Annotated in this window: 56 protein-coding genes (2 of these 56 only partly in view); 23 read left to right on the forward strand and 33 right to left on the reverse strand. The window is 71.2% G+C overall.

Going from position 1 to position 55,917, the window contains the following annotated elements; genetic code table 11:
* From CF165_RS35945 to CF165_RS35955, 3 genes are all read left to right on the forward strand, one after another.
* Positions 1–661, forward strand: partial view of a cytochrome P450 gene (locus CF165_RS35945; protein ID WP_093952038.1) — the final stretch only. 800 nt of this gene lie to the left of the window's left edge; 661 of the gene's 1,461 nt are visible here — the last part of the coding sequence; the start codon falls outside the window, past its left edge; it ends in the stop codon at positions 659–661.
* 237 nt (positions 662–898) lie between these two features.
* Complete coding sequence (locus CF165_RS35950) at positions 899–2,716, forward strand: putative bifunctional diguanylate cyclase/phosphodiesterase (RefSeq protein ID WP_093952039.1); 1,818 nt, start codon at positions 899–901, stop codon at positions 2,714–2,716.
* 173 nt (positions 2,717–2,889) lie between these two features.
* Positions 2,890–3,351, forward strand: a complete 462-nt coding sequence (locus tag CF165_RS35955; protein ID WP_093952040.1) for a peroxiredoxin — start codon at positions 2,890–2,892, stop codon at positions 3,349–3,351.
* On the opposite strand, the gene CF165_RS35960 is transcribed toward CF165_RS35955, so the two are convergent.
* The 4 genes from CF165_RS35960 to CF165_RS35975 all read right to left on the reverse strand — a co-directional run bounded on the left by CF165_RS35960 (position 3,317) and on the right by CF165_RS35975 (position 7,302).
* Complete coding sequence (locus CF165_RS35960; protein ID WP_093952105.1) at positions 3,317–3,868, reverse strand: GNAT family N-acetyltransferase; 552 nt, start codon at positions 3,866–3,868, stop codon at positions 3,317–3,319. The genes CF165_RS35955 and CF165_RS35960 overlap by 35 nt on opposite strands.
* 41 nt (positions 3,869–3,909) lie before the next feature.
* Complete coding sequence (locus CF165_RS35965) at positions 3,910–5,112, reverse strand: LCP family protein (RefSeq protein ID WP_093952041.1); 1,203 nt, start codon at positions 5,110–5,112, stop codon at positions 3,910–3,912.
* 88 nt (positions 5,113–5,200) lie between these two features.
* Positions 5,201–6,454, reverse strand: coding sequence for an SAM-dependent methyltransferase (locus CF165_RS35970; RefSeq protein WP_093952042.1), 1,254 nt, complete (start codon positions 6,452–6,454; stop codon positions 5,201–5,203).
* A 92-nt stretch (positions 6,455–6,546) separates the two neighbouring features.
* On the reverse strand, positions 6,547–7,302 hold the full coding sequence (locus tag CF165_RS35975) for an alpha/beta hydrolase (RefSeq protein WP_093952043.1): 756 nt from the start codon (positions 7,300–7,302) through the stop codon (positions 6,547–6,549).
* Between the two features lie 115 nt (positions 7,303–7,417).
* Between CF165_RS35975 and CF165_RS35980 the strand changes: the two genes are divergently transcribed.
* A complete protein-coding gene (locus tag CF165_RS35980; protein WP_167441661.1) occupies positions 7,418–8,146 on the forward strand; it encodes an SIS domain-containing protein in 729 nt (242 codons plus the stop codon).
* A gap of 121 nt (positions 8,147–8,267) precedes the next feature.
* Entirely contained in the window at positions 8,268–9,434 is a 1,167-nt protein-coding gene (locus tag CF165_RS35985; RefSeq protein ID WP_093952045.1) for a serine hydrolase domain-containing protein, read from the forward strand.
* 105 nt (positions 9,435–9,539) lie between these two features.
* Here the strand turns inward: CF165_RS35985 and CF165_RS35990 are convergent, their stop codons facing one another.
* Both CF165_RS35990 and CF165_RS35995 read right to left on the reverse strand, forming a co-directional pair.
* On the reverse strand, positions 9,540–11,411 hold the full coding sequence (locus CF165_RS35990; protein WP_093952046.1) for an ABC transporter ATP-binding protein: 1,872 nt from the start codon (positions 11,409–11,411) through the stop codon (positions 9,540–9,542).
* A gap of 98 nt (positions 11,412–11,509) precedes the next feature.
* Positions 11,510–11,941 carry a MarR family winged helix-turn-helix transcriptional regulator gene (locus CF165_RS35995; RefSeq protein ID WP_093952047.1) on the reverse strand — a complete coding sequence of 144 codons (432 nt, stop codon included), beginning with the start codon at positions 11,939–11,941 and terminating at the stop codon, positions 11,510–11,512.
* Positions 11,942–12,012: 71 nt separating this feature from the next.
* Between CF165_RS35995 and CF165_RS36000 the strand changes: the two genes are divergently transcribed.
* Positions 12,013–12,867 (forward strand): LLM class flavin-dependent oxidoreductase, encoded by an 855-nt coding sequence (locus CF165_RS36000; RefSeq protein ID WP_093952048.1) that lies wholly within the window; start codon positions 12,013–12,015, stop codon positions 12,865–12,867.
* 33 nt (positions 12,868–12,900) lie between these two features.
* Positions 12,901–14,271 (forward strand): glycosyltransferase 87 family protein, encoded by a 1,371-nt coding sequence (locus CF165_RS36005; protein WP_093952049.1) that lies wholly within the window; start codon positions 12,901–12,903, stop codon positions 14,269–14,271.
* Here CF165_RS36005 and CF165_RS36010 read toward each other — a convergent pair.
* The 7 genes from CF165_RS36010 to CF165_RS36040 all read right to left on the reverse strand — a co-directional run bounded on the left by CF165_RS36010 (position 14,258) and on the right by CF165_RS36040 (position 22,890).
* Positions 14,258–14,467, reverse strand: a complete 210-nt coding sequence (locus CF165_RS36010; protein WP_003071237.1) for a helix-turn-helix domain-containing protein — start codon at positions 14,465–14,467, stop codon at positions 14,258–14,260. The genes CF165_RS36005 and CF165_RS36010 overlap by 14 nt on opposite strands.
* A gap of 178 nt (positions 14,468–14,645) precedes the next feature.
* Positions 14,646–16,274 (reverse strand): ABC-F family ATP-binding cassette domain-containing protein, encoded by a 1,629-nt coding sequence (locus CF165_RS36015; RefSeq protein WP_093952050.1) that lies wholly within the window; start codon positions 16,272–16,274, stop codon positions 14,646–14,648.
* 137 nt (positions 16,275–16,411) lie between these two features.
* Positions 16,412–17,059 (reverse strand): acVLRF1 family peptidyl-tRNA hydrolase, encoded by a 648-nt coding sequence (locus CF165_RS36020; protein ID WP_093952051.1) that lies wholly within the window; start codon positions 17,057–17,059, stop codon positions 16,412–16,414.
* Between the two features lie 59 nt (positions 17,060–17,118).
* Positions 17,119–19,989: a S8 family serine peptidase gene (locus CF165_RS36025; RefSeq protein ID WP_093952052.1), complete on the reverse strand. Its 2,871-nt coding sequence runs from the start codon at positions 19,987–19,989 to the stop codon at positions 17,119–17,121.
* Positions 19,990–20,284: 295 nt separating this feature from the next.
* A complete protein-coding gene (locus CF165_RS36030; RefSeq protein ID WP_093952053.1) occupies positions 20,285–21,856 on the reverse strand; it encodes a deoxyguanosinetriphosphate triphosphohydrolase family protein in 1,572 nt (523 codons plus the stop codon).
* 54 nt (positions 21,857–21,910) lie between these two features.
* On the reverse strand, positions 21,911–22,546 hold the full coding sequence (locus CF165_RS36035; protein ID WP_093952054.1) for an SRPBCC family protein: 636 nt from the start codon (positions 22,544–22,546) through the stop codon (positions 21,911–21,913).
* Positions 22,543–22,890 (reverse strand): ArsR/SmtB family transcription factor, encoded by a 348-nt coding sequence (locus CF165_RS36040; RefSeq protein WP_093952055.1) that lies wholly within the window; start codon positions 22,888–22,890, stop codon positions 22,543–22,545. Before CF165_RS36040 ends, CF165_RS36035 begins: the two co-directional genes overlap by 4 nt.
* Positions 22,891–23,037: 147 nt before the next feature.
* Between CF165_RS36040 and CF165_RS36045 the strand changes: the two genes are divergently transcribed.
* Positions 23,038–24,708 (forward strand): GGDEF domain-containing protein, encoded by a 1,671-nt coding sequence (locus tag CF165_RS36045; protein WP_093952056.1) that lies wholly within the window; start codon positions 23,038–23,040, stop codon positions 24,706–24,708.
* Positions 24,709–24,750: 42 nt separating this feature from the next.
* Here CF165_RS36045 and CF165_RS36050 read toward each other — a convergent pair whose 3' ends face one another.
* A complete protein-coding gene (locus tag CF165_RS36050) occupies positions 24,751–25,383 on the reverse strand; it encodes a TetR/AcrR family transcriptional regulator (protein WP_093952057.1) in 633 nt (210 codons plus the stop codon).
* Between the two features lie 41 nt (positions 25,384–25,424).
* On the opposite strand from CF165_RS36050, the gene CF165_RS36055 reads away from it, so the two are divergent.
* Positions 25,425–26,624 carry a glycosyltransferase gene (locus tag CF165_RS36055; RefSeq protein WP_093952058.1) on the forward strand — a complete coding sequence of 400 codons (1,200 nt, stop codon included), beginning with the start codon at positions 25,425–25,427 and terminating at the stop codon, positions 26,622–26,624.
* 28 nt (positions 26,625–26,652) lie between these two features.
* On the opposite strand, the gene CF165_RS36060 is transcribed toward CF165_RS36055, so the two are convergent.
* From CF165_RS36060 to CF165_RS36075, 4 genes are read right to left on the reverse strand one after another with little or no spacing between them, the layout of a single operon-like run.
* Positions 26,653–27,813 (reverse strand): sulfotransferase family protein, encoded by a 1,161-nt coding sequence (locus CF165_RS36060; RefSeq protein ID WP_093952059.1) that lies wholly within the window; start codon positions 27,811–27,813, stop codon positions 26,653–26,655.
* An 8-nt stretch (positions 27,814–27,821) separates the two neighbouring features.
* On the reverse strand, positions 27,822–28,604 hold the full coding sequence (locus CF165_RS36065) for an SDR family oxidoreductase (RefSeq protein ID WP_439098534.1): 783 nt from the start codon (positions 28,602–28,604) through the stop codon (positions 27,822–27,824).
* Between the two features lie 2 nt (positions 28,605–28,606).
* Positions 28,607–29,797, reverse strand: a complete 1,191-nt coding sequence (locus CF165_RS36070) for a hypothetical protein (protein WP_093952061.1) — start codon at positions 29,795–29,797, stop codon at positions 28,607–28,609.
* Complete coding sequence (locus tag CF165_RS36075) at positions 29,794–30,273, reverse strand: nuclear transport factor 2 family protein (RefSeq protein WP_167441662.1); 480 nt, start codon at positions 30,271–30,273, stop codon at positions 29,794–29,796. The genes CF165_RS36070 and CF165_RS36075 overlap by 4 nt, the downstream gene beginning before the upstream one ends.
* Before the next feature lie 39 nt (positions 30,274–30,312).
* Here CF165_RS36075 and cysD point away from each other — a divergent pair, with 39 nt between their 5' ends.
* Genes cysD through CF165_RS36090 form a run of 3 tightly spaced genes read left to right on the forward strand, consistent with a single transcriptional unit; the run spans position 30,313 to position 33,461 of the window.
* The gene (gene cysD / locus CF165_RS36080) at positions 30,313–31,245 is read left to right on the forward strand and encodes a sulfate adenylyltransferase subunit CysD (protein ID WP_167441663.1); all 933 of its coding nucleotides are present in this window, start codon (positions 30,313–30,315) and stop codon (positions 31,243–31,245) included.
* Complete coding sequence (cysC, locus tag CF165_RS36085) at positions 31,245–33,056, forward strand: adenylyl-sulfate kinase (protein WP_093952064.1); 1,812 nt, start codon at positions 31,245–31,247, stop codon at positions 33,054–33,056. The genes cysD and cysC overlap by 1 nt, the downstream gene beginning before the upstream one ends.
* Before the next feature lie 33 nt (positions 33,057–33,089).
* On the forward strand, positions 33,090–33,461 hold the full coding sequence (locus tag CF165_RS36090) for a VOC family protein (protein WP_093952065.1): 372 nt from the start codon (positions 33,090–33,092) through the stop codon (positions 33,459–33,461).
* Between the two features lie 3 nt (positions 33,462–33,464).
* Here the strand turns inward: CF165_RS36090 and CF165_RS36095 are convergent, their stop codons facing one another.
* From CF165_RS36095 to CF165_RS36110, 4 genes are all read right to left on the reverse strand, one after another.
* A complete protein-coding gene (locus CF165_RS36095) occupies positions 33,465–34,175 on the reverse strand; it encodes a class I SAM-dependent methyltransferase (RefSeq protein ID WP_093952106.1) in 711 nt (236 codons plus the stop codon).
* A 19-nt stretch (positions 34,176–34,194) separates the two neighbouring features.
* The gene (locus CF165_RS36100) at positions 34,195–34,848 is read right to left on the reverse strand and encodes a response regulator (protein ID WP_093952107.1); all 654 of its coding nucleotides are present in this window, start codon (positions 34,846–34,848) and stop codon (positions 34,195–34,197) included.
* Positions 34,845–36,062 carry a sensor histidine kinase gene (locus CF165_RS36105; RefSeq protein ID WP_093952066.1) on the reverse strand — a complete coding sequence of 406 codons (1,218 nt, stop codon included), beginning with the start codon at positions 36,060–36,062 and terminating at the stop codon, positions 34,845–34,847. The genes CF165_RS36100 and CF165_RS36105 overlap by 4 nt, the downstream gene beginning before the upstream one ends.
* A gap of 165 nt (positions 36,063–36,227) precedes the next feature.
* Complete coding sequence (locus CF165_RS36110; protein ID WP_093952067.1) at positions 36,228–36,773, reverse strand: snapalysin family zinc-dependent metalloprotease; 546 nt, start codon at positions 36,771–36,773, stop codon at positions 36,228–36,230.
* A 209-nt stretch (positions 36,774–36,982) separates the two neighbouring features.
* On the opposite strand from CF165_RS36110, the gene CF165_RS36115 reads away from it, so the two are divergent.
* Positions 36,983–38,938: an ABC1 kinase family protein gene (locus tag CF165_RS36115; RefSeq protein ID WP_093952068.1), complete on the forward strand. Its 1,956-nt coding sequence runs from the start codon at positions 36,983–36,985 to the stop codon at positions 38,936–38,938.
* On the opposite strand, the gene CF165_RS36120 is transcribed toward CF165_RS36115, so the two are convergent.
* Positions 38,916–39,245, reverse strand: coding sequence for a YnfA family protein (locus tag CF165_RS36120; RefSeq protein WP_093952069.1), 330 nt, complete (start codon positions 39,243–39,245; stop codon positions 38,916–38,918). The genes CF165_RS36115 and CF165_RS36120 overlap by 23 nt on opposite strands.
* Before the next feature lie 17 nt (positions 39,246–39,262).
* Between CF165_RS36120 and CF165_RS36125 the strand changes: the two genes are divergently transcribed.
* On the forward strand, positions 39,263–40,054 hold the full coding sequence (locus tag CF165_RS36125) for a DUF4184 family protein (protein WP_167441664.1): 792 nt from the start codon (positions 39,263–39,265) through the stop codon (positions 40,052–40,054).
* On the opposite strand, the gene CF165_RS36130 is transcribed toward CF165_RS36125, so the two are convergent.
* From CF165_RS36130 to CF165_RS36160, 7 genes are read right to left on the reverse strand one after another with little or no spacing between them, the layout of a single operon-like run.
* Positions 40,044–40,439: a metal-sulfur cluster assembly factor gene (locus tag CF165_RS36130; protein WP_093952070.1), complete on the reverse strand. Its 396-nt coding sequence runs from the start codon at positions 40,437–40,439 to the stop codon at positions 40,044–40,046. The two genes, CF165_RS36125 and CF165_RS36130, sit on opposite strands and share 11 nt — an antisense overlap.
* Positions 40,436–40,885, reverse strand: a complete 450-nt coding sequence (gene sufU / locus CF165_RS36135) for a Fe-S cluster assembly sulfur transfer protein SufU (RefSeq protein ID WP_093952071.1) — start codon at positions 40,883–40,885, stop codon at positions 40,436–40,438. The genes CF165_RS36130 and sufU overlap by 4 nt, the downstream gene beginning before the upstream one ends.
* On the reverse strand, positions 40,882–42,171 hold the full coding sequence (locus CF165_RS36140; RefSeq protein ID WP_093952072.1) for a cysteine desulfurase: 1,290 nt from the start codon (positions 42,169–42,171) through the stop codon (positions 40,882–40,884). Before CF165_RS36140 ends, sufU begins: the two co-directional genes overlap by 4 nt.
* A 37-nt stretch (positions 42,172–42,208) precedes the next feature.
* Positions 42,209–42,979, reverse strand: coding sequence for a Fe-S cluster assembly ATPase SufC (gene sufC / locus CF165_RS36145; RefSeq protein WP_093952073.1), 771 nt, complete (start codon positions 42,977–42,979; stop codon positions 42,209–42,211).
* 31 nt (positions 42,980–43,010) lie between these two features.
* Positions 43,011–44,183, reverse strand: a complete 1,173-nt coding sequence (sufD, locus tag CF165_RS36150) for a Fe-S cluster assembly protein SufD (protein ID WP_093952074.1) — start codon at positions 44,181–44,183, stop codon at positions 43,011–43,013.
* 2 nt (positions 44,184–44,185) lie between these two features.
* Positions 44,186–45,634 carry a Fe-S cluster assembly protein SufB gene (gene sufB / locus CF165_RS36155; protein WP_093952075.1) on the reverse strand — a complete coding sequence of 483 codons (1,449 nt, stop codon included), beginning with the start codon at positions 45,632–45,634 and terminating at the stop codon, positions 44,186–44,188.
* A complete protein-coding gene (locus CF165_RS36160) occupies positions 45,631–46,407 on the reverse strand; it encodes a helix-turn-helix transcriptional regulator (protein ID WP_093952109.1) in 777 nt (258 codons plus the stop codon). Before CF165_RS36160 ends, sufB begins: the two co-directional genes overlap by 4 nt.
* A gap of 181 nt (positions 46,408–46,588) precedes the next feature.
* On the opposite strand from CF165_RS36160, the gene mptB reads away from it, so the two are divergent.
* The 7 genes from mptB to CF165_RS36195 all read left to right on the forward strand — a co-directional run bounded on the left by mptB (position 46,589) and on the right by CF165_RS36195 (position 52,541).
* Positions 46,589–48,220, forward strand: coding sequence for a polyprenol phosphomannose-dependent alpha 1,6 mannosyltransferase MptB (gene mptB, locus CF165_RS36165; RefSeq protein ID WP_093952076.1), 1,632 nt, complete (start codon positions 46,589–46,591; stop codon positions 48,218–48,220).
* Between the two features lie 6 nt (positions 48,221–48,226).
* Complete coding sequence (locus CF165_RS36170) at positions 48,227–49,153, forward strand: ABC transporter ATP-binding protein (RefSeq protein ID WP_093952077.1); 927 nt, start codon at positions 48,227–48,229, stop codon at positions 49,151–49,153.
* The gene (locus tag CF165_RS36175) at positions 49,150–49,935 is read left to right on the forward strand and encodes an ABC transporter permease (RefSeq protein ID WP_093952078.1); all 786 of its coding nucleotides are present in this window, start codon (positions 49,150–49,152) and stop codon (positions 49,933–49,935) included. The genes CF165_RS36170 and CF165_RS36175 overlap by 4 nt, the downstream gene beginning before the upstream one ends.
* Before the next feature lie 123 nt (positions 49,936–50,058).
* Positions 50,059–50,223, forward strand: a complete 165-nt coding sequence (locus CF165_RS36180; RefSeq protein WP_338023543.1) for a hypothetical protein — start codon at positions 50,059–50,061, stop codon at positions 50,221–50,223.
* An 84-nt stretch (positions 50,224–50,307) separates the two neighbouring features.
* Positions 50,308–51,273, forward strand: coding sequence for a COX15/CtaA family protein (locus tag CF165_RS36185; protein WP_093952080.1), 966 nt, complete (start codon positions 50,308–50,310; stop codon positions 51,271–51,273).
* Between the two features lie 63 nt (positions 51,274–51,336).
* Positions 51,337–52,266 (forward strand): acyl-CoA desaturase, encoded by a 930-nt coding sequence (locus tag CF165_RS36190; RefSeq protein WP_093952081.1) that lies wholly within the window; start codon positions 51,337–51,339, stop codon positions 52,264–52,266.
* A gap of 95 nt (positions 52,267–52,361) precedes the next feature.
* Positions 52,362–52,541 carry a hypothetical protein gene (locus CF165_RS36195; RefSeq protein ID WP_093952082.1) on the forward strand — a complete coding sequence of 60 codons (180 nt, stop codon included), beginning with the start codon at positions 52,362–52,364 and terminating at the stop codon, positions 52,539–52,541.
* A 37-nt stretch (positions 52,542–52,578) separates the two neighbouring features.
* On the opposite strand, the gene CF165_RS36200 is transcribed toward CF165_RS36195, so the two are convergent.
* Entirely contained in the window at positions 52,579–53,730 is a 1,152-nt protein-coding gene (locus CF165_RS36200; RefSeq protein WP_093952083.1) for a hypothetical protein, read from the reverse strand.
* A 235-nt stretch (positions 53,731–53,965) separates the two neighbouring features.
* Between CF165_RS36200 and CF165_RS53500 the strand changes: the two genes are divergently transcribed.
* Positions 53,966–54,088: a hypothetical protein gene (locus tag CF165_RS53500; RefSeq protein ID WP_276209749.1), complete on the forward strand. Its 123-nt coding sequence runs from the start codon at positions 53,966–53,968 to the stop codon at positions 54,086–54,088.
* On the opposite strand, the gene CF165_RS36205 is transcribed toward CF165_RS53500, so the two are convergent.
* Positions 54,089–54,949 carry an ATP-grasp domain-containing protein gene (locus CF165_RS36205; protein WP_093952084.1) on the reverse strand — a complete coding sequence of 287 codons (861 nt, stop codon included), beginning with the start codon at positions 54,947–54,949 and terminating at the stop codon, positions 54,089–54,091.
* Positions 54,946–55,236 (reverse strand): hypothetical protein, encoded by a 291-nt coding sequence (locus CF165_RS36210; RefSeq protein ID WP_093952085.1) that lies wholly within the window; start codon positions 55,234–55,236, stop codon positions 54,946–54,948. Before CF165_RS36210 ends, CF165_RS36205 begins: the two co-directional genes overlap by 4 nt.
* A 91-nt stretch (positions 55,237–55,327) precedes the next feature.
* Between CF165_RS36210 and CF165_RS36215 the strand changes: the two genes are divergently transcribed.
* On the forward strand, positions 55,328–55,917 hold the 5' portion of the coding sequence (locus CF165_RS36215; RefSeq protein WP_093952086.1) for a quinone oxidoreductase family protein. The gene runs 379 nt beyond the window's last position; the window shows 590 of its 969 coding nt (coding positions 1–590); it begins with the start codon at positions 55,328–55,330; its stop codon lies off the right edge, out of view.

Below are 55,917 nucleotides of genomic sequence, written 5' to 3' on the forward strand. Positions count from 1 at the left end.
CCTGTTCGCCGCGCTGTGCCAGGCCACCACCTCCGAGGGCGACCGGTTCTCCGACGCCGACATCGTCAATCACATGATCTTCCTGATGATGGCCGCCCACGACACGACGACCATCACCGCCAGCACCATCGCGTACTACCTGGCGAAGCACCCGGAGTGGCAGGACCGCGCGCGCGAGGAGTCCCTGGCCCTCGGCGACGACATCCTCGACATCGACGCCGTCGAAAAGCTCGAAACGCTCGACCTCGTGATGAAGGAAGCGCTGCGGCTGGTGGCGCCGGTGCCGTCGCTGACCCGCCAGACCGTCAAGGACACCGAAGTGCTCGGCCACTACATCCCGGCGGGCACCCTGGTCGGCGTCTCGCCCACGGTCAACCACTTCACGCCGGAGTGCTGGACGAACCCCTTCGCGTTCGACCCGGAACGGTTCGCCGAGCCGCGCCGCGAGGACAAGTCGCACCGGATGGCGTGGATGCCCTTCGGCGGCGGCGCGCACAAGTGCATCGGGCTGCACTTCGGGAGTCTCGAGGTGAAGTTGCTTTTGCACGAAATGCTGCGGGCGTACCGCTGGTCGGTTCCGGAGAGTTACACCGCGCGCTGGGACTACGTCTCGCTGCCGGTGCCGGCGGACGGTCTTCCGGTCCGCCTGACCCCGCGCTGACCCCCGCGCTGTCCACCACGGCATACAACCGGTGACGAAAAGTTACCGCATGTGGAGATTCGTTCACTCGTTCAGCCGGTAGACACCCCGTTACGCGCATGATGGCGTGGCATCGGTCGCGGACGAGGGGTGCTTAGTGTGGCGTCATGATCCCCGATACCGTGTCCGACCTGGCCTGACCTGTGCATGAAGAGGTGGAGTGTGCCTGAGCCCGGTGCCGCGTCAGGACTGCTGGACGTGGCGCGCCGGTGGGCGGCGACGTTGGCCGACACCAAAGGAGTAACACTTCCCCCGGAGGAGCTCGAACCGCTCCTGCTGGAGGTCGCGAACGACGCTGTCGGCCAAGCCGCCTCGAGGCACGACGGCGCGCTGCTGCGGTTCACCGCGCTGTACGCCGCGTCGCCGATGGGGATCGCGCTGGCCGACCCGGACGGCGGCATCGTCGAAGCCAACCTGGCGCTGGGGCAGCTGCTCGGCTGTTCCCCGGACCGGTTGCGCGGCAGGCACATCACCGACCTGGGCTCGACCGAGCACGACGTCTCGCGGCTGAAGGCGGGCCTGGAGCAGGTGCGTTCGGGGCGCGAGCGCTACCAGGAGCGGATGCTGCTCGACCACACCGAGGACGGGCAGCTCTGGACCGACGTCACCCTCGCCCGGCTGCCGGGTGACCGGCCGGGCTCGGTCTACCCCGTGCTGATGGTCTCCGACGCGAACGAGCTGCACCTGCTGCAGGAGCGGCTGCTGCACCAGAACGTGCACGACCCGCTGACCGGGCTGCCGAACGCGTCGTCGTTCACCACCAAGCTCGAAGCCGCGCTCGGGGCGGGCGCGCGCGACGACATCGCGCTGATCTACCTCGACGTCGACGGCTTCAAGGTGATCAACGACGGCCTCGGCGCCGGCGTCGGCGACCAGGTGCTGCGCGGGGTCGCGAACAAGCTGTCGGCGGTGTTCACCGGCCACCACGACGGGTTCGTCGCCCGGCTCTCCGGTGACGGCTTCGCGGTGCTGCTGCGGGGCGAGCTGGCGGCCACCGAGGTCGTCGGGCTGGTCGAACGCGCGCTGGAGGACCTCAACGAGCCGATCTACCTCGGCGGGCACGGCATCGGCGTCAGCGCGAGCGCGGGCATCGTCGTGCGCGCGGCCGTCGAAGGCGGCGCCGCGGAACTGCTGCGAGCGGCGGAGATCGCGCTGCACCGGGCCAAGGAGGCCGGCAAGGCGCAGTGGATGCTGTTCGACCCCGAGCTGGACGCCCGCGACCGCGGCCGCTACCAGCTGGGCGCGGTGATCGCCGGCGCGCTGGAGAACGGCGAGTTCTCGCTCGTCTACCAGCCCACGGTGAAGCTGGCCCGGCCCGACGAGCTCGCCGCTGTCAACGCCGGGCTGCGGTGGAACCACCCGGAGAAGGGCGAGCTCGGCGCCGACGAGTTCTACCCGCTGGCGCAGACCACGGGGATGACGGTACCGCTGGGCCGCTGGCTCCTCGCCGAGTCGCTGGCGGCGACCGCCCGCTGGCGGGCGCGGCTGGGCGACGCCGCCCCGGACGTCTGCGTCCGGCTGCCGGCGCGGCTGGCCATCGACCCGGACCTGGTGCTGCTGGTTAAGGAGCAGCTGGACAAGCACCAGCTGCCGGCGAGGGCGCTGCGGCTGTGCACCGACCGCGACTCCGTGCTGGACCCGCGTGGCGAAGTCCTGGACTCCCTCGCCGTGCTGGCCGACCTCGGCGCGCACCTGGTGCTGACGATCTCCGGCTCGGCGGACCTGGAGCTGATCCCGATGCACCGCCTCCCGGTGCGGCACGTGATCCTGTCGGGCCCGGTGGTCGACGCGCTCGACGCAGACGCCCCGGCCGACGCGGCGATCCGCCACCTGACGCAGCTGATCACCCGTGCCCACGAGCTGCACTTGAAGGTCGGCGCGGAAGGCGTCCGCACGCACGAGCAGGCGGCCCGGCTGCGCCAGCTGGGCGTGGTGGCGGCGCGCGGCCCGTTCGTGAGCGACTCGGCCACCGGCGACGAGGTCGACGAGCTGATCAACCGCCACCCGCGCCGCTGACCCGGCCCCAAACGCCCCAATGTGGCGTTGGTTGCGTCCAACGCACCGAACGCCACATTGGGTGCGTTGGACGCACCGAACGCCACATTGGGGCGCATGTTGACCAAGCCGGTGCCGCGGCGGCTCCGAACACCCGGCAAGATGGGTTCTGCCGCCGACGAGAAGGGACGTCCATGGACGCCGGAGACCTCGCCCCCGACTTCACCCTGCCCGACGACCAGGGGGTCGACCGCACGCTGTCGGACTTCCTGGCCACCGGTCCGGTCGTGCTGTTCTTCTACCCGGCCGCGATGACCGGCGGCTGCACTGCGGAGAGCTGCCACTTCCGCGACCTGGCGGCGGAGTTCGCCGAGGTCGGCGCGCACCGCGTCGGCATCAGCCCGGACGCGATCACGAAGCAGCGCGCCTTCTCCGCGGCGAACGGCTTCGACTACCCGCTGCTGTCCGATGTGGAGGGTGAGGTCGCCAAGCAGTTCGGGGTGTGGCGGAAACTCGTGCCCCTGCACGCCAAGCGCGTCACGTTCGTGATCGGCGAGGACCGGAAGGTCATCGAGAAGATCAAGAGCGAGCTGAACTTCACGGTCCACGCCGACCAGGCGCTCAAGGTGCTGCGGGAGCGGAACAAGGTGGCGTGAGCCGCCAGACGTGGTAGGTGCCGGCGCACGAGGGCGCCCACGGCGGCTCCATGGGCGCCTCGCCCACCTTCGTGAACCCGAGCCGGGCGGGCACCGCTCCACTTCGGACGTTCCGCTCGTCGTGCTTGATCTCGACGTACCCGGCGCCGAGGCGGAACGCCTCCGCCGTCAGCAGTGCGACGGCGCGGGTCATCAAGCCGCGGCCCGTGAAGCCGCGGGCGAGCCAGTAGCCGATCTCGACGCCGCCTTCCCGCGTCATCAGGCCGATGGCGCCCGCGATCGAGCCGTCAACATGGAGCGCGAAGTCGTACGTTTGCCCGCGCCGCCAGTTCTCCCGGCTGTGCCGCAGGAATTCGGCACCGTCCTCGGTCGTGTAGCCGCCCGTCGCCCAGATCAGCCAGGGGCCGATGTGCTCGAGGGACCCGATGACCGCCGCGACGAGCTCCGGCACGTCGGCGAACTGCCAGCGGGCCAGGGTGAATTCGCCTTCGCGGTAGGTCTCGGCCGGAACTTCCACGCGTCCCATGGTGCTCCGGCCGGGACCTCGGCGCGCGCGAATTAATTGACGATGACGCTGTCCGGGACCGGGCTGTCGTTCTTCAGCGCGTCGAACAGCTGCTTCGACTTGGTCTTGTCCCAGTTCTCCGCCGACCCGCTGGTCACCGGCACCGTCGTCGTCACCACGCCACCGGAAGAAATCCCGCGCATGGCGATCGCGAGGCCGGCGAGGTTGTGCACGTGGTCGCCCGAGTCCATGGTGAGCGCGTCCGGCGCCGAGGACAGCAGCGGGAAGAAGTCGAACGGGTTGAGCAGCGTGCCGGGGCTGGCGATCTGGCCGACCAGCGCGCCGATGAACTTGCGCTGGTTGGCGATGCGGTCGAGGTCCGACCGCGGCGTCGCCGCGCTGTGCCGCATCCGGACGAAGCCCAGCGCCGACCGGCCGTCGAGCGACTGGCAGCCCGCCTTGATGCTGATGCCGGTCACGGTGTCGTCCATGTCCTTGTCGATGCACATGTCGACCCCGCCGATCGCGTCGACGATCTTGGCGAAACCGCCGAAGCCGATCTCCGCGTAGTGGTCGATGTGCAGCCCGGTCGCGCCTTCGACGGTCTGCGCGAGCAGGGCCGGCCCGCCGAGCGAGAACGCCGCGTTGATCTTGTTGGTGCCGTGGCCGGGGATCTTGACCTGCGAGTCGCGCGGCAGGGACAGCAGCGTCGGCTTCGTGCTGTTGTCCGGGAGGTGCGCGACCATGATCGTGTCGGTGCGCTGCCCGCCGCCCGCCGCGGCGACGTCACCGGTGGCGAGCCGTTCCTCGTCCTCCGCCGTCAGGCCTTCGCGGCTGTCCGAGCCGACGATCAGCCAGTTGGTGCCGGACTCGGCGACCGGACGGCCGGGGTAGTCGGCGAGCGCGTCCACGCGCTTGATCGAGAACTCCAGGTAGACCCAGATGCCGGCGAGGAACACGACGAAGACCAGCGCCAGGGTGAGCAGGACCTTGCCGACGCTCCACCGGCGGCGGCGCGGCGGCCGGGACGGCGGGTAGTCGTCCTCGGCCGGACGGCGGGGCGGGTCCTGCCGCGGCGGCGGAGGTGGCGCGTGCTGCGGTTCCGGCTCGCCCATCGGGCGGGTGCGCTCGTCGTACGGGCTGCGCCCGCGCCCCGGCAGCGGCATCATCTGCGCGCGCTGGTGGTCGCGGGGGCGCGCGGGAGGCCGGGGCGGCATGCGGCGCCCGCCGTCGTCGCCACGGTACGTCATCTCCATCACCCAATCCCGATCCGGACGAAGTGTCGTCGTCAGTCAACCGCACGTCCTCGAAAGAGGGACGTCCGGCATCGGGGTCGGGTTGCGGTTACCGGCCGGTTGCCTCGTAGCCGAACTGCTGGACCTTGAGGTACCCGGACCGGAACCCGGCCTCGGAATAGGCCAGGTAGAACTCCCACATCCGGCGGAAGACGTCGTCGAACCCGAACCCGGCGATGTCGGCCCAGCGGTACAGGAACCGTTCGCGCCACCACCGTAGCGTGCGCGCGTAGTCCTGGCCGAACTCGCGCATACCGGCCAGCTTGAGCCGGGTGTTCGCCTTGACGCCCTCCTCGATCGAGCGCACCGACGGGATGAGGCCGCCCGGGAAGATGTACTTGTGGACCCAGGTGTAGACGCGCGACGCCGCCAGCATCCGGTCGTGGTCCATGGTGATGGCCTGCAGGCCGAACCGGCCGCCGGGGCGGAGCCGCTCCCCGATCGTCGTGTAGAACGCAGGCCAGTAGGACGCGCCGACGGCCTCGATCATCTCGACGCTGACCACGGCGTCGTACTGGCCGCTCGACTCACGGTAGTCGCACAGCTTCACCTCGACGCGGTCCGAGAACCCGGCCTCGGCGATGCGTTCGGTGGCCAGCGCGCGCTGTTCCTCCGAAATGGTCAGTGACGTCACGCGGGCGCCGCGGGCGGCGGCGCGGATGGCGAGCTCACCCCATCCGGTGCCGATTTCGAGGACTTCGCTGCCTTCGCGGACGCCGGCGTAGTCGAGGACGCTGTCGATCTTGCGGTGCTGGGCGGCGGTGAGGTCGTCGCCGGGACCGAACAGCGCCGAGGAGTACATCATCGACTCGTCGAGGAAAGCGCCGAACAGGTCGTTGGACAGGTCGTAGTGCCGGTGGATGTTGACCCGCGCGCCTTCGAGGGTGTTCTCCTCCGACGGCGGCTGCGTGCGCTCGGCGATCCGCCGGAACTTCTGCAGCACCGGCGGCACCAGCGTGGCCATCCGCTCGGCGAACGGCGTGAGCACCTCGGCCAGGTCGGACGCCGTCCAGTCGCCGGCCATGTAGGACTCGCCGAAGCCGATCTTGGCGTCGACGCCGAGGCGGTGGAAGAACGCGTCCGGCCGCAGAATGCGCATTTCGGGCGATTCGGGGCCGCCGGCGCCGAGCACGGTGCCGTCCGGGAACGTCACCCGCAGCTGCAGCGGGCGGACCGCGCGACGGAACAGCGCGGCGGCGATCCGCGCGCGCAACGCGGAGTGCGGCGGGGCGGCCAGGCCCGGCCAGCGGGACTCGTCCGGGACGCCGTCGGCCGGCGCCTGGTCAACGCTCGAAGTGGTCACGGTTCTCCCTCCGGCCGGCCGGGTACGCCGGTGATCGATCCAGCGCCGCACCCCCGCGGCACGCTCCACCGAATGCCCTGTTCAGGGCGTCTTCACACAGGTATCCGCAGCCGCTCGGGCCCCTCCGCGGCCCACGCCCCGCCGAGGGCCCCACCGTCGTTCCCGGCGAGCAGGTCCAGTGTGAAAGCAATCGTCAGCCGGGTCCAGACGGACGACCGGCGCAGCATCGCGTGGCCTTCGCCGGAGATCTCGAACCGGGCAACGCGGGCGGCGACGCGCTCGGCACGCTGCGCGAAGGCGTGGGACTCGGCCGGGCTGGTCATCCGGTCGCGGGTGCCGTGCACGATGAGCACCGACCGCCCGGCGACGGCCTCGACCGGTTCGCCCCGCGGCGTCCACGGCGCCAGCGCGCAGACCCCGCGCACGGCGGGGTCGTCGGCCACGCGCAGGGCGACCCGGGCCCCCATGGAGTGGCCGACCAGCACCACCGGCAGGCCGGGGTGGTCGGCGCGGATGCGTTCGAGAGCCCAGCGGGCGTCCTCGACCGGGTCCTCGGCGGGCGAGTTCCAGCCGTAGCGGCGGTTGCGCAGCAGCCGCACCTCGACGCCGTGACCATCGGGGCTCCGCCCCGAGCCGGGGGCTCCGCCACCCGGACCCCCCGAAAAGCCGGTGTTCCCGCGCCCGGCCCGGTGCAGGGCGCGCGCGATCGGCACCATCCGCAGATAGGCGAGCTTCCAGGGCGGCACGCTGCCCGTCCCGTGCTCCGCACCACCGTGCAGCACGAGCACGACCGCTTCGGTCCGCCCGCGCGCCGGCCACACCGACACCGCCGGTTCTGCCTCGCTCACCCGTGTCCTCCCGTCCCCGCCTCCGGGTCAACCCTGCCCGGCCACCCGGCTATTCCACCGCGCCCGGTGGTCCGCACGGTAGATTCGGCGCCCGATCCCCGACGGAAGGGTGGGTGTGGTGAGCGCCACGGACATCGCGGGCAGCGTCGCCAAGCAGCTGGCGGACGTCGAGCAGGCCAACGCCGAGGCAGTGCGCGCGGCGGCGGAGCTGGTACTGGGGGTGATCCGGGCGGACGCACTGGTCTACACCGCGGGCGCCGGGCACTCGCTGGCGGCGGTCGCCGAGACGTTCTACCGGGCGGGTGGCCTGGCCTGCGTCTACCCGCTCTACCACCCGGAGCTGCTGCCGCTGCACGGCGCGGTGCACAGCACGAAGACCGAGCGCCGCAGCGGCCTCGCCGAGGAGGTCCTCGCGGAGCGCGCGCCGGGGCCGGACGACGTGCTCGTGGTGTTTTCGACGTCCGGGGTGAACCCGTACCCGGTCGAGCTGTGCATCGCCGCGCGCGAGCGGGGTGCGGCGGTGATCGCGGTGACGTCGCGGGCGTCCGTGGCGGCGGCGCCGCGGCGGTCGTCGAGCACGCTGGTCGAGCAGGGCACGGTGGTGCTGGACTCGCTGGTGGTCCCCGGCGACGCGAGCTACCCGCCGGACGCCCCGCGCACCGCACCACTGTCCACTGTGGTCAATGCCTTCCTGTGGAACCTGGTGCTCGCGGAGGTTTACGACCGCGGCACCGCCGAAGGCCTCGAGCTCCCGTTGTGGCGCAGCTCCAACGTCGTGGGCGGCGACGAGGCCAACGCGGCTCTGCTGGCCAAGTACGGCGAAATCGTTCCCCAACTGCGGTAGTTTCGCCGGTAGTTCGTCGGAAAGCACCGGCCGGGCACGTCTTGACGGACGTGCCCGCACCGCTTTAGCGTCAACATACCGACTGGTCGGTGTGGACCGGTCACTCCGCGGAGGAGGTCCCATGGACAGCGCCACGGCAACGGTGCACGGCGAGTGCGCCCCGGGCTTCGAGCCGGTGCGGGAAGCCTTCGAGGAGAACTTCCGCAGCCGCGGTGAGCTGGGGGCGGCGTTCACCGCCACCCGGCACGGCGAAGTCGTGGCGGACCTGTGGGGCGGCTGGTCCGGTCCGGACCGCGACCGGCCGTGGCAGGCGGACACGCTGGCCAACGTCTGGTCGACGACCAAGGGCATGACCGCGATCTGCGCGCACAAGCTCGCCGACGCGGGCGAACTCGACGTGGACGCGCCGGTCGCGAAGTACTGGCCGGAGTTCGCCGCGGCCGGGAAGTCCGCGATCCCGGTGCGCTGGCTGCTTTCGCACCGCTCCGGCGTGCCCGGGATCGGCCTGGACCGGCCGGTGCGCGTCGAGGAGCTGTACGACTGGGACCTGATGACGTCGCTGTTCGCGGCGCAGGAACCGTTGTACGAGCCCGGTTCCGCGGGCGGCTACCACGCGCTGGCCTACGGCTGGCTCGTCGGCGAAGTCGTGCGGCGGGTCGCCGGGCAGGGCATCCGCGAGTTCTTCGCCGAGCAGGTCGCCGGGCCGCTCGGCGCGGACTTCTCGATCGGGCTCGCCTCCGACGCCGACCTGGACCGCTGCGCGACCCTCGTCGACCCGGTGATGACGGAGGAGATGGCGAACGCCCTGGCGGCGGCGTTCGCCCAGGCGGGGCCGGTCGCCCAGGCCGCGCTGATGAACCCGCGCGTCCAGGGCCACGACGCCAACGACCCGGCGTGGCGGCGCGCGGTCATGCCGGCGTTGAACGGCCACGGCACGGCCCGCGCGATCGCGACGATCTACACCGCGCTCGCCGACGGCTCACTCCTGTCTCCCCCGGCGCTGGCCCGCGCGCGGGAGAGCCAGGGCAAGGAGATCGACGCGGTGCTCGGCCTGCCGAACGAGTGGGGCCTGGGCTTCTACCTCGGCAGCGACGCCCGCGGCTTCGGCCCGAACCCGGCGGCCTTCGGCCACGACGGCCTCGGCGGCTCCACCGGCGGCGCGGACCCGGACAACGGCATCGCCTTCGGCTACACCCTCAACCAGCTGGGCCCCCTGATCCGCGACGACCCCCGCAAAATGGCCCTGGTCACCGCCCTCTACACGTGCGTGGAAGGTCAACACGCGTGACCCAGAGGTCGACACGCGTGATTGGAGGGTCGACACGGCGCTGGCACCGTGTCGACCCTTCAATCACGTGAGTTGACTCTCCAATCACGCGTGATGACCCCTCAATCACGCCACGGCGGGTTCTTCGTCGGCGAACTGGGTTGCGTGGAGGGTTGCGTAGCGGCCGTTGGCGGCCAGGAGTTCGTCGTGGGTGCCGCGCTCGACGATCTCGCCGTGCTCCAGGACCAGGATCTGGTCGGCCGCGCGGACCGTCGACAGCCGGTGCGCGATGACCAGGGCCGTGCGGCCCGCCAGCGCGTGTGTCAGCGCTTCGCCGACCGCGGCCTCGGACTCGGAGTCCAGGTGCGCGGTCGCCTCGTCGAGGATGACGACCTTGGGCTGGGCCAGCAGCAGCCGCGCGATGGTCAGCCGCTGGCGTTCGCCGCCGGAAAGCCGGTAGCCACGCTCCCCGACCGTCGTGTCGAGGCCGTCCGGCAGCGACCTCACCAGGTCGCCGAGGCGTGCGCGGTCCAGCGCTTCCCAGATCTCGTCGTCGGTGACGTCCGGACGCGCGTACGCCAGGTTCGCGCGGATCGTGTCGTGGAAGAGGTGCCCGTCCTGGGTCACGACGCCGACGGTTTCCCGCAGCGAAGCGAAAGTCAGGTCCCGGACGTCCACATCGGACAGCCGGACCGAGCCGGAGTCGACGTCGTAGAGCCGCGGCAGCAGCGACGCGATCGTCGACTTCCCCGCCCCCGACGATCCGACGAGCGCGACCATCTGCCCCGGTTCGGCGCGGAACGAGATGCCGTGCAGCACCTCTTCGCCGCCGCGGTGGTCGAGCGTGACGACGTCCTCCAGTGACGCCAGCGAGTACCGGTCCGCCGCCGGGTACCCGAAGCGGACGTCGGCGAACTCGACCGAGACGCCGGCCGGGGCGGCCAACGCCCGCGCGGACGGCTTCTCCTCGATCATCGGCTTGAGGTCCAGGACCTCGAAGACCCGCTCGAACGAGACCAGGGCCGTCATGACGTCGACGCGGACGTTGGCGAGCGCGGTCAGCGGCGCGTAGAGCCGGGTCAGCAGCAGCGCCAGCGCGACGACGGTGCCGGGGGCGAGCTTGCCGGTCAGCGCGAGGTAGCCGCCGAGGCCGTAGACGAGCGCCTGCGCCAGCGCCGAAACCAGGGTCAGGCTCGTCATGAACCAGCGGGTCAGCATCGCGGTCCGGACGCCGATGTCCCGCACTCGCCCCGCGCGCACCCCGAAGTCGTCCGCCTCCTGCACCGGACGGCCGAACAGCTTCACCAGCGTCGCGCCCGGCGCGGAGAACCGCTCGGTCATCTGCGTGGTCATCCCGGCGTTGAGGTTCGCGGCTTCCCGCTGCAGCCCGGCCATCCGGCGGCCGAGCCGGCGCGCGGGGATGACGAAGATCGGCAGCAGCACCAGCGCGAGCAGCGTGACCTGCCACGACAGCGTGAGCATGACGGCCAGCGACAGCGCCAGCTGGATGACGTTGGTGACGAGCCCGGACAGCGTCGCGGTGAACGTCCGCTGCGCGCCGATGACGTCGTTGTTGAGCCGCGAAACCAGCGCGCCGGTGCGGGTGCGGGTGAAGAACGCGATCGGCATGCGCTGCACGTGCTCGAAGACCGCGCGCCGCAGGTCGTAGATGATGCCCTCGCCGATGCGCGCGGACTGCCACCGCTCGATCAGGCCGAACCCGGCGTCGGCGACGGCCAGCGCGGCGATCACCACGGCGAGCCAGATCACCAGCGGCAGGTCGCGGCCGCCGACGATCGCGTCGACCACCTTGCCCGCCAGGACGGGCGTCGACACGGCGAGGACGGCCGAGACGACCGTCAGCACGAGGAAAGCCACCAGGCGCCGCCAATGCGGCCGGGCGAAGCGCGCCACGCGTTTCAGCGTGCCGCGGGTGAGCGCCTTGGGCGCGTCGCCGGCGCGCATCGCCGAGCTCCACAGCCCCCACATGTTGTCCACGGGAAACCCCCAGTGTCAGAAACCTCTACCATGGCTGAGGTTTTCGCCGGATATGACCTGGACAACGCGCTCGCTGTCCGTTTGCTTCCCGATGCCGTTCACTCCGCGCGAACAACCTGGTGCAGGGCGGCGCGCAGCCGCTCGGCGTCCTCGGCCGAGAGCGGCTCCAGCAGGAGCGCCTCGGCCTTCCGCGTGACTTCGGTGCCCGCCTCGCGGACGCGCTCGCCCTCCGGAGTCAGCAGCACCAAGCGCTTGCGCCGGTCCCCCGGCGCGACCTCGCGCCGGACGAGGCCCTTGGCCTCCAGCTCGTCGACGAGCGCGACCATCGTCGTCCGGTCGACGCCCAGCCGGGCCGCGCCGTCCTGTTGCGACCGCGCCGGCCCGTCACCGAAGAGCGTGAGCAGCGCGAGCTGCCGCCCGGTGACGCCGAGTGGCGCATACAGCGGCTCGGCCAGCTCGGCGAGCCGCAACTGGGCGTGCTTGAGCAGGTAGCCGAGCCGCTGGGTGACGGCGAGGGGCGCGCTGGACATGCGCAGACTCTACACCTACGCTGATCGTCAGTTTCGCTGATGATTTCTTCAACTGATGATCAGGAGTTCCCATGACCACCGTCGGGCTCAAACCGCCCCAACAGCACATCGGCGTCGCCGCGCTCCGCGAGATCTGGGCGATCGCCGACGACGCCGGTTTCGACGGTTGCTGGGTGTTCGACCACCTCGCCCCGATGGGCCCGGACCGCACCGGCGACATCTTCGACGGCTGGAGCCTGCTGGCCGCGATGGCCGAAGCGACGCGGCGGGTGCGGATCGGCTGCCTGGTCTCCGGCAACACCAACCGGCACCCGGGCACGTTCGCCAAGATCGCCGCGACCGTCGACCACCTCTCCGGCGGCCGGCTCGACGTCGGCCTCGGCGCGGGCGGCGACCGGCTGACGGACGCGATGATGGGCACGCCGACGCCGTCCGCGGCGGAACGCGTCGAAAGGCTGGCCGAGACCTGCGAAATCCTCCGTCTCCTGTGGACCGGGCCGGTTACCGGGTACCGGGGCCGCCACTACACCCTGACCGGCGCGATCAGCGACCCGAAGCCGGTCCAACGGCCGAAACCGCCGCTGTGGCTGGGCAGCAGCGGCGAAAAGCGCGGTCTGCGCGTCGTCGCCGAGCACGCCGACGTCTGGCTCAACGCGGCGCTGCCGGGGACGGAAATCCCCGAGCTGCAACGGCTTTCGCGCGTCCTGGACGTGCATTGCGCGGCGGTGGGGCGCGATCCGGCGACCGTCCGCCGGGCCGTGCAGTTCCGGCCGCCGTCCGATGCGGACAGCGCGCTGAGACTCGCACGCAGCTACATCGAGGCCGGCTTCACGGAGCTGGTGCTGATGCCCGCCGGCCGCGACGACGTCGTCGCGGCCTCCGAAGCGGCCGCGAAGCTGCTCCCCCGCCTGCGAGACGTCGGCTGAACCGGGCGGCGGCCCTCTCGGTAGCCTGGCGACGTGGGAACGGAGGTGGGCCAGGCGCCCGCATGGCGGCGCGCGGCCCGGCTCTTCACGGCGCCGGCGCGCACCGGAGAGGCCGCCCCCCTGCGCTGGGATCTGGGCTTCTACCTGGCCTGCCTGGCTTTCGCGCTGCCGACCGCGCTCATGTCCGAGTTCTACGGCTACCGCGTCTGGGGCAACTTCGCGACGGTGGCGTACGGCTTCGGTGCGGTGCACAGCGGGTATCTGCTGCTTTCCGCCCGCCAGGGACGGACGCCGCGCGGCGTGCTCGGTTCACGATGGTGCGGAATTGCCGCGGTCGCCCTGTTGGCCATGATCTTTCCGCTGGTGCTTCTCGTGATTCGCCGCCTGACCGGTGTGGACTGGCTCATCACGCCGGTCTCGTGGGCCGCGCAGCCCGAGGTCTGGGTGATCGAACGGTCCGCGGATCTGCTGCTGCACCACGGAACGCTGTACGTCGACGTCACCGCGCTCGGCCGGCCCCCCGTGGTAAACGATTACACCCCCTACGGCCCGGTGATGGCGGTCTTCGGCCTGCCGCGGGCCCTGTTCGGGGGCAGCCCCCTGGCCGACGCGCTCACCGACGCCCGCTGGATGTTCGCCCTGGCCGCCTGCGCGTGCGTCCTGGGCTCGCTCAAGCTGTTGAAGTGGCCGAAGGTGCCGGTCGGCGCCGCGCAGCTCGCGCTGGCCTGCCCGCTCACCGCGCTCACCTGGGCCGTGGCCGGCCCGGACCTGGCGATCGTCGGCCTGCTGGTGCTGGCCTGCGCGCTCGCGGCCACCGGGCGGGTCGCCTGGTCGGGCCTGGTGCTGGCGCTGGTGATCAGCGCGAAGCTCATCGTCGCGCCCGCGGCCGCCGTCCTGGCGGTGCTCGTGCTGGTACGCCGGGGCTCGGTTCGCCACGAAGAAGGTCTCGGCTGGACGGCACTGACCCGGTTCGCGACGGCGCTGGTGGCGACGACGGCCGCCGTGCACCTGCCGGTGTACCTGGTGGACCCGGCGGCGTTCGTCGAGCACGTCTTCCGGTTCCCGCTCGGGATGGGTGTCGTGCGGTCGCCCGCGGCCAGCCCGCTGCCGGGCCATCTGATCGCCGAGACGGGCGCGCTCGGCCGGGTGGCGGCGTTCGCGCTGGTCGGCGCCGCGGCCGTGGCCATGCTGGTGTGGCTGGTGCGCCGGCCCCCCGCGAACGGCTCCGGCGCACTGCTGCGCATCGCCGTCGGACTCGGCGCGTTGATCCTGCTCACCCCGGCCACCCGGTACGGCTACCTGGTGTACCCGCTGGTCCTGCTCGGGGCCCACCTGGCGTTCCGCGTGGCCGAAGATCCCGCTGCGCCCCCCGCGCAGCAGTCCGCGACTTCTACTTCTTCTTGACCCTGGTGGCCCCGCCGCGCCCCCGCAGCTGGACGCCGGACTCCGACAGCACCCGGTGGACGAACCCGTAGGACCGCCCCGTCGACTCCGCGAGCGCCCGGATGCTCGAGCCCTTCTCGTATTTCTTCTTCAGGTCAGCGGCCAGCTTGTCGCGCGTGTTGCCGGTGATCCGCGCGCCTTTCTTGAGATCAGCCACGTCGATCGCCTTCCCGCCGAGAGTGTTCTGGGCCACATAACGGCCCCTGCCGGGGCAATGATCGAACACTGAGCGCCGGAATGCCAGACGACAGACGTGAAACAGCCGAAATTGCGATCACATTGGGCCATTCCAGTGCCTCGCGGTGAGTGATCTTGCACCCGAATGGACGCACCTGTCACGCAAGCTGGACAAGTTCCAGATAGTCGGCGGACCAATGGTCCTCGGTGCCGTCGGGCAGCAGGATCACCCGCTCCGGCTCCAGCGCCTCGACGGCGCCGGGGTCGTGGGTCACCAGGACGACGGCACCGGCGAAGCTGCGCAGGGCGTCCAGGACCTGCGCACGGCTGGCCGGGTCGAGGTTGTTGGTCGGCTCGTCGAGCAGCAACACGTTGGCAGCGCTGGAGACCAGGCCGGCCAGCGCGAGGCGGGTCTTCTCGCCGCCGGAAAGCGTGCCCGCCGGCTGGTCGAGTTGTTCGCCGGTGAAGAGGAACGAGCCGAGCAGGTTCCGCAACTCCTGCGCGCCGGTGTCCGGAGCGAGGTGTCGGATGTTTTCCCACACCGACGCATCATGATCAAGAGTTTCGTGTTCCTGTGCGTAATAGCCCAAACGCAATCCGTGACCCGGAACGACGGAACCGGTGTCCATGGTTTCCATTCCACCGAGGAGCCGGAGCAATGTCGTCTTTCCCGCGCCGTTCAAGCCGAGTACGACGACCTTCGAACCGCGGTCGATCGCGAGGTCGACGCCGGTGAAGATTTCGAGCGAGCCATAGGACTTCGAGAGGCCCTCGGCGGTGAGCGGGGTCCGGCCGCAGGGCGCGGGTTCGGGGAACTTGATCCGGGCGACCTTGTCGGCCTGCCGGGTGTCCTCGAGCGCGGACAGCATCTGCTCGGCGCGGCGCGCCATGTTCTTGGCCGCCACGGCCTTCGTCGCCTTCGCGCCGAGCTTCGCGGCCTGCTGCTGCAGGGCCGACGCCTTCTTCTCGGCGTTGGCGCGTTCACGGCGGCGGCGCTTCTCGTCGGTGGCGCGCGCGTCGAGGTAGCGCTGCCAGCCCATGTTGTACAGGTCGAGCTCGCCGCGGGTGGCGTCGAGGAACCAGACCTTGTTGACGACGTCGGCCAGCAGCTCGACGTCGTGGCTGATCACGACCAGGCCGCCGTCGTGCTGCTTGAGGAACCCGCGCAGCCAGTTGATCGAGTCGGCGTCGAGGTGGTTGGTGGGCTCGTCGAGCAGCAGGATCGTCTCGGACTTGCCGCCGGCGCCCGCTTCGGCCGCGGCGAACAGGATCCGCGCCAGCTCGACGCGGCGGCGCTGGCCGCCGGACAGCGTCTGCAGCGTCTGCGCGAGGACCCGGTCGGCCAGGCCGAGGTTGGAGCAGATCCGCGCCGCTTCGCTCTCCGCGGCGTACCCGCCGAGGGACGCGAAGCGCTCCTCGAGCCGGGCGTAGCGGTTGATGGCCTTGTCGCGCGCGGCGTCGTCGACGAGCTCGGCCATGGAAGCCTGTGCCTTTTCCATGTCGCGCATCAGCTTGTCCAGACCACGCGCGGAGAGCACGCGGTCCTTCGCGGTGACCGACAGGTCGCCTTCACGCGGGTCCTGCGGCAGGTAGCCGAGCTCGCCGGTGCGGCGGACCTCGCCCGCGTGCGGCTCGCCCTCGCCGGCGAGGACCTTCAGCGAGGTGGTCTTGCCCGCGCCGTTGCGGCCGACGAGGCCGATGCGGTCGCCGGGCTGGATGCGGAGGGTGGCGCCGTCGAGCAGGATGCGCGAACCCGCGCGCAGCTCAAGGCCGGTGGCCGTGATCAAGGGGAACTCCCGTGGAAAGGGGGCGAATGGAGGACAGCGTCAAGCGGCCGGTCGGGCCGCGGCGTCACTCCAGCTGGATATCCACGAAGACCAGTGTACGGGCCGCGGTCCACCGGATTTTCCGGACGTGTGCGGTCTCACCCGTCGCGCAGCGTGACCTGCACGGACAGCGCGCGGACGGCGGCCTCCTCGAGCACGGCCCGGCTCGGTTCGCCGACGTCCAGCACGCGGGGTTCGGCACGGGAAAACAGCGGGGCCAGCCTTCGGTCCTCGCGCAGCTCGTCGAGGGCGCGCCGGTCACCGCCGAGCACCACGGCATCCACTTCGGACAGCCGGGGCACGAGCACTTCGAAGACGTCCTTCGCCGCGTCCTGGAGCGCGTGCCGGGCCTGCCCCGCGCGACGCCGGGCGAAGCGCTGCTGCGACCAGCCGCCCGCGGCGGACCGGCCCTGCACGAGGTGCCGGTCGGTGCGCGAGACCTCGATCCGGCCGCCCCGCGCGATGCCGACGCTGTGCCCGCCGCGCCGCACCACCACGAGCGCGATGCGCCGCGGCACCAGCGCGTGGGCGACCAGCCCGGCCACGGACGGTTCTCCGAGTGGCCCGAACGGGACGGTGGCGGTCGCGGAGGTGCCGTCGGCCGCGGTCACCCGGACCACGTCCGGAGTCCCCGAGGTCGTCGCGATCCCGCCGTGCCGCTCGGCGAACCGGGCGAAGAAGCCCGCGAGCCGCTCGGGCGGCACCTCGACCGCGCGGCCGCCACCCGCGACCTCCCGTGGCTTCATGCCGGAAACGGTACGGGGCCGCCGCGAAATCGCGACGGCCCCGTACTGGTGATCGTTCGTTACAGCGGGTGCACCGGCCCGTTGTTCGTGTAACCCCGCACGTTCGACGGCGCGCCGGCCGCCGGGGGCTGCACGAACCCGTTGAGGTGCAGGGCGACCGAGCGGATCGAGCCGACGTCGCCGCCGGCCGCGTCCACCACGCCGAACGTCCACGTGCCGTCGACGGCCGCACCGGCGAGGTTGCCGGTCAGGGCCTGCGTCGGCCGCCACGTACCGGTGAACGGCGCGTTGGCCGACGTCACCGTGCTGAACGCCGCCGCCGCGTTGTCGGCGAAGACGACCTGGCACAGGTTCTTGCCGGAACCGCCGTTGCGCTGGAACACCGTCGCCTTCGCCCCGGAGGGCGCGGTCAGCGTGCCGACCAGGTCACCGACGTAGGTGTGGTCCAGACCCACGGTGGTCGAGGCGGTGTCGGTGCTGCAGGTGGTGCCGTCCACGGAGAACGACACCTTGGACGCGCGGCCGACCCCGCTGACCGGGATGGTCACCGACGCCCCGACCGGGCTGTTGTCCGGGATCGCCACCGGCGCGCCGGTGTAGGCGAAGTCCTTCGTCACCGGCGACGGGGTGCCGACCGGCAGCGAGAACGTCGACGTCGTCGGCGAGTGCGCGCCGGCGAACGTCACGCGGGCGTTCAGCACCACCGGCACGCCGAGCTGCTGGCTCGCCGGGACGGTGATGGTGAAGTCGTTGACGCCGGTCTGTCCCGGGCTGATGGTGCCGTAGGACTTGGCCCGCGGCATGATGGTGACACCCGGGGTCGGGCTGGTGAGCACGACGCTGGTGGACACTGCGGTGCCGTCGCCGTCGTTGGTCACCGGCAGCGTCACCTTGGCGGTGTCGCCCGGGTCGAGCGCCGGGCCGCCGTCGGCCGGGGTGACCGTCGGCTGCTTGGCGACGGCCAGCGGCTGCGGGCTGGCGCCGGTGTAGGCGAGCACCTTGTCCGCGAGGATGACGCCGGCGCCGGTGAAGTTGTCCGGACCGGGCTTCTCGATGTCGACCGCGGTGTTGATCAGCGCTTCGCGCACCTCCGAGGACGGCAGGCCGGGGTTGCCGGACAGCACGAGCGCGGCGATCGCGGCGGCGTGCGGCGCGGCGGCCGACGTGCCGAAGAACGGGTTGAACCCGCTCACGCTGGTCTGCACGCCGTCGGCGGCGGTGATCTCCGGCTTGTTCCGGACCTCGCCGCCGGTCGAAGACACGTTGCCCGGGGTGATGGGCGTGCCGTCGGCTTCGTAGAACACGCGGCGCGGGCCGTCGGAGGTGAACCGCTCGGCCTTGGTGGCCCCGCTGAACGAGCCCGGGTACGGGCCGGCCGGGTTGGCCGGGTCACCGGGTTCCAGGGCCCGGCCGAACGCCTTGGCCGCCGGGGCGGCCGCGACGCTGAAGGCGTTGCGCGCGGCCGAATGGCCGACCGTCACGCCCGGCGTGTTGTACGCCTTGAGACCGTCCGCCGAGTCGGAGAACCGGCCGCGCAGCGCGGACAGCGACAGGTAGCGGTTCTGGCCGGAGAACTTCACGACGGCCAGGCGCAGCCCGGTGCCGCCGAAGGCCGGCGTCCGCAGGATCTCGAACGGGTCCTGCGTGCCGTCCTGGACGTTCTGGCCGAAGCTGACCACGGCACCCGTGGAGTCGAGCAGGTAGAGGTCGTAGTCGTTCGCCGACGCGCCGATCGGGTCGGACCAGTGCAGCGTCACGGGGACGCCGGCCGACGACGCGTCCGAGATCGGCTCGTAGATCTGGTTGCCCGCCGCACCGGCGAAGTTGTGCGCGGTCCCGGCGAACTTGCCGACCGACTTGCCGGAGTCGACGAAGTCGCCTTCCCAGTGCGCGGCGGTGCCGCTGGCGACGTTGCCTTCGTTGCCCGCGGACGAGAAGTACAGCGCGCCGTCCGCGGTCACGTCGTTCACGGCCTGGGCGATGATCCAGTCCTGGAACGGGGATTCCTTGAAGTAGATGACGTCGTCGACGATGACGTCGCAGTGCGACTCGAAGCGCAGCTTGCGGATGTTGTCCGCGAAGCTGGCGTCCGAATTGAACGCCGACGCGAAGCCGAGCGCGGCGCGGGGCGCGAGGTCGTGGATGATCTCGAGCATCGCCGTGCCCTCGTCGCCGTCGCCCTCCTGGCCGGCGATGACGTCGACGTTCGGCGGGAGCTCGCCCTTGGCCTGCGAGGCCGCCAGGGAGTCGACGCCGTCGGACAGCGCGCACGCCTTGACCCCGACGCCGGTGACGCCGAACTGCTGGCGCGCGATGTCGGCGTTGTGCGCGCGGTCGCCTTCGCTGACCAGTGGCGCGGCCGCGGCGGCACTGCGCTGTGCCTTGGCGCCGAGGGCCTTCTGCAGCTCGCCGGCGATGCGGGCGCCCTTCTGCTGCTTGGTTTCCCCGGACTTGCCGGGCGTCGACGGCGTGGCCAGCTCGCGCGCGGTCATCGCCTGGTCGGCCTGCTCGACGCGCTTGACGTCGCCGCGGGCGGCGATCTCGCTGACCTTGTCCACCGGGATCTCGGCTCGGACGCTGGCGTAGCGGTCGGACACCGCGCGGATGCCCGCACCGGCCTTGGTGAGCCCGGCGATGAGGTCGGGCGAGACCTTGCTCGCCCGGATGTCGACCACGACGGTGCCGGTGGCGCTCACCCCGGATTGGAGCGCGTTCAGCTGCTTCCCCAGCCCCTTTTCGGCGACCAGCAGCTTACTGTCTATTTTGGACTCAGTGGCGGTGCGGGCCGCCTTGACCGCCTGCAGGGCGGCGATCTGCTGTTGCGCGGTTTCGGTGAACGCGTCCGGTCCGGACGCGGTGGCGGCCCCCGCGACGGGCGGGGACACCAGGCCGAGAGCGGCGAGGAGTGCCGCGGCCCCGGCAGTGAGCACAGTGGATCTCGATCTGTTGGAACGGGTACGGCGCACGGGCGCCCTCCGATTCTCCAGGCGCGTGCCCCGACTCACGCTGACCGACGCCGGTGATCACCGGCTGGCACCAGCTAAGTACCGTTAGTTCTCCGTAAACATCAGCCGTTCGAGTGACAAAGGACGGATAATTTCCCGAAGGGGCCAGAGGTTGTAGGCCGTTCAGCTCAGCGGCGTTCCGATCACCGGACAGTGACGAGACAACCGGGATCGGGCGTGCAAAGGACGTCCCCCGAAGCGAAACCCGTTACCGGGTCGGTCAGAGCACAAAGGAGTCGGACCACGGCTGCGCGGCCCGTCCGGACAACGCGTCCAGCAGCGTCACGGCCTGTTTGTCGGTCAGCGAAGCCACGAAGTCCACCACCGCCCGCCCGCGGGCGAGGCCACGCACCGCGTCCGCCCCGGTCACCGGCTCACCCGTCGCCCCGACCAGCAGCTCCGGCGCCGACCGCGCCAGCTCGGTGTACTCGGCGCGGGCCAGCTCGACGAGGTCGTGCAGGCGGCGCGGCAGGCGGGACACCTCGTCGCGGTCGAGCAGCCACGCGTCGAGCGCGTCGACCAGGCTCGTCACGAGCCCGGCCTGGCCGCGCTGGTGCAGCGCGAGGTCCGGGCGCAGCAGCACGAACCGCCGGTGCACGAACTTGAGCACCTGCACCTCGTGCCACTGGGCGGGGCGCAGCGAGACGTGACCGCTGCGGGTGGAAGGCGAAGCGACCACGTACACGCCGTCGACCAGCCGGGCGGTCCAGTTCGCGGAGAACGCGGCCGTCGCCTGCTCCGCCTCGATCGAGCCGTCGAACTCCCCGGCGAGCAGGCCGTCGACCAGCTCCGCGTGCACCCGCGCGACGGCGGCGGCGAACGCGTCGTCGTCGACGATCCACGCGTCCTTGGCGTGCAGGCGACGGCGGAGGCGTTCCAGCGAACGGCCCGGGCGGCGCAGGCCCGCGTACAGCGTTTCGTCGTCCAGCGCGGCCAATTCGCGCGCGTGCTCCAGCCACTCCCCCAGCTCGGCCGCGACCGGCGCGTGCTGCAGGACGCCGATGCGGTGAAAGTCCTGCAGGTCGTGGATGGCGTAGGCGATGTCGTCGGCAGTGTCCATCACGGACGCTTCGACGGTCTGCTGCCAGCCTTCGACGCGGCCGGCGAAGGCCGCGCGAGCCTGCTCGAAGTCGTCGAGTTCGGTGGCGTAGGCGGAGAACTTGGCCGCGCCGGTGCCGGGCACCTCACCCGGTTCGGCGGCGCCGCGCGGCGGCACGGCCATCTCCGACGGGTGCGGCGACGGGTGGTGCAGCCGCAGCCAGGGGTACTTGAGGACCGCGGCCCGCACGGCGGCGGTGAGGTCGAGCCCGATCGCCGACGGCCCGCGCACGTCGGTCGTGGTGAGGATGCGGAACGTCTGCGCGTTGCCCTCGAAGCCGTCGGCGAGGCCGAAGCGGTGCCGGGCGATGCGGTCGAGCGTCTGCTCCCCGAGGTGCCCGAACGGCGGGTGCCCGAGATCGTGGGCGAGCGCGGCGGCCTCGGCGACGTCCGGGTCGCAGCCGCCCAGCTTGGCGGCGATGTCGGCGTCGTCCCCGCCGGCAACGCGTTCGGCGATGGCGCGGGCGACCTGCGCGACCTTCAGGCTGTGCGTGAGCCGGTTGTGCAGCAGCCCGGCACCGCCGGCGCTGACCACCTGCGTCACCCCGCCCAGGCGCGCGAAGAAGGGGGACGCGGCGATCCGGTCACGGTCGATCCGGAACGGGCTGGTCGCCAGGTCGGTGAACCCGCCGACGTTCGCCACGGGGTCGCGCCGGGCCACCCGCGGGTCGGTGTGCTCGCTGCCCTGATCCATGCGCCCGACCTTATCCGCCGGTTCCCCCGAACGGCGGCCGAGCCCACCACCGGGTCAGGACTCGGGTGGGGTCGTGTACGCCTGCAAGGTGCGGTCGGCCGCCGCCCGGGCCTTGGCCGGGTCCGCGCCCGCGGCGACGTCGGCTTCGTACCAGGCCTCGTTCGATGCCGTCATGAACCGGATGCCCTCCGGTGACATCATCCAGGCCATCGCCGCCTCCGGGTCGACCGTCGTGCCCGGCGCGGCCAGGTGCAGGACCAGGCCGACCAGCGCGCCGTCCCAGCCGATGCCGACCGCGCCCGGGCCGAACTCGTCCCAGTGGTCGTCGACGTGGGCGACGTGCTCCAGCTCGAACCGCGTGCCGTCGCCCTCGGGCGTCAGGCGGACCTCGATCCAGCTGACGCCGCCTTGCATCTCCCACGTCGCGGCGAAGCTCTTCGGCGGGTCGCAACGCTCGACCGTGCCGCCCGCGTTGCCCTCCAGCTGGTACTTCCCCCCGACGCGAAGCTCGCCGGACACCGGCAGGAACCAGCGCGGGATGCGCTCGGGGTTCGTGCAGGCGTCCCACAGGTCGTCGACGTCGGTGTCGTAGACCTGGCTGATCGTCAGGACGCGGGCCTCCTTCCCCTCGATCACCCGGTCGCCGAGGGTCCGGCGGACGGCGCTGATCTGGTGGCTGACGTCGATCACGGGTTTTCTCCTTCGGTGAGGCGGCGCGCACGCTTGCCGCGCGCGATCTCGGTGGCCAGCGCGTCCAGCGGCGGGGTCCAGTACCGGCGGAACCGGTCGAGCCAGACGTCGACGTCCCGCAGCGGCGCGTGCCCGACCGCGTACAGCCGCCGCGTCCCGTCCTGGCGGACGACGGCGAAGCCGCTCTCCCGCAACACCTTCAGGTGCTGGGACACCGCGGGCTGCGAGATGCCGAACTCGGCCCGGATCACCTCGGTCACCGCGCCGGCGGCCCGTTCGCCGTCGGCCAGCAGCTCGAGGATCCGGCGGCGGACCGGGTCGCCGAGGACGTCGAACGCGTGCACCCGGTCAAATTACAAGCAGCCACTTATATAAGTCAAGGGTGAACTAGTGGCGACCGTCACGGGGGTGTTGGGCCGATGCGGGGAACGGCGGTGAACATCAGTCGACATCCGTTCCGCTGAGCCGCCGGACCCGCGACGATCGGGCTCGTGAAGTCGCCACGCGCGGTCCGCTTCGCCTTCCAGCCGCTGTACAGCCTCCACACGGGAGGCGTCGTGGCCCACGAAGCGCTGGCCAGGCCCGAGCAGGGCACGGTCCCCGAACTGCTCGCGCACGCACGCCGCGAGGGCCGGCTCGCCGCGGTCGACCTCGGGCTCGCGGCCGCCGCCGTCCGGCAGGACGCCGAAGACCCGACGGCACTCCCCCTGCACCTCAACCTCTCCGCGCGCACCCTCGCCGCACCGCCGTCGATGTTCGACGACCTCCTGGCGGAGCTCGGCGACGCCGGCCGCCGCACCCGCGACGTCGTCCTCGAGATCGGCCCGCCCTTCGCGGCGCTGCCCGGTGAGCGCGCGGTCGCCGGGATGCGGGCGCTCACCGAGCTCGGCTTCCGGCTGGCGCTCGACGGCCTCGGCCGCGGCGACCTGCCGCTGGGCCTGCTCGTCGAGGCGCCGGTCGACCTGGTGAAGCTCGACCGCACGGTGTTGCGCGGGCTGCCGGACGACCAGGCCGCGGCCGCCGTCGTCGAAGCGCTGCTGCACTACACGAACCGCACCGGCACCCGGCTCGTCGCGACCGGCGTGGAGACCGACACCCAGCTCGACGCCGTCCACGGCCTCGGCGTCCGGATCGCGCAGGGGAACCTCCTCGCCGCGCCCACCGCCGCCGGTCCCGCGCCGGCCCTGCTCGCGCGGCCTCGCGCCGCCGTCGCGCCAGGCCCGGCGAAGTGCGTCGGCGACTTCCTCCGCCCGGCCACGACGCTGCCGGAAACCGCGACCTGCGACGAAGTCCGCGAAGTGCTCGCGGCGGCCGACGCGCCTTCGGGCGTCGTCGGGGTGGACGAGCTGAACCGGCCGCGCTGGTCGGTCGACCGGACCCGGTTCCTGGTCGCCGTCACCGGCCCGTACGGGCACGCGCTGCACGCCAGGCGCCCGGCCGCGCGGCTCGCCGACACCCCGCACACGATCGAGGCCCGCGCCGGCGCGATGGAGTTCCTCGAGCTGGTCACCGACGCCGACTGGGGCCGCACCGGCGACGACGTCGTCGTGGTCGACGAGGTCGGCCGCTGCCTCGGCGTGGTGCTGGTGACCGAGGTGGTGCGCGGTGTCGCCGAGGCGAAGGTCGAGGCCGCGGCGGCGCTGAACCCGCTCACGCGGCTGCCGGGCAGCGACACCGTGGCCCGCGACGTCGCCCGCCGGATCACCATCGGCGAGCCGTTCGTGGCGGCGTGGCTGGACATCGACGCGTTCAAGGCGGTCAACGACACCGCCGGCTTCGCCGCGGGCGACAACCTGATCCGCGAGCTGGGCGCGGCCCTCACCGGCCTGGCCGGCGGACTGCGCCGGATGCGGGTCGGCCACGTCGGCGGCGACGACTTCCTGGTGGTCTGCGACGTCGACGAGATCGCGACGGTGGCGGGCGCCCTGCTGGACCGCCGCTGGTCGGCCGACGGCCTGCCGGTGACGGTGTCGCTGGCGACGCTCGTCTGCGCGAGCGGTGCGATCGGGTCGTACCAGGAGGTTTCGCGGCTGCTGGCGCCGTTGAAGAAGCGCGCGAAGACGGTGCCCGGGTCGAGCTGGGTGCTCGGCCGCCCGGGCTCGGACCGCGTGGAAGTGTTGCGCGGCATCGGCTCGCGGGGACTGCAGGCCGCGGCGGGCTAGCTTGTCGTGAGTGTTCAGGCGGGTTCTAACGCGCCTGAACACTCACGACCCCCAGTCGAGGGTGAGCTGGGCGCCGATCGCCGCGGCCGCCCACGCCACGTACTGCTCGTGCTCCCAGCCGCACACCTGCGTCAGGTGGTCGTAGGCCTCGTGCGAGGTGATCAAGCCGATCGCGTCCGCCAAAGCGCCGACGCGGGCACCTGAAGGAGCCAGCCCCGCCGTCCGGAGCCGCTCGACGATCTCCGCGCGGCGGACCAGGGCCAGCTCCGCGCGGACCGCCGCCACCGCCGGGTCGGCCGCCGCCGCCGTCGTGAACGCGCGCCAGATCGGCAACGACCCGCGCACCCCCGCGGCCACCCGCGACACCACCGCCGGCAGGTCCGCCGGCCCGGGCGGGCCCGCCAGCGCGTCCAGGTTCGCCGCGTCCGGGTCGCCCGCGAAGCCGTCCCGGAACGCGGCGAGCAGCAGTTCCGGCTTGCGGCCCGTCTGCGTCACCGTCTCCAGGCTCACCCCGGCCGCGGCGGCGATCTGCCGCATGCTCGTGCCCGCGTAGCCGCGCTCGGCGAACAGCCGCCCCGCCGTCGCGATCACGTGTGCCCGGGTGCGCCGGGCGCGGGCTTCCCGCACCGGCGAGTCGTAGCGCCGCCGCTCACTCGAAGAATCCGGTATCGTCATCAATTGGATAGTACAGCGTATCGGTCAATCAAGGGGGAACCATGGCCTCGGTACTCGTCTGCGTGCACCCGGCGCGCGGTCACGTCGGGCCGACCAAGCCCATCGTCGAGGCGCTGATCGCCGCCGGGCACGAGGTCGCCGTCGTCACCGGGGCGCGCTACCGGGAGACGTTCGAGAAGCTGGGCGCCACCGTCGAACTCCTGCCTCCAGCGGCCGACTTCGACGAGACCGACCTGGACGGCTCGATCCCCGGACGAGCCGGGAAGCGCGGGCTGCGGCTCGCGCGCTTCGAGCTGACCAACTTCGTCCGCGCGATGCCCCACCAGCTGAGCGTCATCGACGAGCGGGAAGCCGATGTCGTGCTGTGCGATCCGCTGATGATGGCCGGGCTGGCGCTGGTCCGGCGGAAGCGACGGCCGCGCGTGCTCACCCTCGGGTTCCTGCCGTTCATGCCGCCCGTCCCGACCGGCCCGCCCGGCCACCTGCGCGGGATGACCCTCAAAGCGCTCGCGCCGTTGGTGCTCGGGCCCGCGCAGAAACTGGCGAAAGACCTGCTGGGCGAGGATCCCGGCATGCTGTTCACGGACTGGCCGTTGCGCAGCGACGGCGTGCTGCAGATGACCTGCCCGGGCTTCGAGTACCCGCGCCCCGAAGCTCCGCTGCACTTCATCGGGCCGACGACGGTCAGCGCGGCGAGCGAGCACCCGCTGCCGCCGTGGTGGGCGGACCTGGACGGCTCGCGGCCGGTGGTGCACGTGACCCAGGGGACGGTGGCGAACGACGACCTCGGCCGGCTCGTCGAACCCGCGATCGCCGGGCTGGCCGGCGAAGACGTGCTGGTCGTCGTGACGACGTGCGGCACTCCGCTGCGGCCCGGCCCGCTGCCGGCGAACGTCCGGGTGGCGGACTTCCTGCCCTACGACGAGCTGCTCCCCCGCTGCGCCGCGATGGTCACCAACGGCGGGTACGGCGGGGTCAACCACGCTCTCCGGTACGGGGTGCCGCTTGTCGTCGTCGGAGCCAGTGAGGACAAGCGCGAGGTGGCCGCCCGGGTCACGTGGTCCGGCGCCGGGATCGGCCGCGCCCGCGCCACGGCCTCGCCGCGGATGCTGCGACGCGCGGTCCGTGCCGTCCTGGACGACCCGCGCTACCCCGACCGCGCGCGGGACCTGGCCGCCGAGATCGCCGCTGGGCCGTCGATGGACGAGGTGGTCAAGCTGATCACGGGAGGTCGTGAGTGAGAAACAGGGTTAGAACACTGTTTCTCACTCACGAGCGGTGTGCTGCCAGGTAGGCCGCGAAGCGCTCGTCGACCTCCTCGGGCGTCAGTCCGAAGTCGGCGAGGCTGTAGCGGTGCACCGGTTTCCGCTCGCCGGTCCGGCTCGCCTCGTGGACCGCCGTCATCGCCGCGCGCGCCTCGCCGGTGAACGTCAGTCCGAAGTGGTCGTACACAGTGGACACGGTGCCGATCGGGTCAGCCACGAAGTCCTCGTACCGCACGTCGAAGAACTGCGCCGGGTTGTGCCGCGCGCGGGCCCAGCCGAACTCGTCGGCCCCGCGGGCCCACAGCTCGAGCTGCGAGCGGCCGATCACCTCGCCGCGGAACTTCGTCGACCAGCCGTCCGCGGCCTTCTCGGCCAGGCTGCACATCGACGCCATGATCGTGCGCGGGGCCCGGTGCGTCTGGATCACCAGCGCGTCCGGGTAGTTCGCCATCAGCGCGTCGAGGGCGAAGAGGTGGCTCGGGTTCTTGAGCACCCAGCGCTTGCCCGCGTCCGGCAGCCCGATCAGCTGGAGGTTGCGCTTGTGCCGGGCGTAGGCGTCGGTCCAGTCCTGCTTCGCCAGCCAGCGCGAGTAGCGCGGCAGGTGCGCGAGGCACTCGAAGGACACCGATCGCATCGACTGGCGCAGCAGCTGCCAGCACTCCTCGACCTGGTCCGCGGACATGTGGTGGACGCCCATGAACTCCGGGTGCTCGACGTGGTGGCGTTCGTAGCCGGCCTGGATGCCCTGGAAGATCGGGTTGTCCGCCCACGTCTCGCGCGGCGGCCTCGGCTGCGGGACCTCGGCGAGCCACACCTCGAGCCCCTGGTGCGCGGGGTCCTCGGCGAGCAGCCGGTGCAGCGCGGTCGTGCCGGTGCGAGGCAGGCCGGTGACGAAGATCGGCCGCTCGACACGGACGTCCGCGTACGCCGGGTTCTGCTTCCACGACGCTTCGCTGAGCAACCGTGCCACGAGCGCGCCGCGCAGGAACGCCCGGTGCACCTTGTTGCCGAACGGCGTGAGGTCCTCGTCGGCCTCGTACGACTCCAGCAGCACGCGCAGGCCTTCGACGTACTCGTCGTCGCCGAAGTCGTCGAGCCCGGTCAGCCTGGACGCCGAGGCGTGCAGGTCCTCGACGGTGCCGACGTCTTCCCGGCCGGGGAGCATGGATCCTCCTAGTGGTGGTACTCGCCGCCGTTGACGTCGAGGCACTGCCCGGTGATCGCGCGCGCCATCGGCGAGGCGAGGAACACCACGGCGTCGGCGATCTCGTCGGGTTCCGGCAGCTTGCGCAGGTCTATTGTGGACGCTGTCTCCGCGTAGACCTCTTCCGGCGTGATGCCGCGTTCTTTGGCCAGGTAAGCGAAGTACCACTGGAGGTTCGGCCCCCAGATGTACCCCGGTGCCACGGTGTTGACGCGCACGCCGTCCGGCCCCAGCTCGCTCGCGAGGCTCTGGGAGAGCGACAGCAGCGCCGACTTCGCCATCTTGTACGCGCCGAACGTGCGCCGCGAGTGCCGCAGCACCGCGGAGTTGATCATCACCAGCGAGCCCTTGCTCTCCTTGAGCGCGGGCAGGAACAGCCGCGTCAGCCGGAGCACGGAGATCGCCGCGGTCTCGAAACCGGCACGGACGGCGTCGAAGTCCACAGTGGCCAGATCGGTCAGCGGTGGCACGGCGAAGGCGTTGTGCACCACGGTGTCGACCCGCCCGAAGGCCTCGAGCGCCGCGGTGACCAGGTGCTCGGACGAGTCCGCGTCGTCGATGTCGGTGCGGATCGCGACCGCCCGGCGGCCGAGGTCGGTGACCTCCTTCGCGACCTCGGTGAGCCGCGACTCGGTGCGCGCGGCGAGCACGACGTCCGCCCCGGCCAGCGCGCTGCGCACGGCGATCGACCGGCCGAGCCCCGGGCCGATGCCCGAGACCACGACGACCTTGTCCCGCAACAGATCCGACACGCTCACCCCAGCATCCGGGCGGCGACGGCGTCCTGCCGGGCCGCGATCCTCGCCGCCCATTGCTCCGGCGTCACCTTCGCGTCGGAGTAGTAAGGCAGCCGGTCGGGCAGCTCGTCGACCTTGACCACCTCGACGACGGGGCCGTCGTCCGGGCCGAGGTCGCGGGCGAGCCGCTGCCAGCGGATCTGCACGTACCCGCGGTCGTGGCCGGTGCGTTCCAGCCAGTTCGCGACGCCGGGGTCGCGCTCGCTGATCACGAACCGGATCTTCCCGTCGGGGTCGACGCGGGCCTGGTCGGCGGTGAGGCTCGTCTGATGGTTGATGTAGTCGAGCGAGATGTACCAGAGGCTGCCGAGCTGGATGCCCTGGTACGGCGCGTCCGCGCAGCGCGGCACGGTGACGACCATCGCCTCTTCGTCGCCGAGCTCGTAGTGCCCGGCCGAGGAGAACTGCGTGGTCAGCCCGCCCGGCGTCGACCGCGGCTCGGTCATCGTGTTCACCGGCAGGTCGTCGTAGAACCACTTCGGGAAGGCCAGGAACGTCTTGAGCCTGCTCAGCAGGATCTTGCCGGTGACGCCGTAGCGCTTGGTCAGCGCCGCGCGGTCCGGCACCGGCGGCGCCTGCCCGGCCGTGTCCACGCACTGGATGCGGATCTCGCCGCGCCGCTCGGTCGCCCAGTCGCTGTAGACTTCGCGGACCACGAGCATCGACGAGCCCTCGCCGAGGACGAAGTAGTTCGGGCCGGGATTTTCGCGAGCCGGGCCGAACCGCAGCTCGAAGCGGCCGTCCTCACCGATTTCGATGGCGCGGTCGTCGAACGCGGCGAGGCTGTCGGGCACCACGACGGGCGAGTAGTCGCCGTTGAGGATCTGGAAGCTCAGGTCGGCGGTGGTGCCGCGGACGCCGGTGACGAGGTATTCGCGGTCGTCGCGGATGTTCGCGTTGAAGTACAGCGTGTCCGGGTTGTCCAGGGCCATCTTCGTGTACGGCCCGGTCGACGCGGTGAAGTAGGGGAAGTCGCGCTGGTAGGCCCAGGCCATCTGCAGCGACGCCCGGATGCTCCCGGCGAGGTAGTCGTAGGCCTCCAGGAGATCCTGCTCGGTCTTGACGTGCGGCGCCCCGGCGAGCAGCTTCTCGGCCTCGACGATGGCGTCGGCGAACGGCCGGGTCAACGAGAACTCGTTCTCGATCATGCCGGGACGGCCCAGCGGTTGGCGATCAGCTTGAAGCCCGGCACGCTGTCGAAGGACATCATCGATTCGTAGGTCCGGACGTACCCGATGTGCGACATCCGCCAGACGCCGTCGCTCTCGCGGCGGTAGGTGTCTTCGTAGAACGCGGCGCCTTCGATGATCACCTTGTGCTCGGGCACGATCACCCGGTCGGTGAACGACCACCGCCCGGTCGCGGCGTCGCCGTCGACGTCGATTTCGGGCTGAGCCGCGTGGTGCACGGTGATGATGCCGTTACCGAGGCTCTGGGTGAGGAATCCGACGATGGCGTCGCGGCCTTCGAACTGCTTCCCGTCCCCGCCCACGGCGTGCGTCCCGTAGTTCGCCGTGGCGTCGGCGGTGAACGTGTCGGCCACCTCGTCCCACAGTTTCAGGTCCACCCCGCGCAGGTACCGGTACTTCAGCCGCTTGATCTCTTCGAGTACGACCAGGTCCATGCACACAGGGTCCCCCACCGCTTGACCGATGACAAGAACATGTTCTACTTTTTTCCGGTGTCCGTGACCTCGTACGAGCTCTCGCACCTGGCCGCGCTCGAAGCGGAGGCCGTGCACGTCTTCCGCGAAGTCGCGGCGACCTTCGAGCGCCCGGTCCTGCTCTTCTCCGGCGGCAAGGACTCGGTGGTGATGCTGCACGCCGCCGCGAAGGCGTTCTGGCCGGCACCGCTGCCGTTCCCCGTGCTGCACGTCGACACCGGCCACAACTTCGACGAGGTGCTGCGCTTCCGCGACGAGACCGTCGCCGCGCTGAACCTGCGCCTCGAGGTCGCGAGCGTGCAGGACGACATCGACGCCGGCCGCGTCGTCGAGGAGACCGGGCCGGGGGCCAGCCGCAACCGGCTGCAGACGGTGACGCTGCTGCGGGCGATCCGCGAAGGCGGCTTCGACGCCGTGTTCGGCGGTGCCCGCCGCGACGAGGAGAAGGCCCGCGCGAAGGAGCGCGTGTTCAGCTTCCGCGACGAGCACGGCCAGTGGAACCCGCGCGCCCAGCGGCCCGAGCTGTGGAACCTCTACAACGGGCGGCACCGGCGCGGCGAGCACATCCGCGTCTTCCCGCTGTCGAACTGGACCGAGCTGGACATCTGGCAGTACATCCGCGACGAGCGGATCGCGCTGCCGCCGCTGTACTACGCGCACCGGCGTTCCGTGGTCCAGCGCGACGGCATGCTGCTGGCGGCGACCCGCTTCCTGTCCCTTGTGGACGGCGAGACGCCCTACGAGGCGACCGTGCGCTTCCGGACAGTCGGCGACGCCACGTGCACCGGCTGCGTCGAGTCCTCGGCCTCGACACCGTCCGAAGTGGTCACCGAGGTGGCCGCCACCCGCGTCACCGAACGCGGGGCGACGCGGGCCGACGACCGGATTTCCGAAGCCGGCATGGAAGACCGCAAGCGAGAGGGCTACTTCTGATGCAGCTGCTGCGGATCGCCACCGCCGGGAGCGTGGACGACGGCAAGTCCACGTTGATCGGCCGGCTGCTGTTCGACTCGAAGGCGATCTTCACCGACCAGCTCGCCGCCGTCGAGCGGGCCAGCCGTGATCGCGGCGAGGACTACCCGGACCTCGCGCTGCTCACCGACGGGCTGCGGGCCGAGCGCGAGCAGGGCATCACCATCGACGTCGCCCACCGCTACTTCGCCACGCCCCGGCGCAAGTTCATCATCGCGGACACGCCGGGGCACCTGCAGTACACCCGGAACATGGTGACCGGCGCGTCCACCGCCGACCTCGCGCTGGTCCTCGTCGACGCGCGCAAGGGCGTGCTGGAGCAGTCGCGGCGGCACGCGTTCCTCGCGTCGCTGCTCGGGATCGGGCACCTCGTGGTGTGCGTGAACAAGATGGACCTCGTCGGCTGGTCACGGGAGCGGTTCGACGAGATCCGCGAGGACTTCCGCCGGTTCGCGATGAAGCTCGACGTCGCCGACCTGACGTTCGTGCCGGTTTCGGCGCTGCACGGCGACAACGTCGTCCACCGCAGCGCCAGCATGCCGTGGTACGAAGGCACTTCGCTGCTCCACCAGCTGGAAGAGGTGCACGTCGCCTCCGATCGCAACCTGATCGACGCCCGGTTCCCGGTGCAGTACGTGATCCGCCGGTCCGACTTCCGCGGCTACGCGGGGACCATCGCCGGCGGGGTGTTCAAGCCGGGTGACGAGGTCGTGGCGCTGCCGTCCGGCTTCACGTCGAAGGTGCGCGCGGTGTGGGGGCCGGGCGGACAGCCCCTGGAAGAGGCGTTCACCGGCCAGGCGGTCGCGGTGGAGCTGGCCGACGACCTCGACCTCGGCCGCGGAGCCATGCTCTGCCGCCCGGGCAACCGCGCCGAGTCGGCCCGCGAGGTCGACGCGCTGGTGTGCTGGTTCTCCGAACGCGCCGCCCTGACGCCGGGCGCGACCTACTCGGTGCGGCACACGACCACCGAGACGCGGGGCACGGTGGACCGCCTCGAATACCGCCTCGACGTGACGACCCTGCACCGCGACGAGACAGCGGAGTCGTTGCGGCTCAACGACATCGGCCGGATCCGCCTGCGCACGCGGGCGCCGCTGCTGTTCGACCCGTACCGCCGCAACCGCGCCACCGGCGGCTTCCTGCTGGTCGACGAGCACACGGGCGACACGGTCGCGGCCGGCATGATCACCGGCGCGGTCGCGTCCCCGGTCGTCTGGCACACTGCGGCGGTGCGTCGTGAAGACCGCCCGACCCGCGGCGCGACGGTGTGGCTCACCGGGCTTTCCGCGTCGGGCAAGTCGTCGGTGGCGGTCGAGCTGGAACGCCGGCTGGTCGCGGCCGGGCGTCCGGCCTACCTCCTCGACGGCGACAACCTGCGCCACGGGCTCAACAAGGGCCTCGGCTTCAGCCCCGAAGACCGCGCGGAGAACGTCCGGCGGGTGGCGGAGGTCGCTCGCCTCTTCGCGGACGCGGGCGTGGTGGCGATCGCGTCGCTGATCAGCCCGTACGAGGCCGACCGGGCCCGGGCCAGGACGGTCCACGAGGGGCTGCCGTTCGTCGAGGTCTTTGTCGACACACCCCTGGAGGTCTGCGAGGCCCGCGACCCGAAGGGCATGTACGCGAAGGCACGCGCCGGGGAGATCACGGGCTTCACCGGCATCGACGCGCCTTACGAGCGCCCGTCGTCGCCCGACCTGGTGCTGCGCCCGGGCGACGGCGACCCGGCCGCGATGGCGGCGGCGATCCAGGCGCTGCTCGACGACCTCGGCTGAAATTCTCTTGCCCGCACCTCTAGGGTGGACTGCATGACGTCGGTCAGGCAGGTCCAGGTCACCTTCGACTGCGCGGAACCCGAGCGCGTCGCCCGGTTCTGGTGCGAGGTGCTGGGGTACGAGCTGCACAGCACGGGGGTCGTCTGCAGCGACCCCACCGGTGTGGGCCCGCGTCTGTACTTCCAGCGCGTTCCGGAAGGCAAGGTCGCCAAGAACCGGGTGCACCTCGACGTGCGCGTGGCCACCGGGCTCGTCGGCGAGGAGCGCCTCGCCGCTCTCGAGGCCGAGTGCGCACGCCTGGTCCCGCTCGGTGCGGTCCGCGGGCAGCTCCTGCTCGCCGACGAGGACAACGAATCGTGCCTCAACATGCAGGACGTCGAGGGCAATGAGTTCTGCCTGGACTGACGCCTACTCGGCTTCCAGGACGAAGAACAGGAAGCTCGGGAAGGTGTCGAGGATTTCGAAGTCGCCGGGGAACAGGTCCCGGGCGGCCGGGGTGGGGTGCGGTTCGCTGATCACGGCGATCCGGAAGCCCGCGGCGGTGAAGGCGTCGGTCATCGCGTGCAACGGCTTGTTCCAGAAGGTCATCCGCGCGGCGTGGCCGTGCAGCTCGAATTCGTCGGTCCAGGTGTACTGCTCGAAGTAGTCGGGCCGGGGCCCGTCCTGGCGGTGGGTGAGGTTGACCATCATCGGGTGGTTGACCGAGGCGATGAGCCGGCCACCGGTCTTCAGCACGCGCCGCAGCTCGGCGAGCGTCGGCGCCCAGTCCCGCAGGTAGTGCAGCACCAGGGACGCCGTGACGTCGTCGAACTCCGCGTCGGCGAAGGGCAGCGGGTCGGCGAGGTCGGCGACCCGCAGGTCCGCGTCGGCGCCGAGCCGCTGCCGGGCCAGCGCCAGCATGGCCGTGCTCTGGTCGATCCCGCTCACGACGGCGCCCCGCTCGCGCAGCGCCGCGAACAGCGGGCCCGCGCCACAGCCGGCGTCCAGGATCCGCCGTCCGGCCACGTCACCGGCGAGCGCCAGGGTCGCGGGCCGTTCGTAGTGGGCGTTCATCAGGCTGGTTTCGTTCTCGGCCTGGTACGCCTCGGCGAAGTCGTCGTATGCGGCAACAGAAGTCATGCGGCCCATAGTGCCCGAACTAGCCGGAGGGCGTCACGAAGCCGGAATCGTACGCGCGAACCACCGCCTGGGTCCGGTCGCGCGCCCCGAGTTTCGCCAGCACGTTGCCCACGTGCGTCTTCACCGTCTGGATGCCCAGGTACAGCTCGCCCGCGATCTCCACATTGGACAGTCCACCGGCCATCAGCCGCAGCACTTCGCGCTCGCGCTCGGTGAGCCCGGCACCGGCCAGCCCGTCGCCGGTGGGCGACGGCGCGTGCCGTGCGGCCAGCCGGCGGATCGCCGCCGGGAACAGCAGCGACTCCCCCGCCACCACGGTCCGGATCGCCGCCACGATCTCCTCCGGCCGGGCCCGCTTGAGCAGGAACCCGCTGGCTCCCGCGACGAGCGCGTCGTAGACGTAGTCGTCGTTCTCGAAAGTGGTCACCACGATGACCTTCGGCGGTATGTCCACAGTGGACATGAGATGCGCGGTGGCCCGGATCCCGTCCACCGCGGGCATCCGCACGTCCATCAGCACGACGTCCGGGCGCAGCCGGGCCACCAGCCCGGGCACCTCGGCGCCGTCGGCGGCCTCCCCGACCACCGAAAGGCCCTCTTCGCTGTCGACGATCGCCCGCAGCCCGGCGCGGATCAGCGGCTCGTCGTCGGCCAGCAGCACCCGCACGCTCATCGCCCGCTCCCCCACGGCACCCGCACCACGACCTCCCACCGCTCGTCCACCCGGCCGGCCGTGAGCTCGCCGCCGAGCACCGCCACCCGCTCGGTCATCCCGCGCAGGCCGCGGCCGCCGCCGGCCCGGCCCTCGCCGTTCCCCATCGGGTTGACCACCCGCGCGAGCAGTTCGTGCGCCGAGACGGCGACGACCACCGTCACCGGGACCCTACCGGCGTGGCGGACCACGTTCGTCAGGCATTCCTGCAGGATCCGGTACACCTCGCGGGACACGACCGGCGGCACGGCGGCCAGGTCGCCGCGGATCTCGGAGGTGACGTCGGTGCCGGTCGTTTTCAGCAAGGTCTCCAGCTCGGCCAGCGCCGGCTGCGGTGCCCGGCCCGCCGCTTCCTCCCGCAGCAGCCCGAGCACGTGGTCCAGGTCGTCGAGCGCCGTGCGGGCGGCCTCCTCGATGGCGCCCAGCGCCCGTTCGGTGAAAGCGGGGTCGGTGCGCAACGTCCGCCGCGCGGCGCCCGCCTGGACGGTGACGACGCTCAGCGCGTGCCCGACCGAGTCGTGCAGCTCCCTGGCCAGCCGGTTGCGTTCGGCGAGCTGCTCGGTCCGCCGTTCCAGCCGGGCGATCCGGTCGGCGGCGGTCATCCCGAGCAGGCCGGCCGCCACCCGGCGCAGCAGGCCGCCGACCGCCCAGACGGCGTAGACCAGCAGCACCACGGCGAACGCGAAGACCACCGGGAGCCACACCGACGCCCAGCCCTTCGGCACGGTGATGTCGTGCCCCTCGCTGGCCCGCATGAGGGACCCGGTGAACACGGCGCTGACCGACACGCCGATCGCGATCGGGGCGGCGAGGCTGAAGAAGCTGACACCGAGCCCGGCGACGACGTGCAGCACGAACATCGTCGCGGCGCGCAGCCGTCCCCGGCGGGTGTGCGGCTTCGCGGGCGCGTCCGGCACCGGGTCGTCCAGCAGCTCGCGGATCGCGGTGGACTCCAGCACGTGCACGGCGGGCAGGAACGCGGTCCCGGCCAGCACGGCCAGGGTGAGGAGGCCGCCGACGACGACGGCCCGCTCCACCGTGGTGACGAACGGCAGCACCGACGGCACGGCGACCACGGCGAACAGCAGGTAGGGCACGCTGATCGCGCCGCCGAGGACGAGGTAGACCCAGCGGCGGTAGGTGGCCTTGCTCGTCAGGGGCCGCAGTACGCGCACCGGCCGATCTTCGCAGCCCGGCGCGCCGGGCGCCTCCCTCTCGCGGTGGAGCGCCCCGGCCGACCCGAGCGCCCCAATGTGGCGTTGGTTGCGTTCAACGCACCGAACGCCACATTGGGTGCGCTGGACGCACCGAACGCCACATTGGGGCGCTTTGGACCGGGGCTAGAAAGCGGCGGTGCGGATCTCCGCCGTCCGGGCCGCGGCGAAACCGTTCACCCACAAGGACTGCACCTTCGCCGCTTCCGCCGCGGACGGTTTCGCGTTCTTGCACGCCGTGCCGGGGCCGTGGCCGGACATCAGCTCGGTGCACGGCCCGCTGTAGTGGTCGGGCAGGCCGAGGTTGTGGCCCAGCTCGTGCGCGGCGATCCGGGTCGGGTCGTAGCCCTCGGCGACCTGGCTGGTGTCCAGGTAGATCTGGCCGCGCCCGTGCCCATTGGTGTTCGTGTAGGACCCGCCGCTGTGCACCTCGTGGAACACGATGGTGGCTCCCGTGCTCCGCTTGACCAGCTTCACGTCGGTGACCGCGGCGTTCCAGTTGGCCGCGCCCTGGTCGATCTGGGCCAGGTAGTCCGGCGCGCCCGAGGAGCTGTAGTAGAGCGTCGTGACAGCCGCCGCCGAAGCGGCCGGGGCGGTGGCGAGACCCAGGCCCAGCGGGGCGGCGACGGCCGTGGCCAACGCCACGACCCGGCCGATCACGCGTCCGTTCATCGTGTCTCCTTCGTCCGGTTCAGCGAGCACTTCACGGTGGTTCGAGCGATCAGGTTAGAAGGCAACCTCCGGTGCGGCCACGGCCGAAAGTAGTTTCGGGGGTCCGGTGGCGGAGTCCCTTCCCTCGCAGGGGGGAGCCCGCTCCCGCCGCCGCGTGAGCCGCCCGCCCCGGCCGCCGTGGTCTGCTCTCCGGCGGCGAAAGGGAACCGATGGACATCTTGCTGGGCCTGCTGACCCTCCCCCTGTACGTGCTCGTGCTGTGGCCGCTCGTCGTGGCGTCCCGGCGGGTGCTCGGCGTCCGGATCGGCACCTTCCGCGCCCTGTGCGCCGCCGGGTTCGGCTGGCTCGTCGCGACCGCGATCGGCCGGTCCTTCCCGATTTCCTTGGCGCACAACGGCCCCGCCGCGCTCGGCCTGCTGGTCCCGTTGGCGGGCAGCGCTTTCCTCGCGACGCTGATCTTCCTCTTCCTCGCCGAGATGGCCCTGCCCCGCGGCTTCGGGCTCGGCCGGCTGCGGGGCAGGCTCTCCCGCGCCCGCCGGTATTCGCAGATCAGCCGGATCGCGATCAAGCACGGCCTCGGCCGCTACCTGGCCGGGCGCCGCGAACCCGGCCTCGCGCCCGGACGGCACGCCAAGCTCGCGCGGTCCCTGCGGCGGGCGCTGGAAGAGGGCGGCGTGACGTTCGTGAAGCTCGGTCAGCTGCTTTCGACCCGCGCCGACCTGCTGCCCCCGGCGTTCGTCGACGAACTCGGCCGGCTGCAGGACCGGGTCGCCCCCGCGCCCGCCGAAGCCGTCCGGGCCCTGCTGGCCGCCGAGCTCGGGGGCTCGCCCGACGACGTCTTCGCGGAGTTCGACCCCGAACCGCTCGCCACCGCCTCGGTCGCGCAGGTCTACCGGGCCAAGCTGCGCGGCGGCGAGGACGTCGTGGTCAAGGTCCAGCGGCCCGGGGTGCGGGAGCAGGCCGAGCGCGACATCGCCATCGTCCGGCGCGTCGCCGCCGCACTGGAGGAACGCGCGGACTGGGCGCGGTCGCTCGGCGTCGCCGAACTGGCCGACGGGTTCGCCGAGGCACTGACCGAGGAGCTCGACTTCACCACCGAAGCCCGCAACATCGCCGCCGTGGCCGCCGGTTCCGGCCCGGACGTCGTGCTCCCGATGGTCCACAAAGGACTTTCCACCGATCGCGTGCTGGTCATGTCCCGGCTGGCCGGAACACCCCTGGCCACGGCGAAGGACACGCTCGAGGCGCCCGAGCGGTACCGGCTCGCCCGCTCGCTCCTGCGGTGCCTGCTCGACCAGGTGATGATCGGCGGCGTCTTCCACGCCGACCCGCACCCGGGCAACCTCATGCTCCTGGACGGCGGCCGTCTGGGGCTGCTCGACTTCGGTTCGGTCGGTCGGCTCGACGCGGGGCTGCGCGGCGGCCTGCAGAACCTCGTGCTCGCCCTGGACCGCGGCGACCCGGCGAGCCTGCGCGACGGGCTGCTCGAAATCGTCGACCGCACGGAGGACGTGGACGAGCAGCGCCTCGAACGCGCGCTCGGCGCGCTGGTCGCCCGGCACTTCGGTCCCGGCCGCACGCCCGGCCTCGCGCTGTTCACCGGCCTGTTCCGGGTGGTCGCGGACTTCCGGCTGAGCGTGCCGCCGCCGGTCGCGGCGGTGTTCCGCGCCCTGGCCACGGTCGAGGGCACGCTCGCCGCCCTCGCTCCCGGCTTCGACGTCGTCGCCGAGTCCCGTGCGTTCGCCGTCGAGCAGGTCGGCGCCCGGCTGCGCCCGGGCTCGCTGCACCGCACCGCGGTCAACGAGCTGACGGCGTTGTTGCCGGTGCTGCGCCGCATCCCCCGCCGCGTCGACCGGATCGGGGCCGCCCTCGAGGAGGGCAGACTGTCGGTCAACGTCCGGCTGTTCTCCGACGAGCGCGACCGCGACGTCGTCACCGGCCTGGTCCACGAGGTCCTGCTGGCGTTCGTCGGCGCGGCGACCGGGCTGATGGCCGTGTTCCTGCTGACCGGCTCGGGTGGGCCCCGCCTCGCGGCGGAACTCACCCTCCACCACGTCTTCGGCTACAACCTGCTGGTGATCAGCGCGCTGGTGGGACTGCGGCTGCTGTTCGTCGTCTTCCGCCGTTCCGGGCGGCGCTCAGTCAGGAACGGGGTGCGTACATGATCACCGAGACGCCGGCCAGGCAGAGGAACGCGCCGATGACGTCGTAGCGGTCGGGACGGTAGCCGTCCGCGATCACGCCCCACGCCAGCGACCCCGCGACGAACACCCCGCCGTACGCGGCGAGGATGCGGCCGAAGTGGGCGTCCGGCTGGAGCGTCGCGACGAAGCCGTACAGGCCGAGCGCGATCACGCCCCCGCCGATCCAGAGCAGGCCCCGGTTTTCGCGCACCCCTTGCCAGACCAGCCAGGCCCCGCCGATCTCGAGGACGGCCGCAGCCAGGAACAGCACGATCGAGCGCAAGACCACTCCGCGATACTAGGCCGGTGCCGTTCACGCTGAGTCATCCGGCCGCCGTGCTCCCGCTGGCGAAACGCCCGCTGGTGCCGTCGGCGCTCGTCGCCGGTTCCATCGCGCCGGATCTGTTCTGGTTCACTCCCGCGCCGGAAGGGCTGAACCTCTCGGAGACCCACGAGTTCACGGCGGTCCTCTGGCTCGACCCGCTCCTCGCGCTGGCCTTGCTCGCCGTCTTCCAGCTCCTGCTGAAGCGGCCGCTCCTGGCCCTGGCACCGAAACCGCTGGCCGAACGGCTTCCCCGGCACTTCTCCCGGAAGCGGCCGTGGTGGATCGCGCTGTCGCTGGTCATCGGCGCGGCCACGCACGTCGGCTGGGACGCCTTCACCCACGAAAGCGGCGGGCCGGCGTTCCTGCGGGTCCCGATCGTCACGGGCGTCGACGTCGGACGGCTGATCCAGCTGGTCAGCACCCTCGCCGGGGCCGCCGTGCTCGGCTGGTGGCTGTGGCGCTGGTACCGCACCGCGCCCGTCGCGCCGGCGCCGCCGGGTGTCCGCCACCGGAAGACGGTGATCGCGGCGCTCCTCACCGGCGCCCTCGCGGGCATCCTGATCGAGGTGCTGCCGTTCCTGACCGACCACACTCCGATGACGCCCGCGGGCGTGGTCGGAAACGCGACCTACCTCCTGGCCACCGGCGCCTGCAGCGGCTTCGCCGTCGCGCTCGGCCTGTACGCGCTGGCTTGGCACGTGCGGTACAGGTCGTTATACGCAAAGAAGGCCGCTCCGGAGAGCGGCCTTCCTGCGGACGAAATCAGACGGTGAAGCCGAGGGCGCGCAGCTGTTCGCGGCCGTCCTCGGTGATCTTCTCCGGGCCCCACGGCGGCATCCAGACCCAGTTGATCCGGAAGTCCTTGACCAGGCCGCCGGACGTCAGCGCGGCCGACGTCTGGTCCTCGATGACGTCGGTCAGCGGGCAGGCCGCGGACGTGAGCGTCATGTCGATGGTCGCCGTGTTGTCCGGCTCGACGCGGATGTCGTAGACCAGGCCGAGGTCGACGACGTTGATGCCGAGCTCCGGGTCGACGACGTCGCGCATGGCCTCTTCGACGTCCTCGAGCTTGGCGAGGTCGATGTCTTGCTTCGCGGTGGTTTCCGCGTCGAGGTCGGCGGCGGTGCGTCCCTCACGAGTGGCGGTCTCTTCGGTCATGCTTTCCCATCTCCACTGGTGGTCCGGGCGACGGCGTCCTTGAAAGCCATCCAGCCGAGGAGGGCGCACTTGACGCGGGCGGGGTACTTGGCGACGCCCGCGAAGGCGATCCCGTCCTCCAGCACGTCCTCGTCCGGCTCGACCTTTCCCTTGCCCTGCATCAGTTCCACGAAGGCGTCCATGGTGGTGAACGCCTCCTCGACCGTGTGCCCGACGACCAGGTCCGTCAGGACCGACGTCGAGGCCTGGCTGATCGAGCAGCCCTGGCCGTCGTAGGAGACGTCGGCGACCTTCCCGTCGTCGAGCTTGACCCGCAGCGTCACCTCGTCGCCGCAGGTCGGGTTGACCTGGAACGACTCGGCGTCGAACTCCTCGCGCAGGCCGCGCCCGTGCGGGTTCTTGTAGTGGTCCAGGATGATCTCCTGGTACATGCTCTCCAGGTTCACTGCGCCACCCCGAAGAACTTCTGCGCCTCGCGGACGCCCGCCACCAGGGCGTCCACTTCGGACAGATCGTTGTACAGGTAGAACGACGCGCGCACGGTCGCCTGCGCGTGGCAGGCCCGGTGCAGCGGCCACGCGCAGTGGTGGCCGACGCGGACGGCGATGCCGAGGCTGTCGAGCACCTGGCCGGCGTCGTGCGGGTGCACGCCGTCGATCACGAACGACACGGTCGCGCCGCGGTCCTTCAGGTCGGTCGGGCCGATGATCCGGACACCCGGGATCGCGCCGATGCCCTCGATGGCCGCCGCGGCGAGCTCGTGCTCGTGCGCCGCGATGCGGTCCATGCCGATGGCCGAGAGGTAGTCGACGGCCGCGCCGAGGCCGATGGCCTGCGACGTCATCGGCACGCCGGCCTCGAACCGCTGCGGTGGCGGCGCGAAGGTCGAGCCCTCCATGCGGACCATCTCGATCATCGAGCCGCCGGTCAGGAACGGCGGCATCGCTTGGAGCAGTTCGGTGCGGCCGTAGAGGACGCCGATGCCGGACGGGCCGAGCATCTTGTGCCCGGAGAACGCGGCGAAGTCGACACCCAGCTCGTGGAAGTCGACCGCGAAGTGCGGAACGGACTGGCAGGCGTCGAGCACGGTGAACGCGCCGACCGCCTTCGCCTTCTCGACCAGCAGCTCGACCGGGTTGACCGTGCCGAGCACGTTCGACTGGTGCGCGAACGCGACCACCTTGGCGCGCGGCGTGATCAGTTCGTCCACATCGGACAGGTCGAGACGGCCGTCTTCGGTGACCTTGAACCACTTCAGCGTCGCCCCGGTGCGCTGGCACAGCTGCTGCCACGGCACGAGGTTCGCGTGGTGCTCCATCTCGGTGACGACGATCTCGTCACCCGGGCCGACGACGAAGCGCGCGGCTTCCGGACCGGCCGTGGCCGCGTTGCCGAACGAGTAGGCGACCAGGTTGATGCCCTCGGTGGCGTTCTTGGTGAACACCAGCTCCTCGGCGTCGGCGCCGACGAACTCGGCGATCTTCGCCCGGGCCGACTCGTAGGCGTCAGTGGCCTCTTCGGACAGCTGGTGCGCACCGCGGTGGACGGCGGCGTTCGACGTCACGACGTAGTCGCGTTCGGCGTCGAGCACCGCGGTCGGCCGTTGCGAAGTCGCCCCGGAGTCCAGGTACACCAAGGGTTTCCCGTCGCGGACGGTGCGCGACAGGATGGGGAAGTCGGCCCTCAGGGCCGCCACGTCCAGTGGCACAGAGCTGGCCGAGGTGGTGGTCATCGGGCCGACTCCTCTCGTCTCGGTGTAATAGAACGTGTCAGAGCGCGGCGGGCTCGGGCTTGCCGACGTACTTGACGTAGCCGTTCTCCTCCAGCTCGTCCGCCAGCTCCTTGCCGCCCGACTCGACGATCTTGCCGTCGGCGAAGACGTGCACGAAGTCCGGCGTGATGTACCGCAGGATCCGGGTGTAGTGCGTGATCAGCATGACGCCGACGTCGCTCGAAGCCTTGTACGCGTTCACGCCCTCAGAGACGACGCGCAGCGCGTCGACGTCGAGACCGGAGTCGGTCTCGTCGAGGATGGCGAACTTCGGCTTGAGCAGCGCGAGCTGGAGGATCTCGTGGCGCTTCTTCTCGCCGCCGGAGAAGCCCTCGTTGACCGAGCGCTCGGCGAACTCCTGCGAGATCTCGAGCTTGCCCATCTCCTCCTTGACCTCCTTGACCCAGTGGCGCAGCTTGGGGGCCTCGCCACGGACCGCGGTGGCCGCGGTGCGGAGGAAGTTGGACATGGACACGCCCGGCACCTCGACCGGGTACTGCATGGCCAGGAAGAGACCGGCCCGGGCGCGCTCGTCGACGCTCATCTCGAGGACGTTCTCGCCGTCGAGCAGCACCTCGCCGGAGGTCACCTCGTACTTGGGGTGGCCGGCGATCGCGTAGGACAGCGTGGACTTGCCCGAGCCGTTCGGGCCCATGATCGCGTGCGTCTCCCCCGACTTGATCGTCAGGTTGACGCCCTTGAGAATCTCCTTGGCGCCCTCGTCGGTCGTGACCGAGGCGTGGAGGTCCTTGATTTCCAGGGTAGCCATTCTTCGTTTCCTAAGTCTGTGGTGGACGGCGTCAGGCGCCAACGGCTTCGAGCTCGGCCTCGATCGCGGCTTCGAGGCGCTCGCGCACCTCGGGGACGTCGATCTTCACCAGGATCTCGTGGAAGAACCCGCGCACGACCAGCCGGCGGGCGGCTTCTTCGGCGATCCCGCGCGACTGCAGGTAGAACAACTGCTCGTCGTCGAACCTTCCCGTCGCGCTCGCGTGGCCGGCGCCCTCGATCTCGCCGGTCTCGATCTCGAGGTTCGGCACCGAGTCCGCGCGCGCGCCCGGCGTGAGCACCAGGTTGCGGTTGAGCTCGTAGGTGTCGGTGGCCTCGGCCGCGGCGCGGATCAGGACGTCGCCGATCCAGACCGTGTGCGCCTCGTCGCCCTGCAGCGCGCCCTTGTACATCACGCGGGACTTGCAGTTCGGCACGGCGTGGTCGACGAAGAGCCGGTGTTCCTGGTGCTGGCCCTTGTCGGCGAAGTAGACGCCGAGCATCTCGACGTCGCCGCCCTTGTCGGCGAAGGTCGCCGTCGGCGAGACGCGGACCAGGTCGCCGCCGAGGGTGATCACGGTGTGCCGCAGCGCGGCGTCGCGGCCCAGCTTCAGGTGCTGCTCGGAGACGTGGACGGCGTCGTCGGCCCAGTCCTGGACGCTGACCACGGTGACCTTGGCGCCGTCGCCGATGACGAACTCGACGTTGTCGGCGTAGGTGCCGGAGCCGACGTGGTCGAGCACGACCACGGCTTCGGCGAACGCCTCGGCGCGGACCTGCAGGTGCCCGTACGCGACCTGGCCCTCGCCCGGGCCGTGGATCCGCAGCACGGACGGCTTCGACGCCTTCGTCTCCTTCGGCACCGTCACGACGGTGGCCTGCTTGAAGGACGAGTACGCCTGCGCGGCGATCCGGTCGCTCGGCACGCCGGCCTCGCCGAGGCGGGCGTCGTCGCGGCCGACGGTCTCGATCTTCAGCTCGGGCGCGGCCTCGACGTCGACGGTGATCTCGCCGGTCGCGGTGGCGCTGCCGTCGTGAAGGCCGCGAAGGCGCTTCATCGGGGTGAAGCGCCAGTTCTCCTCACGGCCGCCGGGGACCTCGAAGGCCTCGACGTCGTAGGAGGTGAAGCGCTCCGCGCGGGAGGCCGCCGGAATGACGGCCCCCTCGCGAAGAGCCTCGGAAACGTTGTTCTCGGTAACCGACATGACTAGCCGACGGACCCTTCCATCTGGAGCTCGATCAGGCGGTTCAGCTCGAGCGCGTACTCCATCGGCAGCTCACGGGCGATCGGCTCGACGAAGCCGCGCACGATCATCGCCATCGCTTCGGCCTCGTCGAGGCCGCGCGACATCAGGTAGAACAGCTGGTCCTCGCTGACCTTGGACACCGTGGCCTCGTGGCCCATGGATACCTCGTCGTTGCGGATGTCCACGTACGGGTACGTGTCCGAGCGCGAGATCGTGTCCACCAGCAGCGCGTCGCAGACGACGCTGGAGCGCGAGTGGTGCGCCCGCTTCGCCACGCGGACCAGGCCGCGGTACGACGTCCGGCCGCCGCCGCGCGCCACCGACTTCGACACGATCGTCGAGGACGTGTAGGGCGCGAGGTGCTCCATCTTGGCGCCCGCGTCCTGGTGCTGGCCCTCGCCCGCGAACGCGACCGACAGGACCTCGCCCTTGGCGTGCTCGCCCATGAGGAACACCGACGGGTACTTCATCGTCACCTTGGAACCGATGTTGCCGTCGATCCATTCCATGGTCGCGCCCTCTTCGCACTTGGCGCGCTTGGTGACCAGGTTGTAGACGTTGTTCGACCAGTTCTGGATGGTCGTGTAGCGGCAGCGGGCGCCCTTCTTGACGATGATCTCCACGACCGCCGAGTGCAGCGAGTCGGACTGGTAGATCGGCGCCGTGCAGCCCTCGACGTAGTGCACGTACGCACCTTCGTCGACGATGATCAGGGTGCGCTCGAACTGGCCCATGTTCTCGGTGTTGATCCGGAAGTAGGCCTGCAGCGGGATGTCCACGTGCACGCCCTTCGGCACGTAGATGAACGAGCCGCCGGACCAGACCGCCGTGTTCAGCGCGGAGAACTTGTTGTCGCCGGCCGGGATGACCGAACCGAAGTACTCCCGGAACAGCTCCGGCTGCTCGCGCAGCGCGGTGTCGGTGTCCAGGAAGAGCACGCCCTGCTTCTCGAGGTCCTCGCGGATGGAGTGGTAGACGACCTCGGACTCGTACTGCGCCGCGACACCGGCGACGAGACGCTGCTTCTCCGCCTCGGGGATGCCCAGCTTGTCGTACGTGTTCTTGATGTCCTCGGGAAGGTCTTCCCAGCTCGCCGCCTGCTTCTCGCTGGAGCGGACGAAGTACTTGATGTTGTCGAAGTCGATCCCGGAGAGGTCGGCCCCCCAGTTGGGCATGGGCTTCTTCTCGAAGAGCTTGAGCGCCTTCAGTCGCGCTTCGCGCATCCACTCCGGCTCGGACTTCTTCCCGGAGATGTCGGTGACGACATCTTCGTTCAGCCCGCGACGGGCGCTGGCGCCCGCCTCGTCGGAGTCGGCCCAGCCGAACGCGTACTTGCCAAGGGACTCGATGGTCTCTTCCTGGCTCAGTGGCGCGGTGGTGGGAGTGCGCTGCTCGGCAGCGGCAGTCATGCGGGTTTCCCTCCATTCGGGATCCGTGCTGTGCGCCCAGAGGGCACCGTGCTTTCCGGCTCGGGATGGGCCGGGTTACCCGTCGAGACGGGTACGTGGGTGGTGCACGCGGAGTCACCGCGCGCGATGGTCGCCAGCCGCTGGACGTGGGTGCCCAGCAGCTTCGCGAAGGCCTCCGTCTCGGCCTCGCACAGCTGCGGGAACTCCGCGGCCACGTGGGCGACCGGACAGTGGTGCTGGCAGAGCTGGGCCCCTACGTTCTGGCCCGGTGCCGGAGCGCCGACCTGACGGGTCGACGCAGCGTAGCCCTCCCTGGTCAGGGCGGTCGCGAGGGCCTCCGCGCGGGCCGCGGGATCACTCGACCCGGTGATCGCCGGGCGATGCGGCCCGACGAGCTTCTCGATGCGGCGCTCGGCGAAGGCGCGTACGGCGTCTTCGCCGGCGTGCTCGGCGAGGAAGCGGATGGCGGACACGGCAAGATCGTCGTAGGCGTGCCCGAAGCGGGCGCGGCCGGGCTCGGTCAGCAGGAAGAGCTTCGCCGGGCGGCCCCGGCCACGGGGTCCTCGGCGCGGCGCGTCCCGCGTCTCGGCTTCGCCGTCCGCGAGAAGCGCGTCCAGGTGCCGCCGGACGGCGGTGGGGCTGATCCCGAGCTGCTCGGCGACCACGACGGCGGTCATGGGACCCTGCTCCAGCAGCAGCCGGGCGACCTCGTGCCGGGTCTTGCCCTCGGCGCTGACCTGCGACGGAACGTGCGGATGCGGGGCACGCGGCATGTCGCCGCCCGCCGGGTCACCCGCCTCCGTCTTTTTCACAACACAAGTGTGTCTTATTTCCCCGTGGTCGGCAAAGGCGGGGTGTCCGGCAGTGACCCGACTCACGCCGGGGCGGCACCGATACCCTGCAGACGTGGCCGTGGGCGAATTGGGTGAACATCCCGGACAGCAGGACCAGCAAGTGGCGCAGCTCACCACCGAGCGTGCGCACGCGGTGACGCTGTCCCCCGTCCGCCCCCGCGCCCCGCTCCCCCTGGAGGCCGACGAGCAGCGCGGGCTGAACGTCGTCCGCCGCTTCGGCACGGTCGGCTCGCTGTTCCTCGCGGTCGGCGCGCTCGGCGCCGGCGCCGCCCCGGTGATCAACCCGGTGCAGGAGATCCCGGTGCTGCGGCTGTTCGCCCGGATCCCGACGGTTTCGCTGGCCATCGCCATCTCCGGGATGGGCATCCTGGTGCTCAGCTGGCTGATGCTCGGGCGGTTCGCCCAGCCGAGCCGCACCCGGCTCGCGTCGCAGGGCCAGCTCGCCCGCACGATCGCCCTGTGGGTGCTGCCGCTGCTGGTGATCCCGCCGCTGTTCTCCCGCGACGTCTACAGCTACCTGGCGCAGAGCGAGATCGTGCACCGCGGGATGGACCCCTACACCCTCGGGCCGGCGCAGGCCCTCGGCGTCGCGGACAAGTTCACCGCGGGCGTGTCGAACATGTGGCGCGAGACGCCGGCCCCGTACGGGCCGGTGGTGCTGCGCCTGGGTGGCTGGCTCGCGCCGCTCTCGGGCAACAGCATCGCCATGGGCGTGCTGCTGCAGCGCGCGCTCGCCCTCGTCGGCGTGGTCCTGATCGTCTGGGCGCTGCCCCGGCTGGCCCGCCGCTTCGGCGTCCAGCCCGCGACGGCGCTGTGGCTCGGCGCCGCCAACCCGCTGCTGATCTTCCACTTCGTCGCCGGCGCCCACAACGACGCGCTCGCGATCGGCCTGATGCTCGCCGGGCTGGAGGTCGGCCTCTCCCGGATGCCGATCCGGGTCAAGGGCGACACGCCCCCGCCACTGGCCCGCGGCGAGCTGCTGTACATCGGGATCGGCGTCGCGATCATCACCCTCGGCGTCGCGGTGAAGATGCCGGCGGTGTTCGCGTTGCCGTTCTTCGCGGTGATGGTGGCGCGGCGGTGGCACGGCAGGCTCAAGGACCTCTTCCTGACCGGCGCGCCGATGGCCCTGTGGTTCGGCGTGGTCCTGGTCGCCGTCTGCTTCGGCACCGGGCTCGGCTTCGGCTGGTTCGGGGCGACGTTCAACACACCCGGCCTGGTCCGTTCCTGGATCTCCCCCACCGCCGAGCTGGCCAACCTCTCCGGCGTCCTCGGCATCGCGCTCGGGCTCGGCAACCACACCGACGGGCTGGTGCCGATCCTCGGCGTGCTCGGCTACGTCGTCGCGGTCGCGATCACGGTCAAGTTCCTGTGGGACAGCTTCAAGTGGCGCTACCGGCCGATCATCGGCCTCGGCGTCTCCCTGGGCGCGGTGATGATCCTGCAGATCAACCTGCAGCCCTGGTACGTGCTGTGGGCGGTGATCCCCCTGGCGGCCGCGGCCGGGACGTCCCGGTTCCGGGTGGCGGCGGCGGTGCTCTCGGCCGCCCTGCCGTTCCTGCTCCCCCCGACGGGCAGCACCTTCGACGGCCGCCCGTACGTGCTGCCGTTCGCCTACGGCGCGGCGATCGTCGTGTGCGGCGCGGGGATGCTGGTCGTGCGGCGGCTTGCTCCCGTGTTGCTCACCCGGGCGTCCCCGCGGGTGCCCGCGGCTGCCGACGCCGTATCGTGACCCGATGTGAGTGTCCCTGCCGTCGAGATCAGCGGGCTGGTCAAGAACTACGGCTCCACCCGCGCGGTCGACGGTCTCGACCTGCGGATGGAGCGCGGCAGCCTGCTGGCCCTGCTCGGCCCGAACGGGGCCGGCAAGACCACCAGCGTCGAGGTCTGCGAAGGCTTCCTGCGGCCTGACGCCGGCACGGTGCGCGTGCTCGGCCTGGACCCGGTGCGCGACTCCGCGGCGCTGCGTCCCCGCATCGGGATCATGCCCCAGGGCGGCGGCGCCTACCCGGGCGTGCGAGCCGACGAGATGCTGCGGCTGGTCGCGTCGTGCGCGGCGTCGCCGCTGGACCAGGGCTGGCTGCTGGACGTCCTCGGGCTGGCCCCGGTGCGCCGGACGCCGTTCAAGCGCCTCTCCGGCGGCCAGCAGCAGCGGCTTTCCCTGGCCTGCGCCCTGATCGGGCGGCCGGAGCTGGTGTTCCTCGACGAGCCGACCGCCGGCATGGACCCTCAGGCCCGGCGCCTGGTGTGGGACCTGCTGGGGGCGTTGCGCCGCGACGGCGTCTCGGTGCTGCTGACGACCCACCTGATGGAGGAGGCCGAGGCGCTGGCCGACACGGTGGTGATCGTGGACCACGGCAAGGTGGTGGTCTCGGGCGCGCCCCAGTCGTTGACGGTGGACGAAAGCGGCAACGCGGGGCTGCGGTTCAAGGCCCGAACCCGGCTCGACACGGCGCTGCTGACGGCGGCGCTCCCGGAGGGTTACGCGGTGCACGAGTCGGCGCCCGGGACCTACGTGGTGGCGGGCTCGGTGGACCCGCAGGTGGTGTCGACGGTCACGGCGTGGTGTGCGCAGCAGGGTGTGCTCGCGGAGGAGCTGCAGGTCGGCAGGCGGACGCTCGAAGAGGTCTTCCTCGAGCTGACCGGACGGGAGCTGCGCGCATGACCGGTTTCGAGCCGGGGGTCTTCACCCCGGCGCCCGGACGCGGCTCGCTGGGCCGGATGCTGCGCACGCACGCGCGGGTCGAGGCGAGCCTGACGTTGCGCCACGGCGAGCAGGTCCTGCTGACGCTGCTGATCCCGCTGGCGCTGCTGATCGGGTTGTCGCTGCTGGACATCCTGCCGGCGTCTTCGCTGGGCTCGACGTCCAAGGTGGACTGGATCACGCCGAGGATCCTGGCGCTGGCGGTGATGTCGTCGGCGTTCACCGGTCAGGCGATCGCCCTGGGCTTCGACCGGCGCTACGGAGTGCTGAAGCGCCTCTCGGCGACGGCGTTGCCGCGATGGCTGCTGGTGGCCGGACGTCTGTCGGCGGCGCTGCTGGTCGTCGCGCTCCAATCGGTGATCATCGGCGTGGTGGCGGCGTTCCTGGGCTGGTCGCCCTCGGTTTCCGGGCTTTTCTCGGCCGTTCTTCTGCTGGTGCTGGGGACTTTGGCGTTCGGCGCCCTGGGCGTGCTGCTGGGTGGCGCACTACGGGCCGAAGCGGTGCTGGCTTTGGCGAACATCGTCTGGTTCGTCCTGCTCCTGGCCGGCGGGATCCTGCTGGCGCCGTCTTCGCTGCCTTCGGGCCTCGCGGTGGTCGTCGAGCTGCTGCCGTCGGGTGCGCTGGCGGAGGGCATGCGGGCGGCTTTGGTGGACGGTTCGTTCGCGCCCGGGCCGCTCGCGGTGCTCGCGGTTTGGGCGGTTCTGGCGGGTGTGGTGGCTTCACGGACGACCAAACTCACCTGAGCGTCCTGTTTGGACGGTAAAACTGACCTCGTGGTCCCCTGGCAATCCTGAGAAGCTCCTTCGGTCCGGTTCCGCACCCGAGGGGGCATCACATTGGTTTCGAAAACGCGCGTGGTCTTGATCATGCTTCTCCTGCTGGCCGTGGCGATCGGGCTGATCGTCGTCCTCGCGAAGGCCGGCGCGGGCGCCTTCTGGATCAAGACGGCCCCCATCGCGGTGCTGCTGATCGGCGGCATCGGCGCGCAGTCGGCGGGTCTGTTCCAGAAGAAGGCCAAGAAAACCGAGTGACCTTGGTCCCTTGCGCCGGTTGAGCCGTTCTGGGCGCCGGGACCTGCCGAAAGCGTGATTCCGGCGCGCTCTACCATCGAAGCCGTGCCGTTCACCAGCCTTGTCGCTCGTCTGCCGTTTCCCTCCGCCGCCGTGCAGCGGGCCGTCGGGATCGCCGCGGTCCTCGCGCAGGCGCTGATCGGCGTCACCGGCTCGATCGTGCGCGTCACCGGGTCGGGGCTCGGCTGCCCGACGTGGCCGGAGTGCGTCGCCGGCAGCCTGGTGCCGGTGGACCACCCCGGCATCCACGCGCTCAACCAGTGGATCGAATTCGGCAACCGGATGCTGACCGGCGTCGTCATCGCTGTCGCCGCGGTCGCCGTCATCACGGCGTGGCGCGTGCAGATCGACCACCCGAGCCGGAAGCGCCTGGTGAAGCTGGCCTGGACGATGCCCGGCGGCGTCGTGCTGCAGGCCGTCGTCGGCGGGTTCACCGTGCTCGCGAAGCTGGAGTGGTGGACGGTCGCGATCCACTTCCTCGCGACGACCCCGCTCGTCTGGCTCGCCGTCCTGCTGCTGCGCGCGTTCCGCGAAGGCGACGAGCCCGCCCGCCCGCTGGTCCCGGCGTCCGGCCGCGGGGTCCTGGTCGCCCTCGCGGCCGTGATGTGGCTCGTCCTCGCGGCCGGCACCACGGTGACCGGCGCCGGCCCGCACAGCGGCGACCTCAACACCCACCGCCTCGCCCTCCCGGTCGAGGCGCTCGCCCAGGTCCACGGCGGGCTCCTCGTGCTCTACCTGCTGCTGCTCGCGGTGTTCGGCCTCCAGCTGATGCGCGTCGGCGCGCCGAAGAGCCTGTGGCGGCACTACACCGTGGTCTGGGTGGTGGCCCTGGCCCAGGGTGGCCTCGGCTCGCTGCAGTACGCGCTGGGCGTGCCGGAGGCGATGGTGTCGTTCCACGTCCTCGGCGCGATGGCGGTCATCATCGCGACGGCGTCACTGTGGACGGCGAGCCGCGACCGCGGCCCGGTGACTTCCCTGGCCCCGGCGCCCCGCGAGCTCACCGCCGCCTGACGGCAACGCGGGCTTAACTCCGCGTCGGCGTGCCCGTTTCGCCCGTGGGTTACTGTTCGCGCCATGACGTCGCGCACCGCGCCCAAGCCGCTCATCTCCCACCGCCGGGGGACCGGCGAGATGATCGTGCTCAAGACCTTCCTGCTGGTGCCGTTCGCGGCACTCCTCGTCGCGGTCCCGCTGGTCTGGGGCTGGGGCATGACCTGGGTGGATCTGATCCTCGCAGCGGTGTTCTACGTCTTCGCGACGCTCGGGGTGACGGTCGGCTACCACCGCTACTTCACGCACGGCGCGTTCAAGGCGTCGCGTCCCCTCCGGGTGGTACTGGCCATCGCGGGCAGCATGGCGGTCCAGGGTTCGGTGATCTTCTGGGTGGCCAGCCACCGCCGCCACCACGCGTTCGCCGACCGCGAGGGCGACCCGCACTCGCCGTGGCTGTTCGGCACGTCGCCGTCGGCGCTGCTGAAGGGGTTCTGGCACGCGCACATGGGCTGGATGTTCGGCCGCGAGGTGACCAACGCGGACCGGTTCGCCCCTGACCTGGTGGCCGACCCGGACCTGCGCTGGGTGAACCGCTACTTCTGGCTGTGGATCACGGCGAGCCTGGCTCTCCCGGCGGTTCTGGGCGGCCTGCTGACCTGGTCGTGGTGGGGCGCGGTGACGGCGTTCTTCTGGGCGGGCCTGGTGCGCATCGCGTTCCTGCACCACGTGTCGTGGTCGGTCAACTCGGTGTGCCACCTGATCGGCGAGCGCCCGTTCGCGAGCCGCGACAAGGCGGCGAACTTCTGGCCGCTGGCGGTGCTCTCGATGGGCGAGTCGTGGCACAACTCGCACCACGCCGACCCGACGTGCGCGCGGCACGGGGTGTTGCGCGGGCAGGTGGACATTTCGGCGCGGCTCATCTGGGCTTTCGAGCGGCTGGGGTGGGCGACGGATGTGCGGTGGCCGCGGGTGGAGCGGCTGGCCGCCAAGCGGGCGAGCACATCAGCTTAACCTGCCTACGACGACACGAAAGAGAGATCACACGCTCGATCGTGTCGACTGCTTCCTTTTACTGTGGGCCGACTTCCGACCACAGAAGGAGCCTCATGGGCAAGCACAGCACCAACAAAGAGCGCGGCAAGAACCGGCGGATCATTGCGGCGGCCGCTCTGATCTTCGCAGCGGCCGCAGCCATCGCTCTGACGTCGATCGCCCACAAACCTGCGGACCCCACCGCAGGTGGTGGCGGGGGCGGCAGCACCGGCAACTCGGTCATCGTCGACTAGGGAAGCCTCTCCCGTGACCGGCGTGCTTTCGCGTCGGTCACGAGGGCGACCACTTGAACGCAATGCCGTAGCTCTCCCGCGGATGGCACCCGTCGAAAAAGGTGTGCCGGACGAACCCGTCCTCGATGGGGAGCAGGCGCGGATCGCCATCCGGAGGTTGGCACCTCCGCTCGAACTCGAGTTGTTCCGCGTACCACCAGCATGCCTCGGGAAGACAGTCCGGGTCGAAGGTCAGCTGGATGGTCAGGCCGCCGGGCGCAATGCCGTGGTGGTCCACGTCGACATCGACCCACCGGTGTCCCTCGTCGAGCCGTTCGTCGAGCGCCTCGGATACGAAAGCGTAGCGCTCGCCCTTCCGAAGCGTTCGGCGAAAGCGCAGGCGCGCCACTCCCCGGTCACCCGGATACGCACCGACCACGCGACACGCCCAAAGGGCCGTGACCAGGAGGTCTTCCGGGGTGTGGGTCCAGCCGTTGCGAGCCTGGACGACATAGTCGTCGACACCGTCCTCACAGGCGACGATGTCGCGTTCGGTGATCCGGCGCCACACCGTTCGGCGGCGCATGACCGCCGTGACGAGCATGCGCTCCGCGAACACCGGCTGCGCCCCTTTCGAGGCAGGACGAGCCCGCCAGGCGACGCGCTCGTCCAAGACCTCCGCCGCCGCCCGGCCGATGCTGATGTACGGCCGCCAGTCCGGCTCCTCCAGCGAAACCAGTTTCTGCGAGAGGCGGGCGGCCAACGCTTTGAGCGCCCGCCGCCAGGCCTGGTGCATCGGAGTGGCGGTGGTGGGAGGCGGATCGCCGAAGATGCCCGGCAACAGCACCAGCTGCCGGAAGCGGTCGCTGAGCGTCACCTTCCAGACGGTGCCGCCGGGCGCCGGCGGCACCCGGAACGCCGCCATCAACGTGTAGCGGTGGCGGGAGCTTCCGGCTGAGCCGATCTCGTCGACGATCAGGCCCCACACGGCGAACACCCGCGACTCGGCCGACTCGCCGATCAACGATTCCGTCGGCGCCACCAGGGAGCGGAGCACGGTTGCCGATTCGCTCGCCGGTTCTTTGACCGCCTCGCGGAAGAATCGAAGCAGCTCGCCGTCCTTGCGAGTGGCCAGCCAGCGCAGCGCGGCTTCGACTTCCGCGAGCGAATTCGGCTCGTCAACCGGTTCACTGTCCGTCCGGATGGTCATGGCGTCCTCCGCTACCCGACGAAGATCGACAATTCTCGACAAACCCGGACAACAGCTGGACCTGCGGCGACATTCGTCCGACAACGAAAAACCTGACCCGAAAAGAAAAGATCAGTTCCGATCGGACTTGTCACCGGTCACCATTACCCGAGGCGTACTAGTACACCAATAAGGTGGTAGCACAGTGACCAAGGGCAGGACAAGCAAACCCACGCCGGGTCGTGGTCCCCGGGAATTGATCAAAGCCGGCCTGACCGGGATCGGCGGGCTCTACCTGATCACCGGTTCGCTGGCCGTCACCACGATCGGCGCGATCGTCGCTCTCGTGCTCGCCGCCGTACAGCAGGCGGCCCGGTGACTACGCCAGTTGCTGCCGTACCGCCGAGGCGAACCGCGTCGCCGCGGCCGGGTCCGTCTGGCGGAAGCCCAGCGACGGCTCCGTCAGCTCCAGCTCCAGCAGCAACGGCTTGCCGTCCGCGCCGCGCACCACGTCCACCCGGGCGTACAGCAGCTCGGCCCGCAGGATCCCCAGCAACGCCGAGGCCACATCGAGGACGTCCTCCGCCAGCGCCACGGCGTCGGCGGAGGGCGAGGCCGGAGCCAGCTCCTCCGTCAGGTACAACCCCGAGCCGTCCATTGTGGACCCAAGCATCGCAGCCTTCGCGAAGGCGTGTGAGTAGATCCCGCCCAAGTACACCAGGGCCAGCTCACCCTCGGTGTCCACACTGGACTGGTACGGCTGGATCATCGCCGTGTGACCCTCGGCGTGGAGCGCGGCCACGTGGGCGGACGCGTCGGCGCCGGCCGCGAAGCGGGCCGCTCCGCGGGAGCCCGCGCCCACCGAGGGCTTGACCACGAACTCCGATGACGGGAACCGAACCGCGTCACCCGGCGAAACCAGGGAAGTCGGGACCACCGGCAGGCCCGCGTCCAGCAACTCCACCAGGTACGACTTGTCCGTGTTCCACCGGACGACGTCGGCGGAGTTGAGCAGGGTCGGCACCGACTCGCACCACGCGAGGAACTCCGGGCGCCGGGCCGCGTAATCCCAGGTCGCGCGCAGGATCACCGCGTCCGCCGACGAGAAGTCCAACGAAGAATCCCACGCCGCCCATGACACCGAGAAGCCCAGTGAAGTCAGGGCGGGCACCACGGCGTCGTCGTCGCCGTCACCCGAAGGGAGCTCCTTGCAGCTGACCAGGATCGCGGTGCGGCTCACTTGCCCGCCATCTTGCGGCGGTGCTCCGGGCCGATCTTCGCCTGGTTGACCGTCTCCGCGTCCCAGGTCGCCGGCGAGAGGTCCTCGACCGCCTCGACCAGCGCCTCGCCGGTCGCCACCGAAGGCACCACGACGTCGCCCAGCGCGCCGTCCGCGCCCACGAGCACGACCCGGGCGCCCGCCCGGCCGATGTTCTCCACCACCGCGCGGGACGGCTTGCCGTGCGCCTTCACGAACTTGCGGGCCGCGCCCAGCTGCGCGCTGGTCGGCGAAACAGTCTCTTCCACGTCCCGAACCCTAACGAAAGAGCGGACGGAACGCGGAACAGCGTGGCGTCGGCCATAGTTGCACCGGGAGAACCCGATCCGAGGAGGACCCATGCCCACCGCAGTGCAGGTGACGAAGACCGGCGGCCCGGAAGTGCTCGAACCGGCCGAAGTGGACGTCCGCGCCCCGCAGGCCGGCGAACTGCTGGTCGACGTCGCGGCGGCCGGGGTCAACTACATCGACACCTACCAGCGGCAGGGCATCTACCCGATGGAGCTGCCGGTCGTGCTCGGTCTCGAGGGCGCCGGCACGGTCGTCGAGGCGGGCGCCGGCAGCGGCTTCGAGCCCGGCGACCGCGTCGCCTGGCAGGGGTCGATCGGCAGCTACGCGGCCCGCAAGGTCGTGCCCGCGTCGGTCGCGGTGAAGGTGCCCGAAGGCGTCTCCCTCGAGACCGCGGCCGCGACGATGCTGCAGGGCATCACCGCCCACTACCTGGTCGCCTCGACGTTCGAGGTCAGGCCGGGCCACGACGTGCTGGTGCACGCGGCCGCCGGTGGCGTCGGCCTGCTGCTGGTGCAGCTGGCGAAGGCCCGCGGCGCGCGCGTGATCGGCACGGTGTCGACCGACGAGAAGGCGAAGCTCGCCCGCGAAGCCGGCGCCGACGAGGTGATCCGCTACGACCGGGAGGACTTCGCGAAGCT

This window comes from Amycolatopsis vastitatis, from assembly GCF_002234595.1.
In the GTDB taxonomy this organism is placed as follows: domain Bacteria; phylum Actinomycetota; class Actinomycetes; order Mycobacteriales; family Pseudonocardiaceae; genus Amycolatopsis; species Amycolatopsis vastitatis.

What these genes read in the sequence shown, in the direction of transcription:
- CF165_RS35955 (WP_093952040.1), top strand. Translation starts at nt 2,890, where the DNA reads ATGGACGCCGGAGACCTCGCCCCCGACTTCACCCTGCCCGACGACCAG.
- CF165_RS35965 (WP_093952041.1), bottom strand. Translation starts at nt 5,112, where the DNA reads ATGGAGATGACGTACCGTGGCGACGACGGCGGGCGCCGCATGCCGCCC.
- CF165_RS35985 (WP_093952045.1), top strand. Translation starts at nt 8,268, where the DNA reads ATGGACAGCGCCACGGCAACGGTGCACGGCGAGTGCGCCCCGGGCTTC.
- CF165_RS35995 (WP_093952047.1), bottom strand. Translation starts at nt 11,941, where the DNA reads ATGTCCAGCGCGCCCCTCGCCGTCACCCAGCGGCTCGGCTACCTGCTC.
- CF165_RS36000 (WP_093952048.1), top strand. Translation starts at nt 12,013, where the DNA reads ATGACCACCGTCGGGCTCAAACCGCCCCAACAGCACATCGGCGTCGCC.
- CF165_RS36020 (WP_093952051.1), bottom strand. Translation starts at nt 17,059, where the DNA reads ATGAAGCCACGGGAGGTCGCGGGTGGCGGCCGCGCGGTCGAGGTGCCG.
- CF165_RS36030 (WP_093952053.1), bottom strand. Translation starts at nt 21,856, where the DNA reads ATGGATCAGGGCAGCGAGCACACCGACCCGCGGGTGGCCCGGCGCGAC.
- CF165_RS36050 (WP_093952057.1), bottom strand. Translation starts at nt 25,383, where the DNA reads ATGACGATACCGGATTCTTCGAGTGAGCGGCGGCGCTACGACTCGCCG.
- CF165_RS36055 (WP_093952058.1), top strand. Translation starts at nt 25,425, where the DNA reads ATGGCCTCGGTACTCGTCTGCGTGCACCCGGCGCGCGGTCACGTCGGG.
- CF165_RS36060 (WP_093952059.1), bottom strand. Translation starts at nt 27,813, where the DNA reads ATGCTCCCCGGCCGGGAAGACGTCGGCACCGTCGAGGACCTGCACGCC.
- CF165_RS36070 (WP_093952061.1), bottom strand. Translation starts at nt 29,797, where the DNA reads ATGATCGAGAACGAGTTCTCGTTGACCCGGCCGTTCGCCGACGCCATC.
- CF165_RS36075 (WP_167441662.1), bottom strand. Translation starts at nt 30,273, where the DNA reads ATGGACCTGGTCGTACTCGAAGAGATCAAGCGGCTGAAGTACCGGTAC.
- cysD (WP_167441663.1), top strand. Translation starts at nt 30,313, where the DNA reads ATGTTCTACTTTTTTCCGGTGTCCGTGACCTCGTACGAGCTCTCGCAC.
- cysC (WP_093952064.1), top strand. Translation starts at nt 31,245, where the DNA reads ATGCAGCTGCTGCGGATCGCCACCGCCGGGAGCGTGGACGACGGCAAG.
- CF165_RS36090 (WP_093952065.1), top strand. Translation starts at nt 33,090, where the DNA reads ATGACGTCGGTCAGGCAGGTCCAGGTCACCTTCGACTGCGCGGAACCC.
- CF165_RS36095 (WP_093952106.1), bottom strand. Translation starts at nt 34,175, where the DNA reads ATGACTTCTGTTGCCGCATACGACGACTTCGCCGAGGCGTACCAGGCC.
- CF165_RS36100 (WP_093952107.1), bottom strand. Translation starts at nt 34,848, where the DNA reads ATGAGCGTGCGGGTGCTGCTGGCCGACGACGAGCCGCTGATCCGCGCC.
- CF165_RS36110 (WP_093952067.1), bottom strand. Translation starts at nt 36,773, where the DNA reads ATGAACGGACGCGTGATCGGCCGGGTCGTGGCGTTGGCCACGGCCGTC.
- CF165_RS36115 (WP_093952068.1), top strand. Translation starts at nt 36,983, where the DNA reads ATGGACATCTTGCTGGGCCTGCTGACCCTCCCCCTGTACGTGCTCGTG.
- CF165_RS36130 (WP_093952070.1), bottom strand. Translation starts at nt 40,439, where the DNA reads ATGACCGAAGAGACCGCCACTCGTGAGGGACGCACCGCCGCCGACCTC.
- CF165_RS36140 (WP_093952072.1), bottom strand. Translation starts at nt 42,171, where the DNA reads ATGACCACCACCTCGGCCAGCTCTGTGCCACTGGACGTGGCGGCCCTG.
- sufC (WP_093952073.1), bottom strand. Translation starts at nt 42,979, where the DNA reads ATGGCTACCCTGGAAATCAAGGACCTCCACGCCTCGGTCACGACCGAC.
- sufD (WP_093952074.1), bottom strand. Translation starts at nt 44,183, where the DNA reads ATGTCGGTTACCGAGAACAACGTTTCCGAGGCTCTTCGCGAGGGGGCC.
- sufB (WP_093952075.1), bottom strand. Translation starts at nt 45,634, where the DNA reads ATGACTGCCGCTGCCGAGCAGCGCACTCCCACCACCGCGCCACTGAGC.
- CF165_RS36160 (WP_093952109.1), bottom strand. Translation starts at nt 46,407, where the DNA reads ATGCCGCGTGCCCCGCATCCGCACGTTCCGTCGCAGGTCAGCGCCGAG.
- CF165_RS36175 (WP_093952078.1), top strand. Translation starts at nt 49,150, where the DNA reads ATGACCGGTTTCGAGCCGGGGGTCTTCACCCCGGCGCCCGGACGCGGC.
- CF165_RS36180 (WP_338023543.1), top strand. Translation starts at nt 50,059, where the DNA reads ATGCTTCTCCTGCTGGCCGTGGCGATCGGGCTGATCGTCGTCCTCGCG.
- CF165_RS36190 (WP_093952081.1), top strand. Translation starts at nt 51,337, where the DNA reads ATGACGTCGCGCACCGCGCCCAAGCCGCTCATCTCCCACCGCCGGGGG.
- CF165_RS36195 (WP_093952082.1), top strand. Translation starts at nt 52,362, where the DNA reads ATGGGCAAGCACAGCACCAACAAAGAGCGCGGCAAGAACCGGCGGATC.
- CF165_RS36200 (WP_093952083.1), bottom strand. Translation starts at nt 53,730, where the DNA reads ATGACCATCCGGACGGACAGTGAACCGGTTGACGAGCCGAATTCGCTC.